This is a genomic window from Achromobacter xylosoxidans A8 (assembly GCF_000165835.1).
Lineage (GTDB): Bacteria > Pseudomonadota > Gammaproteobacteria > Burkholderiales > Burkholderiaceae_B > Achromobacter > Achromobacter xylosoxidans_B.
Map to the genome: position 1 here is coordinate 54,984 of NC_014641.1, position 43,173 is coordinate 98,156.

A 43,173-nucleotide genomic window follows, 5' to 3' on the forward strand; every position below is an offset into this window, starting at 1 on the left:
TCGCCGGTGCAGCCCATAGCCAACTCTGCTGGGTTTGTCCATCTGGGCGCAGCTCTGAAACTGAGGCTCGCCAGCGATCAAGTGTTGCTGGATCAACGCTGGCGGCGATGGCGGTGCCTGTTTCAACTTCAAGCTGGGCAAGTGCCGCCGCAATCAGTGTCCGAATTGCCCGCTCGTGCACGATCACCAGCTTGTTCTTGTACAGCCATTGACGCGCCCGCACGAGTAGCTGATCGCGGTCGGCGCAGCGCGCCACTTCGTCGCGCAGTTCACGTACCAGTGAGCGGCGCTGGTGCTCGCTCATCCACTGGAATCCAAGGACCGTGCAGGCTACTTGTTGGTGATCGAATAGCGTGCGCCCGCGTTCATACATGGCTCTCAGCGAGGCGACTTCTGGTGCTGCAATGCCAAGCTCGTTGCCAAGGTGGCGCCACAAGGCTACTGGAATTACCCGAAAGGCACCGAGCAAACGCCCACTCATGCGCAGGAAACCAATATGGAGCGCCAGACCAAGCTTGTGGGAATCACCTCGGCGTGCATTGATTGCGTCGCGCTCGGCACCATCGAAGGTGAAAAATGCCTTCATCTCGAAGTCGCTGATATCGCGGGGGAGCCCACGCATCCCCAAAAACGTTGTGTGCCAACCCTGCATCGTGAACCTCAAAAGTGGGAGGCCACCATACCCGTTTACAAAGCGAACAGGAAAGTCAATGAAATCAACGGTCTACCCAGACCACCCCCGCGCCAGTGCTAGCTTTGCGTACCGTCACTTATTGCACTGAAAACGAGGAGACCCCGAAATGGCGATGCGAGATCCAGGCGGGCAGGGCGGCCGCCATCGTCGGAACTGGCGATGGTCGACCGCGCCGGCGTGCATCGCCGGAAATGGCGATGCTGCAGCTCGACGTGCGCGGGCCTGGTGGCATCGTCGGATGCGGCGATGCTCGAGCAAAAAAAAGCCGCCTCGGGGTGCGAGGCGGCGATGACTGCCGGCGGCCAGGGAGGGAGGAAACCGCGCGTGTGGTTGCAGCCCTCCGGGACTTTAGCCGATGCGTGCCGCGCGGCGCGGGCGTTCCGGCTGCTGCTGTTGCTTCTCCGCACGCTCCTGGCGCTGCTCCTGCTGCTGTCGGCGGCCTTCCTCGATCAGCACCTGGCCCACGGCTGCGCCGACCTGGCGCTTGAGGCCGTCGCGGCCCAGCTCGCTCTTGTTCGCCAGGTCGTTGAAGTCGGTGAAGCCCTTGGGGTTCGCCTGCTGCTCGCCCGGCGCGAAGATCGGGAAGATGGCCTTGCCGCCTACGGCCTTCGCGGCTTCCTCGGCCTTGGCGCGGCCGGGGTTGTGGCCGCGCTCGATCTCCTGGGCCTTGTCGTCGTCGCCGGCGATCACGATGGGCTTGTCGGGGAACTTCTCGCGCAGGGCGCGGGCCACGTGCGGCAGGTTGCCCGAGTCGAACGCGGCCACGGTGGCATGCCCCAGCCCTTCGGCCAGGCTCGCGGCCGTGGCATAGCCCTCGGCGATCACCAGCGCCGGCGCTGCGGCCAGCGCATCCATGCCGCCGACCGGGTGGAAGCATCCTTCCTTCTTGCTGTCCTTGGCGAACCGCTTGGTGCCGTCCTCCTGGATGTACTGCATCGTCCACTGCTTGCCGTCCACGTCGAAGGCGGGGATGTAGGTTTTCTGGCCCTCGCGGTCGGTGAACACGCCGGCGTGGGCCTCGATGCCCTTGGCTTGCAGGTAGGGCGTCGGCTGCTCGACCGGCACCAGGTCGGGCATCTGGCGGCCGACGCGCTGCGCGGTGGCTTCCTGGAGCTTGTCTTGCTCGGCGGCACGCTGGGCCAGCTTCTCGGCCGCCTCGGCCTGGAGCTTGGCCTTCTCCTGGTCGCTCAAGGCGTAGCCCTTGCTCTTCCAGGTAATGTCCGTGCCGGTCTTGTTGTTGATGATCCGGCCGGCCGGGTGGCCGTCCAGGTGGCCGACATAGAAGCCATCGAGCGTGCCCTTCTTGCCGCCCTCGACCGGCACGCGATGCCGCTTGCCGTCCATGATCGGGTGATCGCCCTGGGCGTTGCTGCCGGTGAACAGGCCGGCGCTGCGCATGGCCTCGGCGAACTCTTCCCTTGGCGTCATCGCTGGCCCCTGCTGGGCCTGCACGTTCTCGGGCTTCCACTGTTCCAGCTTCGCCATGTCGGCGCGAGGGCCGGCATACCAGGACTTCGCGGCCTTGTCCCAAAGCGCGCCGGCGGCCTTGGCGGCGTTGCGCTGCTCGTAGGGCACGGCAAGGTACTGCCGGGCCTGCTGGACGGCCTGTGCGGCCTTCTGGCCGCCGTCCTGGGCCTCGGGTGCCTGCTGGGTCGGCTTGGCCTCTACGGCCGGCGTAGCGGCTCCCTGCGACCATTTGGCGAAGGGGGCCGCATCCACTCCCGCCGGCACGTACCAGGACTGTTCCTTGCGATCCCAGCGCGCTCCGAGCTGCTTGGCCTCGTCCTTCTCTTTGAACGGCACGCTGATGTACTGCCGTTCGGTTGCCTGGCTGGCCTGGGCCGGCTGCTGGTCGGCCGCAGCCACGCGCTGTTCCTGCGGTGCCTGGTGCTCCACGGAGTCGCCGCGCTCGTCATCGACCCGCTGGGAGTTCTTGGCTTCCTCGGCCGCGACGAACGCTTTGGCCTCCAGCGCCTTCCGGGCTTCTTTAGCCGCTGAAATGTCCTCGTCGGTGCTGTTCGGGTCGCGGCGGACGCGATCCTCTTGCACGCGGGCAAGCCGGGTCGCCTTCTCGTACTCGTCCGTCTGCGAATTGGCGTCGATCAGCGCCAGGCGGTCGGCCAGCTCGTCGGCCTCGCCCAGCGTGCGGGTGGCGGTGAGGTAGGCAAAGGCATCCTCGCCGAACTGCGCTTCGCCCTTCCGGGCGTACAGGTGGTACGCCTCCGGCGTCTCCGTGGCCAGGTCGGCGGCCCGCGTCTCGCCGTCACGCTCGACCACGCCGACAACCCGCACTTCACCCGTCCAGTCGTGGGGCAGGGGGAAGCCCAGCGCATCGTCGGCCGCCAGGTGGAAGGCTTGGCGGTCGCGCTCGCGTGAATTGGTGTTGCCGGTTGCCAGGTCAAGCCGCGTTGCAGCGACTACGGCATCCGGCCGGCGCTCTTCGACCAGGTGATCTATTGCGTCGTTGATCTTCGCTTCCAGCGGCTCCAGGTCGTAGGGCAGCTCGTGCCGCGTCCAGAACTCGTTTTGCGTGTTCATCGGCTGCATGCGATCCAGCACGTCCAGGGCGCGGTCGATCTGCTCCAGGGTCGCGCCTTCGAGCGCACGGCCCACCGTGCCCAGCTCGACGTGCTTCAACATCCAGGCTTCGGCCTGGTCGGTCTGCTGGGGTACTTGCATCGTGGCCTCCTGACTCGCAACGGTTTGACGGGCATCGCGCACGGCCTCACGCCAGGCGTTCGACGCGGCCACGAAGGCATCGCCGGCCTTCTGCACGGCCTCATCGTCGTGCTGGGTCTTGTAGCGGGCATCGCCGGCGTTGTTCTCGCCATAGGCGCGCACCAGCTCGCGCTGGAAAGCATCGTCGGCAGCCTTCATGGCCTCGTGCTGCTCGGCCGTGCGTTCGGCCACGGACAAGGGCTTTGCCTCTTGCTCCTGGGCCAGCGCCGGCAGGGCCAGCAGTTGATCGGGCGCGTAGCTCTCCAGCTCGGCCAGGCTTCTGACCTGGTGCGGTTGTTCGTCTTGTTCGTGGAAGGCAAAGATGCGCTCGCCATCCGCCCACCGCGATTGCGCGTCCAGGTGAGAAACGATCTCCTGGCCGTGCTCGCGCAGCTCATCATTGAGCTGCTGGGCCTCGGCCTGCTGCGAGGCGATGCTGTAGATCGGCTCCAGGCCGTTCTTGACGCGCCGCTCGTCGGCGTACTGCTCGGCCTTGGCGTTGATCTGGCGGGCGATCTCTTCCGGCTTCTGGTCGCGGCCATCGGCATCGCCGATCACCTGGTCGCCCAGCTTCAACGTGACGTAGCGCCGGCGCTCGGCGTCGTCGTGGTAGCCGGCCGACAAGCGCCGCTCGCCGTTCGGGGTGGTCATGGTGCCCAGCGGCCCGACACCTTCAAAGGTGCGATGGACGGAATCCACACGGCCAGGCTCTTGCAAGCCGCTGTAGGCAACCTCCCAGCCGTGTTTTTCGACCAGGGCCTGGAGCGTCAAATCGGAGTAGTGCTGCTCGGGCTGCTGCACCTGGGCCTGCTCTTGTTCCTGAACCTGCTTCTGCTCGAAGGCCAGCACGTAGTCGTGAATCTTCTCGGCGTCGGCAGCGGCGCGGAACACTTCCAGCGGCTCGTCTTGCAGGGCCTTGATCCAGGAACCGACATAGGCGGCGTGCTGGCCCGGATCGTGGCCGATGCCCAGCTCGTCGCCGACGATCATGGAAGCGATCTCGGCGCGCAGCTCTTCCTTGGCGTACCCCTCGGAACCGAAGGGATGGGCCAGGTCGCGGTCAAGGCGGGACGGGTGGCCCGTCCAGTGGCCCAGCTCATGCAGGGCGGTCGCGTAGTAGTTGTCGGCGGTGGGGAACTGGCCCCGGTCGGGAAGGTGGATGCTGTCGGTCGCGGGCCGGTAGAACGCGCGATCACCAGGCGCGTGCGTGATCGACGCACCGGACGCTTTCAGGATGTGCTCGGCGCGCTCGACGGCGCTCCAGGTCTGTTCCTTCTTCTGGATCGGCGGCAGGCCGTCGATCTGCTCGGCGTTGAACACCGTGGCGAAGAACACGCGCGGGCGTTCGAGCTGCACGGTTTCCTTGACCGGCTCGCCCTTCGCGTTGAGAACGGGCCGGCCGCTCTCATCGACCTTGTTCTGTTCCTCGCTGAACTTCCAGTATTGGACAGGCGTTCCCTTCTCGCCCTTGCGAACCTGCGCGCCCACGGCGGCGGCCTGCTTGTAGGTCATCCAACGGCCATCGCTGCGGCCCTGGGCCATCAAGTGAATGGCGTTGATGCCCTTGTACCGCTTGCCGGTGGTCGGGTTCATCGGCAGGTAGGCGTTCGGCTCGCCAGGCTCCCACGGCCGTTGCCACGGCGCGGTGCCTGCCTTGAGCTGCTCGATCAGTTTTTCGGCAACGACTTCATGAAATGGCTTCTTGGGTTCCATTGCTTCATCCCTTCGGAATAGTTCGTTGATCTGCGGAAAGGTCTGCTGCGTCCTGGAACGGTCGTGAAGGCCATCCGCGACCATGCACACGATGTTGTGCAGGTCGGCGACTTGCATGGGCCGCACGCGGGCGATGCAGGTTTCCATGAATGACTGCTGGCCGCGCTCCAGCACCTGGGCCTGGCCCGCGTGCTGGCCGGGCGCGATGCTTTCGCAATGCAGCGCCCAAACCTCTTCCGCGCGCACGTCCATCGAAGCGCCGGCATAGCGGCGGTTGATGTCCTCCCAGCGTGGTTTCAGGCTCGGTTCCTCGCGGGCGGCGATCAGGCCGTCCAGCAGGGCGCGTTTCTCGGCCGGCTTGAAGGTGTTGGCCCCGTAGTGGCCCAGCACTTCATGCCGCAGCGTCAGCACCAGGTCGGCGGCGTCGTCCATGTTCGCCAGGGGCACGTCCACGCGGCCACGGTAGGCCCGGCCGTTGTGGATCGTCTCCTTCGGGACATAGCCGCCCTTGAGGTCTGCCGGGACTTCTGCTGCCCGGTGGCCGTACAGCTCGCCGGTGTTGTCGCGGAACCGATAGGCCAGCTCCAGCGCGCCGGGATAGTCTCGGACGAACGCCAGGGTGACGGCTTGCGCCTCGGCCTGGTTGATCGGCATGGGTTAGCCCTCCTGCGCCTTCTTGCGCGCGATGGCCTCGTCCAGCGATTCGCCCGGCTTCCAGTCGTACAGCTCGCGGATGTTGGTCGTATTGACGAAGGGCGGAAGGTCGTCGCTCGGGCCGCCTTCGGTGATGAAGGCCGGGGCCTGGTCGTCGCCCTGCGAGGCCAGGGCCGCCAGGTCGTCGCCGCTCTCTGCGGCGTCCTGCTCGCTCAATGCGTCCTCCACGAACGCGCCGGCGCGCTCGGCTTCCTCGGGGTCGAACTCGGCCTGGTAGCCGGGCGTCGCCGCGTCGGCCAGCTTCTCGCGCAGCGCGCCGGCGGCGGCCGCGTTGTCGTCAATGGCGGGCAGCTCGGGCAGCACGTCATCGGCCTGGGTGGTGTTTTGCTGGTTCATGGTCATGCTCCTTCGTCTTGGTGGTTACTCGGCTGGGCCATTGCGGCCCTTGCTGTAGTCGGGCCGGCCTTTCAGGTCGGGATAGGTCTGCTTGCACGTGGGGAAGTTGCTGCATCCCCACCAGAATTGCCCCTTGCGCTTGGCCGGCCTGCGCGACAAGCCATTGCCGCAAGCCATGCACTTGTGCAGGGACGAAACCGGCGTGGCTTCCTTGCCGCCGGCGATGCTCACGGCTCCGCTGTTGGCCTTCGCCACCTGGTCGCGGATGAACGCCTCTTGCTTCGTAATGAAGGCGTCCAGGGCCGCCGTGCCCAGCTCGACGCCCTTCAACATGCGTTCGTAAAGGGCGGTCAGCACCGGGCTTCGCACCACCTCGGGCAGCGCGTCGATGACGCTGCGGCCCAGCGTCGTGCTGACGATCTGCTTGCCCTTGGTTTCCAGGAACTCGCGGCGTTTCAGCTCGGAAATGATGGATGCGCGCGTGGCGGACGTGCCGATGCCATCGCCTTCGCGCAGCATCTTCTTGTGCTCCGGGTCGCTCACGAACTTGTGGATGTTCTCCATCGCGCGAATCAGCGTGCCCTCGGTGAAGCGCGCCGGCGGCTTGGTTTTCGCATCGCGTCGGGTGGCCTCGGTGCAGGTCACACCGTCGCCTTGCTTCATCGGTGGCAGGGTCTGCGCGCCGTTCTCGTCGTCGCCTTCCTTGGCGTCCTCTTCGTCGGCCTGCTCGAACACGTCACGCCAGCCGTTGCGCGTGACCACCTTGCCGGACGCGGCGAAGTTCTCGCCGGCGATCTCCACGCCGACCGTGGTTTGCATGTACTCGTGCAGCGGGTAGAACTGCGCCAGGTAGGCGCGGACGATCAGCTCGTAGATGTTGCGCTCGCGCTCGCTCAAGCCGGCCTTGCTGCCTTTCTGCATGGTCGGCACGATGCCGTGGTGGGCGGTGATCTTCGAGTCGTCCCACGTCTTGGACTTGATGCGCGGGTCGGCAGCATCGACCAGGCCGGCCAGCTCGGGGTTCACGTGCTTGACGGCCTCCAGGACGCGCGGCGCGTCGGCGTGCTGCGACTCCGGCAGGTAGGCGCAGTCGGTGCGCGGGTAGCTGGTCAGCTTGTGCGTCTCGTAGAGCGCCTGGCAGGTGTTCAGCACGTCCTCGGCGCTGTACCCGTAGCGCGCGGACGCCAGCGCGGTAATGTCGGACAGCGCGAAGGCCAGCGGCTGGTTCTTCTTCTTGGCTTCCTGCTTGTAGGTGGCGATGGTGCCCGGCTGGCCCTTGACGGCGGCCACCAGGGCATCCGCGACGGCGGTATCAACAAGGCGGCCTTCGCTGTCCAGGCCGGCTTGATCTTCCTTCGCTTTCCAGGCGGCGGCGAAGCTGCCGCCGGCGTGCTCGACCACGGCCTTGATGGTGTGGTACGGCACCGGCTTGAACGCCTCGATCTCGCGGTCGCGGCCGACAACAAGCGCGAGCGTCGGGGTCTGCACGCGGCCCACGGTCAGCAGGGCGCGCGAACCGCCGCGCTGCGCCCGCAGGGTGTAGGCGCGACTTAGGTTCATGCCGATCAGCCAGTCGGCCCGCTGCCGCCCGCGTGCGGCATCGGCCCAGCCCTTGTACGTGGTGTTTTCCTTCAAGGCGGCCAGGCCGCGCTTGACGGAAACCGAATCCTGGGCAGACACCCAAAAGCGGCGCGCCGGCTTGCTGCTCTTGAAGTGCTCCAGCACTTCATCGACCAGCAACTGGCCTTCACGGTCGGGGTCGCCGGCGTTGACGATCTCCTTGGCTTCTTTCAGCAGCTTGCCGATCACGGCGAGCTGCTTCTTGGCATCGTCCTTCGGGTGAAGAACCCACGTCTGCGGGATGATGGGCAGCTCATCGACGCGCCATAGCTTCTTGCCTGATTTGCCGGTCGGCACGTCATCGGGCGTGTACTCGTCCGGGTCGGCCTGCTCCAGCATGTGCCCAAAGCACCAGGTCACTTTGTCGCCGCCGCACTCGATGAAGCCGTCGCCCTTGCCGGTGATGCCCAGCTCGCCGGCGATGGCTTTTGCGACGGATGGTTTTTCCGCGATGAACAGTCGCATGGTGGTTTCCTCCCCTACCAGGTGATGACCGGACGGATCACGGTCTGAACTTGAGAACGATTGATCGGGCCGAAGTAGCGGCCGTCGAAAGACGTGTCGCTCACGTCCGACATAAGCAGCAGCTCGGCATTGCCCAGCGTGTAGGTGCTGGCCTGGAAGCGCGGCAAGGGCCGACCGGACTTGTCGGCCTGGATGGGCTTGCTATGTGGCAGCAGCTCGCCATTGACGCGCACGCCGTCATCGGCCACCGATACGGCATCGTCTTTAGCGGCTAAAACGCGCTTCATCATGTAGCCGTAGTCGCCTGGGCAGAACCCGGCCCCGATGTAGCCCCTTTCCTTGGCGTCATCGAACACGCCGACCTTCGGCGGGCACCAAAGCACGTAAGCGCCCCGCTCCACCGGCGCGCTGCTCGTCCAGTACAGGCCGACCGGAATGCTCTTGGTGGTGTTGATGCGGGCACCGGCGGCATAGCTGCCGGCGGCCAGCACCAGGGCGGCCAGGCCGGCGACGGCTACGCCTTTCGTGATGCGTTTCAGGATGCGGCTCATATCGTGATGCCCTCCCCTGCCTCGACAACCTGGCGCAGCCGGTCGGTGGCCTTCGGCGCGGGGATCGAGGCCCGCGCCTGAAACACCGGGTCTTTGAAGTACAGCGGCTGCTTGCCGTAGATGGCGGGGTAGCCCGCGACGTAGATCACCATGTCGCCGGCTTCCTCGATCTCGCCCTTGTCGTTCTTCTTCGGCCCCGGCATCCGCAGGCATTCATCGGGCGTCAGCAAGGGGCGCTGCACTTCCTGGTAGGTGCGCGACACCTGGCCCAGCATCGCCGCCGTGCGGCGGCCGCTGGTCGTGATCTGCTCCTTCACCACGGTGGTCTGCCCGGTCAGTCGGGACAGGTGTTCGGCTGTCTCGACGCGGTTGGGCGGGTAGGCGTTCTGCACGTGGCAGTTCGACGTGATGCTTTCGTCGTGGCCGTAGCCCGTCTCGCGGCTTCGGAGCTGGTTAATGTCCTGGCAAATCAGGTAGCACTTGATGCCGTAGCCGGCGACGAAGGCCAGCGACTCTTGCATGATTTCGAGCTTCCCGAGGCTCGGGAACTCGTCCAGCATCATCAGCAGCCGGTGCTTGTAGTGGGCCACCGGCCGGCCGTTCTCGAAGTCCATCTTGTCGGCCAGCAGGCGCACGATCATGTTCACCATGACGCGCACCAGCGGCCGCAGGCGGGCCTTGTCGTTGGGCTGCGTGACGATGTACAGGCTCACCGGGTCGTCGGAGTGCATCAGGTCTTTGATGCGGAAGTCCGACCGGCTCACGCTGCGCGCCACCACTGGATCGCGGTACAGGGCCAAATAGGATTTGGCCGTGGACAGCACCGATCCGGCTTCTTCCTCTGGCCGATCCATCATGTCGCGGGCGGCCGATCCGATGGCGTGGTGGTTCTGACCGTCCACGTGCCCGTAGGTGGTCATTTCCATCCATAGCTCGCCAATGTCCCGGTTCGGGTCGGCCAGCATGGCATCGACCGATGGCAGCGTGGCCGTGCCGCCGTCGTTCCTGGCCTTGTAGAGCGCGTGCAGGATGACGCCGACCAGGAGCGCGAAGGCGGTCTTTTGCCAGTGGGAATCCAGGCCCTTGCCGTCCGGGTCAACTATCAAAGTTGCTAGGTTCTGCACGTCGCCGACTTCGGCCTCGGTGCCGACGCGGATTTCGTCCAGCGGGTTCCAGCACACGCCGCCCGAGCTGCTGGCCGGCTCGAAGCGCAGCACCTTGTTCTTCGCGTGCTTCTGCCGCCAGCCGGCGGTCAGCGCCCACAACTCGCCCTTCAAGTCGGTGATGACGCTGCTTGCGCCCCACGAAAGCAGCGTCGGCACCACCAGGCCGACGCCCTTGCCGCTTCGCGTCGGCGCGTAGGTCAGCACGTGCTCGGGGCCGCTGTGCCGCAGGTAGTAGAAATTGCCGTCCTTGTCCTGCCAGCCGCCGACATAGACGCCGGTGGCGGTGGGTGCGTCCTTGCCGGTCACGATCTCCAGGACGTTCCGCTCGCGCGGCAGCAGGCCGGCCGCCTGAATGTCCTTCTTTTCGGCCCAGCGGGCCGAACCGTGCAGGTATTCGTTCGCCTTCGAGCTGTTGGACGTGACGACTTTCGCCACGGCCACACCCAGCAGGCCCACGGTGGCAGTCACCATGCCGATGCTGCCGGCCCGCATGATCTCGTCGGGGTACTGGCTGTACCACTTCGCCGACCAGTTCAGGATCGACCAGGGCGCGTACACGTGCCCGAGGTTGGCCCCGAGGCTCGCGTGATACTGGAACGTGTAGGCGAAGAACTGTGTCGCGGCCTGGAGGCCGCCGACCAGGGACACCCCGCCGAGGATCGGCAGCAACTTGCTGGGCTTCGGCTTCGCGCTGCGAACCTGCGGCCCCACGGCGTTGTTCATCTTTATTTTCATCTACTCCTACCTTTCGACGTTTTGATGGAGCCTTTTGGCGTGATCGTCACGGCATCGCCGACCGCGATGCGCGACATGCGCCGGGCCGTGGCCTGGTCAATGGGCATCACCATGACCTCATCGCCTCGTTTCAACAGGGCCAGCGCCTGGCCCTCGATGTTGCGGACACCCTCGAAAGCAAGGCCACCTTCACCGGCAGTATATCGCGCGTGCTTCGGTATATCGAAACCTTTCGAGCGTTTCGACTCGCGTTCGGCGATGTATTTATCCGCCGCCGCGAGGCCCGGCGGGGCCGCTGCTACTCCTGATCCTGGCCGAGAAATATCCCGTCGCAGTTGGTGATCTGGTTGGGTTCCTTGCTGCTCCAGGTGACGAGGAACATCACGCGGCAATAGCACTTCACTTCCGCCGGCGATGCGAACCACACCGAGTTGGGACAGTGTTCGCAAACGGTGCTGGCTTTGGGGCGGCGGGACTCGTCCAATGCGTCCAATGTCGGGCTTCCGGTGGACGGCTCCGGCGTGAACGCCGGCGGTGCCGGCTCGCCCGCCACCTGGTCGCCCGAAGCCTGCTCGGGCGACGGCGATGGGTCGGGCAGCGTCGTCGTGGGTAGCGGCGCGCTGTCCAGGGCCGCCAGGGCCGCGTCCAGCTCGTCCTCGATGCTCTGCGGGTCGCTGGTCGGCTCGCTCGGTTCGGTCGGGTCGCTCATGGGTGTTCTCCTTCTTCAATAGCGCAAGCCGCCGGCTCTCCAGGGCCGGATCGGCGAACGTGATGGGTAGCTGGGAATCAACGGCCGCGCGAATGATCTGCGCCTGAAACTGCGTGGTGCCGTTGACGGTGATGCGGCTGCCGTAGCGTTCCATCGCCAGCCGTAGAGCTTCTTGCAAGCCCTCGCGCGTGGCCTCGCGCGAGACTTGCAGCTTGTCGCCATCGTCCCGAACGGCCGTCAGGCCGGCGCGGAAGATGATGGTGCCCTTCTTGGTGATGTTGTCCGTCACCGGGGCATGGCCGGGGCGCGGATCGCCCCGGCCCTGGATGGTGTTGCCTTTCAAGCCCTGCGCCGCCTCGCGGGCGCGCAGGGCGGTCAACGCCTCCGCGTTGCCGTGGGTCGCTTCCTTCTTGAGCCAGTCGGCCCACGTGCGGCGGCTGTGGCTGTCGTAGAGGGCCTGGCGGTCTTGCTGGTACTGCTTGTTGATCGCCTGGATTTCGTCGCGCAGGGCCTTGCTGGCCTGGGCATACAGCAGCTTCTTGTTCGGGCCGCTCTCGCCGATCACCTTGATCGTCGCGCGGCGCAGGCGGCCGGAACGCTTCGCGGCCTCGACCAGCCGATCCTTGCGCCGGCGGGCCTGCTCCAGCGCCTGCCCACGTGTCGCGGTCAAGGTCTGCTGCTCGGCCTTGTACCGGGCGTACAGCTCGACCGTGTTCACGCGCAAGCGGATCGGGTCTTTCTGGTACTGCCGCTTCGCTTTGGTTCGTGTCTGCCGTTCGGGCGAAGCCTCGAACGGGCCAAGCCGCGCCTCCAGCTTCGGCTTGGAAAGGTCGCGGGCTAGGGTGCTCGCCTTGACCATCGTTCCGTCGCCGGCCTCGATCACCAGGCCGTTCGCACGCTCGCGCAGTTCCAGGCCGTTGTCGCGCATGACCTGGTGCAGCTCCTGCCAGGACTGCGCGCCCTTGATCTCGTCCAGGCATTCCCGCTTGATCCAGCCGACCAGGCTTTCCACGCCCGCGTGCTGCTCCATGTCGGCCGCCCTGCCCTCGGCACCGCGCTGGCGTGGTTCGTGGTTGTCCCGCTCCAGCCCGTAGTCGCGCTCCAGGGCCGTGCAAAGCTCGGCCAGCGCCCGATGCGAGTAGTACGGCTCGTGCATCGTGTTCCGGGTCGGGTGAATCTTGTTGATGGCGATGTGGATGTGCAGGTTGTCGGTGTCGTTGTGAACGGCACTGACGCGCTGGTGTTCGCCGTAACCCAGCCCGGCGCAGATACGTTCCTCAATCGCCCGCAGGGTGTCGGCGCTGGGCTGCTCGCCGGCCCGGAAGCTGACGATCAGGTGATAGGTCTTGTCGCCCTTGGCCCGCGTGTTCGTGTGCTGGGTCGCCAGAACCTCGGTGATGGCGTCCTGCACGGACACGGCATCGCAGTTCGTGATCTGCACCTGGCCCAGCCGGTGATCCTTGCTCTGCGCGTCGGTGACGTAGTTCACCAGGCCGGCGAAGTCGGACTTGCCCAGCGAGCGCATGGGTACGTGCTTGGCGATCATCGGCCAGCCCCTGGCTTTTTAGCCGCTAAAAAGCTCAAGGCTCGGCCCTCGGCTGCACCACGGACTTCATGAGTCGGCTCATTTCGTCCTGGGTGGCTTCGATCCGGCCCAGCAGGGCAAGGATCGTGGCGTCTCCGAAGCGGGCCGTGCGCGGGTCGTCGGTGAGCCATAGCTTGAGCAAACCGCCCAGCCGGCCGAGGTCGCCATTCACCCGCACCAGCTCGCGCACGTACTCGTAATCCATGACGCCCCTGATCTGGTAGCCCTGGCCCACGTCGCGCAGGTAGCGCGCCACGCTGACCCCGGCCCTCTTGGCGTTCGCCTCGATCTGTTCCTTCTCGTCGGGGAACACCGGCACCCGTAGGTGCTGCCGCCGCTTCGCGGTCGGCTGTTCGTCGGCTTCCATGTCGCTACCCCTTGAGCGCGTGCGCCGTGTGTCGCGCGTAGGTCGCCACGGCTCGCCAGTAGGCGGCCATCGGCCCCTTGCGGCGTGCCCATGCCTTTTCCGCCTCGTCGTTGGCCTGCGTGCGCAGCTCGCGCAGCACGCGGGCAAGGCGCTGCCGGTCGGCAACCGGAAGCGCCTGGAGTTCGCGGCCTGCTGGAAGCTCCAGCAGCGGATTGATGTAGCCCATGTCGTTCGTCTCTCGCTTCTTGGCCGGCGGTAGCCGGCAGCCTCGCAGAGCAGGATGCCCGTTGAGTGCCGCAGGCGCGAATAAGGGACAGCGAAGATAGATAACCGGCCCGCCGGTTAGCTAACTTCGCACATCCTGCCCGCCTTACGGCGTTGATAACACCAAGGAAAGTCTATACCGAAACCTTCGCATCTGTCTGCATTTAGCGCGAAAAGATGGCGGATATATCGAATGAAGGCGTACAATGCCCGGAAAGCGCGCTAGATGCAGCGGTGTCAAGCTGCTATCCACGCGCTTTACATAGACTTTCCACGGGTCGATACATGAAAATGACGGCTATTTACAAACCACGGAAGCGAGGCGATGGCAGAAAGCAGCTACCCCCAAGAGCTGGCCGCGCGGATCGAGAAACGGGCCGCCAAGAAGCGCCGACAGGACGCGACGGCCGTTGCATTCCTGGCCGTGCGCGTGGACGTGAAAGCCGCGATGGATGCTGGCTATGCAGTGACGACGATCTACGAGGACATGCGCGAGATCGGCCGGGTCAAGTGCAGCTACGAGACGTTCCGCAAGCACGTCCAGCGGTACATCAAGGCCGCACCAGCAGCACCCGCGCCGGTGCCTCCCCCGGCGGCCAACCAGGCCAAAGGGGAGAAGCCGGCGCAACAGGAAGGGGGGTCGAAGGCGAGGAAGCCGAAGGCACCCGAGCCGAAGAAACCCGAGTCGGCAGGGATCGCCGGCTTCAACTACAACCCGAAACCGAATAAAGAGGATTTACTGTAATGGCGAAAATTCACATGGTCTTGCAGGGCAAGGGCGGCGTCGGCAAGTCGATGATCGCGGCCACCATTGCGCAGTACAAAGCGAGCAAGGGGCAGACGCCGCTTTGCATCGACACCGATCCGGTCAACAGCACGTTTGAGGGTTACAAGGCCCTGAACGTGCAGCGCCTGAACATCATGGACGGCGACGAGATCAACACCCGGAACTTCGATGCCCTGGTGGAGCAAATCGCCTCGACCAAGGGCGACGTCATCATCGACAACGGGGCCAGCTCGTTCGTGCCGCTGTCCAGCTACTTGATCGGCAACCAGGTTCCGGCGCTGCTCCAGGACATGGGGCACGAACTGGTGGTGCATACGGTCGTCACCGGCGGGCAAGCCTTCCTGGACACCCTGAACGGCTTTAGCACGCTGGCCCGGCAATTCCCGGCCGAATGCGTGTTCGTGGTGTGGCTGAACCCGTATTGGGGGCCAATCGAGCACGAAGGCAAGGGCTTCGAGAAGATGAAGGCGTACACCGACAACAAGGCGCGGGTGTCGGCCATCATCCAGATTCCGGCGCTCAAGGAAGAAACCTACGGCCGCGACTTCTCGGAAATGCTCCAGGAGCGCCGGACGTTCGATGAGGCCCTGGCCGACTCGGCGCTCACGATCATGACGCGGCAGCGGCTCAAGATCGTGAAGTCGCAACTCTTCCAGCAGCTCGACAACGCGGCGGTGCTCTGATGGCGAGCGATGACAAGATCGAAGAGCTGATACGGGAAATCGCGGTCAAGCACGGCATCGCCGTTGGCCGCGACGATCCGATCTTGATCCTCCAGACGATCAACACCCGACTGATGCAGGACAGCCAGGCCGCGCAGCAAGAAATCCTGGATCGCTTCAAGGAAGAGCTGGAAGCCATCGCACACCGTTGGGGGGATGACGCCAAGGGGAAGGCCGAAAGGACGCTCAACGCGGCCCTGGCGGCCTCCAAAGAGGCGATGGCGAAGGGGATGCAGGACGGCGGCAAGGCCGCCGCCGAGGCGGTGCGGCGCGAGCTGGAAGCGGCCGCCGCGCAGCTCGCCGCGCCGATCCGCGAAGCGCGGCGCGTGTCGTACATGAACATCGTGGCGGCCGGCATGGCGGTTTTCGCGGCCGCCCTCGCGTTGTGGGCATCGCTGTAGATGGCGATGCGGGATCTCATCGTCAGAAATGGCGATGGTCGACCGCGCCGGCGGCATCGCCGGAACTGGCGAGGCTGGCCAGCCCCTTGCATCGTCGGGAATGACGGTGCTGCAGGATGCCGCCAGCGGCGGGCCTGCATCGCCGGAAACGGCGAGGCTCGAGGAAAAAGCCCGGCAGTGCCGGGCTTTCGTTTTAGACGGGCCGCGTGAGGCCCAAGCTCTGCGACCGGCCTGGTCGCTCCAGGGCCTGCGCCTGCTTTCGCTCCTGCTCTTCGCGGCGTTGCAGCGCCTGGTGCCGGCGTGCCGCCTCGCGCATGGCATCCCAATCGGCCGCCAGCTCGGGTTTCTCGGCGCGCATCTTGCGGGTCGCCAGCTCTTCGACCTTCGGTGAGTGCAGGCCCATGCCTTCCTTGATCTCGCGGACGGCTTCCAGGCGCACGTGCAGGGACTGCAAGCGCGCCTGCTGCTGCATCTGCTGGTTCTGCCAAGCGCGTTTCGCGCCAGGCCGGGACAGTAGGCCCGGCTGGTTGGCCTGGGTCTGCTGCAAGCGCGCCTGCTGACGGTCGATCAGGTTTTCAAGCCGATCCTCGATGCGCTCCACCTGGTCGTGCTTGGCCTGAACGTACAGGGCAAGGGCTTCCTGGTAGGTCTGGTCGAGCGGGGCGGCCTCCAGGGCCGCTTGCTGCTCGGCCTCTGTGGCTTCGGCAGCGGCCAGCAGGCCGTCGCCGGCGGCGTCGGTTCTGCTGGTCGTGCTTGTTGCGAAGCCGGCGGATGCCGGCTGGATGCGGCGGGCGTCTGCCCGGCCGGCGGTGGGTGTGAGTCGTCTCAAGGCGTGGCCCTCCTTTTAGCCGCTAAAAGCTATCGGGACCGGCCTCGCGTGAGTTTCGGGGCCTCGGCGGCAACGGTTGCTTTGCCTTGCGCGCTGTAGCTGATGCTCTTTGCGCTCCCGATTTCAGGTACTTTATCGAAATCTGACCGGGCGTGCATGACAAAGTTCTTGCCTACCTGCTGGTACACCTGGTTGTTGTCGGCGTGAACGATCACGCCGTCATGGGTCTGCTTCTTGTCGGCCTGCTGGGCCATGTACAGGTTGTAGATGCCGGGCTTCAATGCGCCAGCCTTGTCAACCTTCTGGTTGGCCCATGCCCCTTCTTGCTCGGTCTGAACGATGCGTTGGCCGTTCATGACCAAGAGGCGCTGTTTCATCGGGCGCTCCTTATCGTCGGTGTGGTCATTTCAAAATGTGGAATAGATGGGCCTCCTTGCCAGTCCAGCAAGAAAAAAGCCGACCTCGGCATGCGCGAGGCCGGCTTTCCTCTCGTGGCCGGATGTGTAGTTCCAGGTTACACCCTCGATTTTATTGAAAACCGACCGAAATATCAGGTCTTTTTCGCGCCGCCCGTCTTGCCCTTCTCCTGGGCCATGACGGTTTCCAGGGCTTCGAGCCGGCCGCGCAGGGTCGCGGCGTCCTCGCGGGCCTGGCTGGCCTCCTTGCGCGCGGCATCGCGCTCGGCCTGGGTGGCCGTCAAGCGTTCGGCCTGGCGGTGCGCTTCGGCCGCTGCTGCCTTGCGCTGCTCCTGGTGCGCCTCGCGCTCGGCTTCGGCCTTGGCCTGCACCTTTGCCAGCTCGCCCCGCACCTGGTCAAGCTGCCCGGCCGCCGCCTCGGTGGCCTTCTGCTGCTCGGCCAGCGCCGCCCGCGCCTGGTCGGTGGCCTGGTTGGCTCGCTCCAGGTCGGCGCGCAGCTCGCCGGCCCGGCGCTCGATCTCCGTTGCCCGGCTGTTCGCGGCCGCCAGGTCGGCCCGCAGGGCCTCCGCCTGGTCGGCGCTCGCGGCGGCCTTCTCCTGGGCTTTGTCGCGCTCCGCTCGGGCTTGGCGGGCCTCCTGGTGGGCGTGATCCAGTTCCGTGCGCAGCTCGCCGGCTCTGGCCTCGGCCGTGGCCGCCCGCTCGCTGGCCGCTGCCAGCTTCTCGCGTAGCGCCCCAGCTTCCCCCTTGGCGTCGGTCTCTGCGGCCTCCAGGGCCTCGATACGGCCCTTGGCCTCGTCCAGCTCGCCGGTGAGCTGGTCGGCCAGCTCTGCGGCCTCCTGGCGCGCTGCCTCCATTTCCTGCCGGACGGCCTCCAGCGCCTCGCGCTCGGCGGCCAGCCGGTTGTTCGCCATTTCCAAGGCCACGGCCCACAAGTCGCCGCCCAGCTCGGCCAGCTTCTCGGTGATCGCCGCCGGTGCCGGCTCGCGGATCGGGGCCGCCTGGCTGGCCTTGCGTGCCCGCCATTCGTTCATCGCCTCGGAAATGGTCGTGAAGCTCCCGCCGCCGAGCTGCTTGCGCACGCTCGCCAGGGTCGGGTTCTGGCCGGCGGCGTCCAGCTCGTCGGCGACCGCAAATATCTGCTCTTTCGTGATTGCCATGATCGGGCCTCCTTTCGGCCGGTGTTGTATGTTGTAGCGTGTAGCATACTACAACATACAACATAGCGCAAGTGTTTAGCTGAACTTTTTTAGCGGCTAAAACGGGCCAGCCCGGCGCTGGGCGCGCAGGCAAAAAAAAGCCCCGCTCGATGGCGGGGCGCAGGGGTGCGGGGGCGGCGGGGTCTGGTGCAGGGGGGGTCTAGCCCTCCAGCAGCGCGACAAGCTGCACTTTGCCAAGGTCGGCCTCGAACTCCTGGCCGTCATCCTCGTACTTGAGCCAGGCCCAGCCCTCGGCCGGCGGCCGGCGGTTGAGGATCAGGCGGGCCGGGCGGTCGTCGTGCGTGACCTGGATGATCGCTTTCTTGAGCTTGTCCGGGTCGGGTTCCTTCGGCTCCTTCTTCTTGGCGTCATCCTCCGGGCCTTGCCCGTCGCCCTCGGCCTCGCCATCCGTCTTGCCGCTGAACGCATCGACGGTGTTGGGGTCGCGGTCGCCTTCCTGGTGGCGCTTGTCCTCCAGGTACTCGCGCAGCAGCTTGACCGATCCGCGCGTCAGCTCCTGGCTGTCGTCGGCCAGCCACGCACCCACTTCCTCGGGGTTCTTCTTGAACGCCGTCACCAACTCGTTGATGACGGTCACATCCTTGGCGCGGCCAGTGTTGAACGCCTCGGCAATCGGTTCGGGCAAGTCCAGCAGCGTGACGTGCTGTGTGACGAACGCCGGCGACTTGCCGATCTCCTTGGCGATCTCCGACTTCTTCTTGCCCTTCGCCAGCTCGCGGCCGATGAAGTCCGCGATCTCGCGGGCCGTCAGTTCGTTGCGTTGCAGGTTCTCGATTACCTGGTCGGCCTCGTTGTAGTCGTTGTCGATGAAAGCCGGGATGGTGGTCTTGTCGGCCCATTTCGAGCCACGGTAGCGCCGCGCACCGTGGTTGATGAGGTAGCGGCCCGGCGCGTCCGGGTTCTCGCGCACGCTGATGGGCGACTTCACGCCGCGCAGCTTGATCGTCTCGCCGATCTCGGCGATGGACTCCGGCGAGAAGCCGGGGTTGTCCGCCGTGCGCGGCTGGTGCGGGTCTTCGTCGATGAGGTCAAGCGGCAGCTCCTGCGGGCCGCCAGGGGCCGCATTCGCGGCCTGTGGCTCGTCCAGCAAGCTCGACAGGTCGCCGAGGCCATCCAGGCCCAGCCCGCCGCCCTTGGGCTTCTCTGCGGCCGCTTGCGGGGCCTTCTTCTTGGCGTTGGTCTTTACGGCGCTGGTCATTGCGCGATCTCCATCTTCGTGAACACGTAATCCGCCAGGGCGCGCACTTCCTGGGTGGCCTTGCGCGCAGCGGTTTTCTTGATCTTCCACACTGGCATCTGCTCGCCCAGCGCCTCCGCGATACTGTCTCGCGCGCCGACACTGAACGGCAAGATCAGTTGCGGATATGCCTGCTGCAAGGTCGCCAGGTTGCTGACGTGGCGCGGCTTCCGCGCGTCCACCTTGTTCGGCACCATGCCGAGAAAGCGCAGCTTCGGGTTTTGCTTGCGCAGGTTGCCGATGACGGCAACCATCTTCTTCATGCCTTGCAAGCTGTACGCCTCCATTTCGACCGGCGAAAGCATGTAGTCGGCGGCCAGCACGGCCGCCGTCATGGCAACGCCAAGGGAAGGGGCGGTGTCGATCAGGCACACGTCGAAGAACTCGCCTAGCGCCGCGATGCTGGCCCGCAGCGCGCCGGCGGCCTGGGCCAAGTCCATCTTGTCCAGGTTGGCCAGGCTGGCATCGGCCGCGATCAGCGCCAGGCCGTCATCCTCCCGGCCAGCGAACCAGGCGCGCAGCTCGTCGCCGCCGGCGGTGAACATGCGACTGGCGGGATAGCCCGAGTCGTGGCCGGCCAGCGTCCAGCTTGCATTGCCCTGGGTGTCCAGGTCGATCACTGCAACCCGAAGGCCGCGCTCCTGGAAGTCGAACGCCAGGTGGCAGGTTGCGAAGGTCTTGCCCTGTCCGCCTTTCTGAATTGCCGTGACCAGTGTTTTCATGAGTTGGGTTCCTGTTTCCTCTTTCCCTTGGCGTCGGCTTCCCAACGCTTGACGATGAACGCTTGATGCTCCGGCAGTACCGCCGTCACCCGCGCGAAGCCCTGCGGGAGCACTTCCCCCGCCGCTGCCCACACGCGACTGACCGCTTGCGATACCGCCCCCTTGGTCAGCCCCAGCGAGGCCACAAACTCGGCCTGGGGCCTTCCATCGACCAGCACGCCGCGCGCTATGTCGATGGTCTGTTGCCCGATCTCCAGGCCCTTGATCGCCGCCTGGAATTGGGCTTCGGTTAGCCGTTTCTTCATGGAGAACACCCATATAAACTCCACACCCGGTTGTTGAACAAAAGGCGGTGCCAGCCGCCGACCATGTGCAGAAGTTTAGCTAAACTCGCCGGGCGCGTCAAGCCTTTTAGCGGCTAAAAATCACCCCTTCTTGGCGTCATCCGAATACAGCGCGGCTAGGCGCTTGAGGTCGTCGGGGCCTTGCTGAACCTCGACCACCCGCATTCCGTAGCGCCCCATCTGCGACGCGGCGCGCGAAACTGCGAGCTGCTGCGCGTGGTCGGCGCTCACGAAGAACGTCATCAACGGCCCCACGGTGCGCGTGCCGCCGCTCGCAAAGCACACGTCGAACGAACCGCCATGCACATGCGGATCGACGCCTTCAACGAGCCGCCAGGGGTCAAGGCCCCATTCCTCGGATTGCGCGCTGTACCAATAGGCCGGCGCATCGCCGTTCAAATCGCTGGCCGCGTACTCGCGCACCAGGACGGCCACGCGGCCCGTGGTTGGCTCCACGAATCCCGGCGGGTAGGGCAGGGTCTGTTTTTTCATGTCAAAGCCCCTTCGGCTTGTAGATCGAAACGAAGTAGGTGATCGCGGTCAGCACCGCGAAGTACACCAGGAACGACCAGCCGGCATACACGCCAGGCGTGTTCCAGTGGTAGAGCATCCGCACGAACTGAAAGAAGGTGGCAATCGACAGCACCCACTTGAGGATCGGCCAGACCAACACGGTCGCCACCCATACGAACTTGACCAGGCCGGCCAGCAGGCCAGCACCGGGGGCCTTGTTGGGGGCAGCAGGCGCGGCGGCAGGCTCCACCGGCGCGGGCGCGGCGGGCTGCTCGATCTCCTTGGGGAACTTGATGATGTTGGACATAGCTTGACCCTCCACGCGCTTACGTGTTGAATGCTGGGTGCTCCCACTCGGAAGCATGGTTACGGTGTGCCAGCACCAGGCCAAGCGCCCCGGATCACTCCGGGGCGTTCCTCCACCTGGGGCCGCCCTTGATCTTGCCTCGGCTCACGCAATACTCCCTTCTTGGCGTCCTCGATAGGCCCGGCCGTTGCCGACCGGGCCATGTGCTCTTACCAGCCGGCCCGGCGCTTGGCCTGCTCGACGGCTTCCATCGACCAATGGCCCTTGGCCTGCCCCTCCAGGGAGCATCCGGCGAAGTACGCCTTGCCGCGCAGTTCCTCGGCTTTGCGCACCAGCTCGGCCGCCTCGGCCATCATGGCCGCGATCTCGTCACGGCGGGCCGGGAAGTCGGTCGCTGCCGCGCCCTCCAGCTCGTCAATCCAGGGCATGATCTTGTTGTCGCTCATCGGACTTTCTCCGGTAGTTGACCTGGGCGATGTGCCCGGCCTTCAAGTGCTATATTAGGGCAAAATGCCCTAGCCTGTCAAGCACTTTAGCTAAACTTTTTTCGCTTTACCGGAATCCGAAGGCTAAACTTTAGCCGCTAAAACCTTTCCCTTGGCGTCAATCCTCTTTCCAGATCACGCCCAGCCCGGCCAGGTCGCACAGGATCGCCCATGCCGCATAGGGAATCGGGGTGTCCTCGCCGATCCAGCGGCGGATCGTGCGGTCGCCCTTCGCGCCCAGCCCCAGCGCCTTCGCGGCCTTGCTGCCGCTGAACCCGGCCAGGCGCAGCACCTCGCGGACTTCCTCGCCGGTCGGTTGTGCCCAGCGTTCGGCCGGCTTCAAGCACTCCAGCCGGATATTGGCGTCGTTCGTCATTCGTTCGTTCTCCTGGTCAAGTGATAAGCCGCAACTGGTCGAAGCCGTAGATCGACTGGATGCAGCTCGGGTCTGAATCGACCACGCGCCGGCCTGCGCGATTGGTCTTGTACGTTACCGGCCTGTCGTCGTGCGCCCACACCTGGCGGGTGTCGGGATGCACCTTCACGATGATGATGCGCTTGCCGATGTAGCGGTCGAAAACCGGGTGATGGACGCTCACGATCTCGCACCGCTGGCCGGGCTTGAACTCCACCCGGTCGGCCGGGCCTCCATCGCCATTCCTGGCGATGCTGCAGGTTGCCGCGCTCGCTCCCGGCATCGTCGTTTCCGGCGATACAGGCCCGCCCTCGACCGGCTCGGCATCGTCGGCTTTGACGATGCTGCAGGTCATCGTCGTTTCTGGCGATGCGGGATCTCGCTCCGGGCCTGCGCCGGTGATTTTTCCCTTGGCGTCCAACCCGGCGGCCCTGGCCGCCTTGATCCTGGTCGCGGCCTCGGCCGCCCAGCGCCTGGCGATGAAGGCCCGATGCGAGGGCAGCACCACATCGACCAGGACGAACCCCGGCGGCACCAGGACGGTCGCCGGTTCGCGCCGCGCCGGCGGCTCCAGGCCGGCCAGCCAAGCGGGCAGGGGAGCATCGGCCAGGCGGTCGCGGTAGCTGGCCTCGACCATCACCGGGCGCTTCTTCTCGGCTCGCTGCGCAGCCAGGATGCCGCGCGCAACCTCGTCCACCGTCATGCAGCCCTGCGCCGTGTCGAAGTGCGAGCGGTAGCCCGTTTCGGAGATAAACGGCCTGTCCAGGTCGATGACGTGGAACTGGAAGTGGGCACCCAGCGGCCCGCCGTAGCCGGCCTCGTACTCCACCAGGGCGCGCATGTCGCCATCCGCGACCAGGAACTGGCCGCGCTGGCCCCACAAGGGCACGTCGCCAGGCACCGCCGCGCAATGGCGCTCGATGACCTGGCCGGGCGCGTCGTGGTCGGCCATGCTGCCCACGTGCGTTCCGCCGTTCATCTTCCAGATGACGGCCTCGTATCGGTCGCTGGCCGCCTCGGCGGCCGCACCGTCGCCGCGCATGATCGCCGCGTCGATCTCCACCACGGCCGCCACGGCGGCGGCCAGCAGCTCGTCGCGTTCGGTGGGCAGCTCGGCCAGCAGCTCGGCCGCCGGCGCGTTCCAGTCCTGGCCCGGCTGGGCCGGCGTCTTGCGTTTCTTCGCCATCGGCCGGCCCCTCAAGTGTCAGCACGCCGCCACGCGATCACGTCGCGGGCTTCGTAGCCGTGGCGCTTGCAGTCGTCGCAGAATCCCGAGCTGAACCCCTTGTGGTTCGTGCCGATCCATGCGGCCGGCTTGCCGCATTCGTGGCCGTAGGTGCCCGGCTCGGCGTTGTGGCACTTGCCGTCCGTCGCGTAGCTGTTCGTCGGTGCCTGGGGAGCGTTGTTCCTGGTCATGGTCGCCTCCTGGAAGCCCCGGCCGAAGCCGGGGCCGCCCCTCATCAGTCAATAGCCCGGTAGATCGCGGCCGCCTCGGCGTGGCTGGCTGCGAAGCCGCGCAGGAAGTGATAGCGGTCGATCAGGGCATCGCCGGCGTCCGTGTCGGCGGCCTCGGCCGCGAGCTGGCCCAGCGCGAACAGGGTTGCGACAATGCCGGCGGCGTCGGCCGACAACTCGCCTCGGAAGCCGTTGCCGTCCACCTCGATCTCCAGGCGGTCGGCCAGGTCGGGGGCCATGTAAAAACCGCCGTCCGACAAGGTGTAGTAGTGCCAATACGCGCCGCTGTAGCGTTCGCAGAGCCGGCGAAGCCAGGCATACACCAGGGCCTCGCCGCGCATCATCAGACGCGGGCCGAAGTAGGCGGGCAGGAAGTCGAGGCGCTGGGCCTCGGCGACCAGGGAAGCGGTAACGGGTTGCTCTTGGGTGTTCATCGGACTTTCTCCGGTAGTTGACCTGGGCGAAATGCCCGGCCTTCAAGTGCTATATTAGGGCAAAATGTCCTAATCGTCAAGCACTTTAGCTAAACTTTTTGGCCGCTAAACCTTGCCCTTTCCCTTGGCGTGCATTACAATGTAATTCACGAACCCAACCGGAGAACCAATCATGGCTGCAAACCAGCTCGTACAAACGCGCATCGACGGCGCGATCAAGGAAGAAGCGGCGGCCGTCCTGGCCGCGATGGGCCTTACCGTGTCCGACGCGGTGCGGCTGCTGCTCACGAAGGTGGCCCAGGACAAGGCGCTGCCCTTCGAGCCGCTGATTCCGAACGCCACCACCATCGAGGCGATGAAGGAAGCCCGCAAGGGCAAGCTGCCGCGCTTCGCCACCGTCAACGATCTGATGGCCGATCTGCATGCGGCAGATTGAGCGCACCGGCCAGTTCAAGCGCGACTACAAGCGCGAGGCGAAAGGGCAGCACCGGGCCACGCTCGACGCCGACCTGGTGCCCGTCCTGGTCGCGCTCGCCGACGACCAGCCGCTGGAACCTCGGCACCGCGACCACGCGCTGACCGGGGACTGGAAGGATCACCGGGATTGCCACGTCAAGCCCGACCTGGTGCTGATCTACCAGAAGCCCGACGCCGACACGCTGCGCCTGGTGCGCCTCGGCTCTCACTCCGAACTCGGCTTGTGATCGGCGCGGGCCTGGCCCCGCGTCTCACGTTTCATTGACACTTGAGGGGCGCTTTCCGCGCCACCGGCCGAGCTGGCCGACCCCCTTCCTTGGCGTAAAACCTGCGGCGGTGGAGCTGCTGCGATGCTTGAGGATCGCGCGGCCGGTCGAACCGCGGCGACCTGGTTGGGGAGTGTGAGGGGGCTTTGCCCCCTCGCAAGCTCTCGAACTTACTGCCTTCCGCCAGGCGCTTGCGCCTGGCTCTCCTAAGCCGTAGCGCCGAAGGCGCTCCATTGTGGGGTGAGGCCGCAAGGCGGCCGAGGGGCGTAGCCCCTGGGGGGATGGGAGGCCGCTTGCGGCCGGGTGGGATCGAGAAGGGGGGTTTCCCCCCTTCGGCGGCCGGTCATGCTGCGCGGCAGCTTGGGCCGTGTTGCCGTTTTTTTCGCCAGCCTCTGGTTAAAACTACCTGGTTATATAAAAAGGTTATAAAGACGGTTAAAAACCTGGTTAGCATGACCGAAAAACGCGCGTAAACCGTTGTCACGCCAAGGAAAAGTGCGAAGAGGCCGCCCCTCAAGTGTCAATGGATAAGCCCCCCATGTGTCAATACGCTGCCCCTCAAGTGTCAAGAACCGCGCCCCTCAAGTGTCAGTAGGGCCGCCCCTCAAGTGTCAATACCGGGGCAGGGTTCCTAACAGGGTTATCCACAACTTCGGTGGATAACTCCATGCCGATCAGGCACTTAGGCCGCCTCGGCGGCCGCCTGGACGGCTCGACCAGGCCGAAATCGGCCGCTGCCCCCCAAGTGTCAACATCGCGCCGGCCCCGCTGCCCCTCAAGTGTCAACGTCAGGGCTGCGCCGGCCGGCCTCGGCCGACTTGTCCCGAAACTGTCCACAACGGCCGCGCCGGTGGGGCAGGGCAGGGAAGGCCCCGGAAACGGGCCAGGAAGGCCCGTCAGGGCCGCAAAGCCCAGCGGCGAGGGCCACCGGCCCGGTGAGCGTCGGGAAGGCGCTGGAAGCCCGCCAGGGGCGAGACGGGCGGCTCTGCCGCCTGGCTCGATGCGCAGCACGACATAGCCGGTTCTCGCGGCCGCCGGCCGGGAGAATCCCCCGCAGCTCGGCCCCTCAAGTGTCAAAGGGTGGATCTCATCGTCAGAAGCGGCGATGCGAGATCCAGCGCCGGCGTCGGCCGTCATCGTCGGAACTGGCGATGGGGCCCTCGGTTCATCGTCAAAGGTGGCGATGGTCGACCGTGGCCTGGACGTGGCCAGCCTCGCCGGAAATGACGATGCTGCAGCTCGACGTGCGCGCGACCAGGTGGCCGGAACTCCCTCGTCAGAAGCGGCGATGCTCGAGAAAAAAAGCCGCCTCGATCTCGGGCGGCTCTCCAGGGGCAGGGCGGCGGTCATCGAGGCTAAGCCGGGATACGGCCAGTTTTAGCTCATAAGCCTCAAAGTCATTAAAGACGTCTTGCTTATGCAGGCTGCTCCGATCACGCGGGATCGGCCCCCCCTGCCGATCACTCGGGTGATCGGTTCTCCATACCTCGGAGGGCCGGGAGCGGCTCCGATCCATTGCGACCTCGAGCCCTTGCCGCGCTGGCACGTACAGCTTGGTCATATGTCATCGTGCCGGCAACCACCGCTGCAACGTCCGCCAGAAATCGTGGCTTGGGTTCATGGCCCGCAATCCGCGTGTTTGCAAGGGCCTGGGCAATTGCATCGCCGCGCACCTCCTTCGTGGTCACGGCAACACCTCAACCCCAACAGGACGCCAAGCCATCACCTCTCCACCGTGCAGCTTCGGATCGAACCGCTTAAGCAGGTTCTCCAGTGCGTGCTCCTCGATCCGTGGCCGGGAAGAAATGCCGCGCCCCCGCGGCAGCGAAACGGGGCGAGGCACCTTCATCTGACTTGCTTTCTTGGTCATGCTCATGATTTTCCTCCTGGAACGTCACGCCGCACAATGCGAACGGTCGTCTCGTCGACGGGACCTGGGAGCGAAATGCCGTGATCAGAAAAGTCCGTGCCGGGCCTTGGCTCCGAGCTGGACGATCACGATTGATCCCAAGCGTCGATGGTCAATAGTTGATTGGGAGGACAAGCGGCAATCTTCTCTGCGTGAAAGATCAAATTGCCCTTCCAGTTCGGGGGCATCACATAGTCATCGCCAATGATGGCAGGCCCCCTGTGCGCCGGCGGTCCGTCAGCAAGCAGCGGCAGCACATCGCTGGCTTTGGCGGTGTAGCGGTTCGGGTAGCCGCTGAAGGAGAGTTGGATCGCCGACCCCGCCTTCACGAGTTGATGCAGCCACTCGATGCCGCCGGGTCCGACCTCCCAGTTCGCGAGAACGGCCGCCCTTCGGTCCACCGCCTGGTCACGCTCCTCGGGTGTCTGAGCTGCGACAACTATCCACCAGCCGATCATCGTTTGCTCCTTCGTTGCTGGCCAATCCCATGCACAACGAGCCTGAAGTGCCTGCTCGATTTGTCGGATGGCGCTCTGTGTCGGATGATCGCACTTCATCTTCAGGAGATATTCTCTTCACCATTCAAAAGCCATTGCCACCGCCCGCCGGCTACGCCAGTTGGCTCGACTACGCAGTCGAGGCGTTCAGCACCCGGCAGGCGTGGCTCGAAAGCCTCTGGGAAACCTGGGTCGACGACACCGCTGTCGAACTAGACCGCGAAGAGATCCGCGAGTCTGCGCGTCTGGAACTGCGCGCCCTGCGCAAGGCGGCCGGAGCTGCTGACCCATGAGTTGGGGACACGTGCCGCACACACCGCACTTACCGAGCTATCGAACCTTTCGCGCACCGGTCTTGGCGGCCTTTGAGGCTGGCACTTCTTGCGGCGGCGGTACCGGTTCCGGCGGCGAGAGCCGCTCCAGCAGCGCGCGAAGCGTCTGTGCTTCGGCTTTGAATTGCGTCGCTTCTTGCTGGGCCACCGCGAGTCGTTCCCTCGTCGCCTGAAGATCGTCAACAAGGCCGCGATTGCTGGCCGTCAGTTCTCGTTGCGACACCTCGGCCGCATCGGCCTTGACCTGCAGCCGCGTAACGGCGTCGGCCTGCGCCAGCAAGCTCTCGCGATGGCGGCCTTCGGCCTGCGCCAATTGGCCACGCAGCGCCTCGAGCTGCTTGTCGGCCTTGATCCGGGCCTGGCGCTCCTGGTCGATCTCCAGCAGCGCGCGCCGCTCGGCGGCGTCCGAACGAGCGTTCGCCGCGTCCACGGCCTCCCTTGCCTTGGCTAATTCGGCGCTGAAATCCACCCGCACTCGCTCCTGCTGATGGCGCGCTTCCTCGAGATGGCGCTGCAACTCCTGCAACCTGGCCACGGCGCCGGCATGGGCGCGCCGCTCTGCCTCCAGGTCCGTTTGCCGTTGCTGGAGCGATTCCTGGGTCGCGCTCAGCTGCTGACGCAGGGTATCGGCGCTGGCCAGCGCCTCGGTTGCCGCTTGGCGAGCCCGAGCTTCCTCGCCCTGAGCCTGCTCGACCGCGGCCTGGTCCTCCAGGCGCAGCGCCGCGAGTTCGTGGCGCGCAGCGGCCGTGGCCTGCCGCCACAACTCGGCGATGACCTCCGCCGCGCTCGTTTTGAGTTCGGGCGGCAGATCCGGATGGTCGATTTCGACGCGCGCCTTGCTGCGCAGATCCTCCCAGAACTTGGCCAGCGCCTCCGCCGGCGCACTCATCGAGCCCTTGCGCACAAACTGGTACAGCTTGCTTGCCGTGGGGGTGATGCCATAGCGGAAGAACAGCAACGCGCAAACCTCACGATAGAGGTCTTTTGTTTCCGTAAATCGCCCCCGGAGGGTTTCAATGTCGCTCTGGAGTTCAATTTCGGTATTCATTAATAAATAATACAACGTAATACGTTGAATTCATTGAATTAATTCTCAGTCTATGGACATAAGTCTTCTAATGTCCATAGACTTGGCGATGTTCTCCCTTTGCGCGTAGCTCCGCATGAATGCCCTCGTCAGCCTGGATCAGATGATGGTGCCGGCCCACCTGGACGGTCGCAAGGGCCGAAATCGCGCTACCTCGCGATCGCAGTTGGCCGCAGTCGACGACCGCTCGGCTGTGCTGGCCTGGCTGGCCCGCTATACCGATTCACCCGCCACGCTTGCCAGCTATCGCAAGGAAGCTGAACGCCTACTGCTGTGGTGCGTGCTGCAGCGTGGCGCAGCCCTTTCAGACCTCACGCACGAGGATCTGCTGCTCTACCAGCGTTTCCTCGCTGATCCCCAGCCCGCCGAGCGCTGGGTCATGGAGCCGGGTCAGAAACCGGGCCGCAACTCGCCGCGCTGGCGACCCTTCGCCGGGCCGCTTGGGCCTTCGAGCCTGCGCCAGGCGCTGTCGATCCTCAACGCCATGTTTTCGTGGCTCGTGGAGGCCGGACACCTGGCCGGCAATCCGTTGGCGCTGAGCCGGCGCAAACGCCGGCAGGCTGCACCTCGTGTGAGCCGCTTTCTGCCCGAGGAACACTGGGACGTGGTGAAAGCCGCGATCGAAGCAATGCCGGTCGGCAGCGAACGCGAAAGGCTGCACGCATCGCGCTGCCGATGGCTGTTTTCACTGCTCTACATCGGTGGGCTGCGCGTGTCCGAGATCTGTGACGCCCGCATGGGCGGATTCTTCAGCCGGCGCGGCGCCGATGGGCGCGAGCGCTGGTGGCTCGAAATCACCGGCAAAGGCAGCAAGACCCGCCTGGTGCCGGCCACGGGCGAATTGATGACCGAGTTGATGCGCTACCGCAAGGCTCACGCTTTGAGCCCGCTTCCACTGGAGGGCGAAGACATGCCATTGGTGATGACGCTGATCGCCCCGGTCAAGCCTATGGCACGAAGCGCCATTCACGAGCTCGTCAAGGGGGTGATGCAGGCTGCCGCGGCCGCGCTGCGGCGGCGTGGTTCCGACTTTGGTGCCGCAGCAGCCCATCTCGAGCAGGCGTCGACGCACTGGATTCGCCACACCGCTGGAAGCCACCTGAGCGAAAAGGTCGACCTGAAAGTTGTCCGCGACAACCTGGGTCACGCCAACATCAGCACGACCAGCATCTATTTGCACACCGAGGACGATGCCCGTCACGATGCGACGGCGGCAGGGCATCGGGTCGGTTGGCGTTCGCCGTGATCACATGCGCCTCGTGACTTCTGGGACACTCCTCGCACTATTTTCGCTTCCGCTTGCGCGTCGATTGGCAGTCAAGAAGCGCTAAGCGAACGACTTGCTCTGTAGCTCTTGCTACCAATTCAGGCGCCCTCGACATTGCGTCGGCCATCGAACCGGGCCGGTCGACAATACTGAAGTAGGCATCGATGCCGATTTCGTGCACTGTGTCTGCTCCGTCTCCGACTGACCCAACGATCGCGACGACCGGAATGCCGGCCTGTTTCGCACGGCGCGCCACCTCCGCCGGCAGCTTGCCGAGCGGCGTGAGTCCATCGATGCTTCCTTCCGCGGTCAATACGAGATCGGCGCGCTCGAGGAGTGCGTCAAAGTCCAAGAAGCGCGAAAGAATCGCGAACCGGGGATAGAGGCGCGCCCCCAGAAATGCGTGCAGACCTGCACCCAGCCCCCCCGATGCACCTCCCCCTTGCATGGTGCGAACGTCGATCCCGAGATCGCGTTGGATAACTGCTGCCAGAGTCCCGAGGCCAATCTCCAATGTGGCGAGATCTTTGGGCAACGCGCCCTTCTGCGGACCGAAAATTCGCGAAACTCCGCGTCGTCCCAGCAGCACGTTGTCCCAGTTCACCGCCACGTCGATGCTGACATTGCTGAGGCGCGGGTCGCGCCCGGAGAGGTCGATGTGAGCGAGGCCGTCCAATGCCCTGCAGCCGCGGCCGATGGTTCGCCCTCTACGATCAGAAAGCCTGATGCCTAGCGCTTGGGCAAGACCGGCGCCGCCATCGTTTACGCCGCTGTCGCCGCAACCGATGAGCAATCGCTGGGCACCCAAATCCAAGGCTTCGCGCACCAGCTCACCTACACCGTAACTGGTGGTCCAGAGGGGATCTCGTTGGTCCACAGGTACGTGCCGTAGACCTGCAGCCGCCGCGATCTCAATCGCTACAGTTCCAACATGGACTCCGCCGAGCAGACCGAGATGCGCCTCCAGCGGCTGGCCCACAGGACCAGTCACTTGCACTGGACGTAGACGGCCACCTGTCAGCTCCACAAGCGTCTGAACAAAACCTTCGCCACCGTCTGCCATGGGGGCACACAGGATCTCGGCGTCAGGGGCGGCCGCTCTTACTCCTCGCGCCATGCTCTCGATCAATTCAGCTACGCTCAGGCTCTCCTTAAAGCCACATGGTGCAAGCAGGATTCGCGGACGCAGATTTTTTCGCCTTGCTTCGGCGGTCATGTATTCACTGCTGGCCGGCAGGTCTGGACAACGACGCGACGATCAGGCTTATCGCACCTCCCACGATCGCCATGTCAGCAACGTTGAACGCTGGCCAGTGCCATTGACGCAGATGGAAGTCGAGATAGTCGATAACCTGCCCGCGAATAGCCCGATCGAAGGCATTGCCCAAGGCACCGCCGAGGATGAGGCTGTACGCCAAGGCCTCAAGTCGTCGCGCTGGCCTTGCCAGTAGCCAAACCAGCCATATCGCGGCACCAACGGCGACAGCAAGTAGAAACCATCGTTGCCATCCACCGGCGTGCGCCAGAAAGCTGAACGCCGCCCCGGGGTTCAGGACGTGGACCAAGTTGAAAAAGGAGGTCACCTCATGGGACCAACCTAGCGGCGTCGTCATGTCAATGTAGCTCTTGACGGCTTGGTCGCCAGCAAACACTACAAATGCAAGGTAGTACCAGTGGGTTGAATACGTGTAGTGCATCAATTCTTCTTTATTCGTGCAGGCCAATCACGCTGGGCCGCTTGTTCAAGAGTTGCCGAACGACCCACTCGATGTCCTTGTGCATCGATCGATCGGGGCGCCACAATCCCGCGGTCACCGAGTCGCTCTCGAGCGAGGCACAAGGAGCCAGATCAGGGCGGCCGAGATCTCGACGCATGCCCAGCCCAAGACGAAGCTGGCAACGACATCCGCTGGGAAGTGCGCGCCAAGCGCAATGCGCGACCAACCTACAGCGATAGCGAAGGCCAGAAGGCCGATTCGACCGGGCCAGCCCAGAACTGGCCAGATCGCCGCAGCCAGAACCGCCACGTAGGCGGCATGACCGCTTGGAAACGAATAGCGACTGTCCGGCATCCCTACGACTCGAAAAAAGCCTTCACCCAAGACCACTGCGGGGCGCGGGAATGCAAATGCCGTTTTTAATAGGGCTGCCGATGACATCGTGAGCACCAGGCCAAAGACAAACCTTCGCAGGGCCAGGTTCGCAGAACGGGCTGCATCTGGCGCGTGGCTTCGGCGCCAGACTAGAAGGACTGCGGCGATCGCCGGAGCACCCCAATAGCTACCGACCCAGCTCAAAGCTTCAGGCAGCCATAGCAGCTGATCGGGGACGGCCTGATTCAAAAACATGAACAGGTCCAGGTTCGCTCCGCCCCAGTCGTAGAGCCATTGCTTGAGCCACGCAGCAGAGGTCAACGTTGCGTGCACTGGGGGATCAGGCCTTCTGGGTCTTGAGTAGCCTCAGACCATTGAAAACCACCAGCAAGCTCGCCCCCATGTCGGCGAACACGGCCATCCACATGGTGGCATGCCCGGTGAACGTCAACGCAAGGAACACCGCCTTGATGCCCAGGGCCAGAACGATGTTCTGCGTGAGGATCGCCGCGGTGCTGCGCGACAGCCGGATGAAGACGGGGATCTTGCGCAGGTCGTCGTCCATGAGGGCGACGTCGGCTGTTTCGATGGCCGTGTCGGTGCCGGCCGCGCCCATGGCGAAGCCGATGTCGGCACGTGCGAGCGCGGGCGAATCGTTGATGCCGTCGCCCACCATCCCCACCTGGCCCTCGCCGCCAACAAGACTCTCGATGGTCTTGAGCTTGTCCTCGGGCAACTGGTCGCCGCGGGCTTCCGAGATCCCGACCTGGGCGGCGATCGCAGCCGCCGTGTGCTGGTTGTCGCCGGTCAGCATCAGCGTGCGCACGCCCAGCGCCTGCAGGTCGGCCACCGCCGCACGGCTGGTTTCCTTGACCGTGTCGGCCACGGCAAAGATGCCGAGCACGGTCGTATCGTCCATCAGCAGGATCGCGGTCTTGCCTTGGCGCTCCAGCGCTTCGAGCAGGGACTGAAGCGCCTCTTCGCTCAGTCCCAACTCCTTCGCGAGCCTGTGATTCCCCATGTGCAGCAGACGGCCGGCGATGCGCCCGCGCACGCCGCGTCCCGGCAATGCCGCGAAGTCGCCGACCTCGAGCAGTGCGATGCCGTCCCGCTTCGCCTTGCGGGCGATGGCCTGGGACACGGGATGGTCCGAGCGCGCGGCAAGACTTGCCGCCCAGGCGGCAACCTCCTGCGCATCACCGATCAGGGGCACGTAGTCGGTCTGCTCGGGCTTGCCGTGCGTGAGCGTGCCGGTCTTGTCCAATGCGAGTGCCTTGAGCTTGCGACCGCCCTCCAGATAGACGCCCCCTTTGATCAGGATGCCGCGTCGGGCGGCGGCGGCCAGGCCGCTGACAATGGTGACTGGCGTGGAGATGACCAGGGCGCAGGGGCAGGCGATCACCAGCAGCACGAGCGCCTTGTAGACCCAGTCGAACCATGCGCCGCCGAAGGCCAGCGGTGGAACGACCGCGACCAGCACGGCCACCGCGAACACGGCCGGGGTGTAAACGCGGGCGAACTGGTCGACGAAGCGCTGCGTGGGCGCGCGGCTGCCCTGCGCGGACTCCACGGCATGAATGATGCGCGCGAGTGTTGAATCGCTGGCGCCTGCGGTCACCTTGTACTCGAAAGAGCCGGTCTCGTTGATGGTTCCGGCGAAGACCTGGTCACCTTCGGCCTTCTCGACGGGCAGGCTCTCGCCGGTGATGGGCGCCTGGTTGATGGCGGATTGACCCGCCGTGATCACGCCGTCCAGTGCGATGCGCTCGCCTGGTCGCACGCGAACCACGCCGCCCTTGGCGACCTCCTTGGCCGGCTGTTCCGTCCATGAGCCGTCGGCCTGCCGCACGGTCGCGGTCTCGGGTGCCAAGTCCATCAGCCCGCGAATGGCATTGCGGGCACGGTCCAGCGACTTCGCCTCGATCACCTCGGCCAACGCAAAGAGGAACATGACCATGGCCGCCTCGGGCCAGTGGCCGATCGCCATGCCGCCCGTGACCGCGATGGACATCAGGGCATTCATGTTCAGGTTGCGGTTTTTCAGCGCGATCCAGCCCTTCTTGTAGGTGCTGAGGCCGCCAGTGAAGATCGAGACCAGGGCCAGCACGATCACGGCCCAGTGGTTGCCGTCGTTGACCCAGTACACGCCCTCGGCGGCCACCGCCGCAACGCCCGAAACCGCCATGGGCCACCAGTTGGTCTTCGGTGCGGGCGCCTGGGGAGCGTGCGGTTCATCCGTTGTCTGCACCTGCGTTTCCATGCCCAGCGACTCGATGGCCTTGACTGCGGGCTTGATCGCGTCAGGCGTGTGCCGGACAGTGAGCGTGCGTTGCATCAGGTTGAAATCCATGCCCTGCACGCCCGGCATGCCTTGCAGCTTGCCGCGAATCAGGCTTTCTTCCGTCGGGCAGTCCATCTTGTCAATGCGCAGCACGGTGGTGACCGCCTGGAGGTCCTGCCGCGAGGCGCGCATCCCGATGGAAGCCAGCGCCTTCTCGATCGGCGCCGTGGAGGCCAGGGTGTGGTGGACGCCCAGCACGCGTTGCATCAGGTTGAAGTCCAGCGCGGTCACGCCTGGCTCCTTGCCTAGCCGGCCGCGGATCAGCGCTTCTTCCGTCGGGCAATCCATGTTCTCGATCCGGTACGTCACGCGCTCCCCGGCTGGCGCAGTGGAAACCGGGGGCACCGGCTGGTCTTGCAAAGCCGTGGGTTCAACCGCGGCCGCAGCGGCAGTGGGCCCTGTTTGGCTGGCGGTCTGCTCGCTGGCACGCATGCCGATCGAGGCCAGGACCTGCTCCATCTGCGCACGCGCCTGGGCGAGGTGTTTCACCGACAGGGTGCGCTCGGCCAAATCGAAGTCCAGGTCCTGGACCCCCTCCACGGCCCCGAGGTGCGAACGAATGAGTTTCTCCTCGCTTGGGCAGTCCATGTTCTCGATGCGGTAGGTCGTCAGCACAGCGGCTTCCCCGACGGCCTGGGCCTTCATGCCCACCGAGTTCAGCGCCTGCGCCAGGGCATCCGCCGAGACCTCACGGTGCGAAACGATCAGTTGGCGTTGCGGAAGGTCGAACAGCAGCCGCTCGATGCCGGGCATGCCCTCCAGGGTTCGCCGCACCAGTGCTTCCTCGTTGCGGCAATCCATGTTGCTCACGTGGAAAACCGTGGTCTCGGTGCGGGCCTGATCACTGGCGCAGCCCGTCTGTTGACCACTGCCGCCGGAGCAGCCGCATGTGTTGGGGGATTCTTTGTTCATAGAAGCTTCCATTGGCAGGGATTTGCCTACATTCCGTCATTGAACAACCTCTAGTAGGTATAGAGTCAAGCTTTTCCGGAGGAACAACCATGATGCGGATCGGTGAACTGGGCAAAAAGGCGGACTGCCCAGTGCAGACCGTGCGCTTCTACGAGTCCGAAGGCTTGCTGCCTGAGCCTGCGCGCAGCCAGGGCAACTTCAGGCTGTACGACGATGCGCACCTTCAGCGCCTGCTGTTCATCCGCCACTGCCGGGCCAAGGACATGACGCTGGAGGAGATCCGTCAACTGCTGAGCTTCCGGGATCGGCCTGAGCGGGACTGCGGCGAGGTGAATGCGCTGGTTGACTCTCATATCGCCCAGGTACGGACCAAGATGAAGGAATTGCGCGAGTTGGAGCGCGAGTTGATGGATTTGCGGCGCTCCTGCGATACCGCCCGAACCTCGCGCGAGTGCGGCGTTCTCAACAGCTTGGCCGAGCATGCCTGAAGCTCGAGGGTGTCATCGCCGCTGGAAGGTGTTCGGGTCCAGTTCCGGCGGCCATGCGCCGTGCTCCATCACGCCAAAGCGCCCGGTGCCGGCGTTCTGAGGCGGTGTACGGCCGAGGGCGTGGCCGACAGGAGCCAGCGCGAGCCGGGCGAGCTGCGCCGCTACCTCCGCAACGTTGCGGGTTCTCCAAGCCAGCCCGAGCATCGCGGCGTGGCTGCGCAGGTGCAGGCCAAGGTAAGGCTGCGCCACGATATGGCCCAATTCATGGGCACGCCACGCGGCGCGCAGATCGCTGGCGGCCTCGCGAGAAGCGGCAATGCCCGTCTCGCGCAGGAAGGCGGCGCGGGCAAGCCCATGGTCATCTGCAGAAACGTCTGCCGCCGCCGGCCGGCGGCGGAAGGGATAGACCAGCTGCGGGCCGTACTCCATCGGAAAATCCGCCTCCTTGAGTCCCACTTCGTTGGCGCCGAGCGTGTGCTTTGGCAGCCGGAAAGTGCCGAACAAGTGGTCCCAGAGCATCCAGAACTCGCCGTAGTTGACCTGGGCGTCTTCATACTCTCGCTTGTGATGCCAGCGGTGGACTTCAGCCGCTCCGATCACGAATCGCAGCGGCCCGACCCGGTAGTCCAGGTTCGAGTGCTGGAAGGCCAGGTGCACGGCCAACAAGCCGAGCCATGCGCCGATGGCCTGTGCCGGTGCTCCCATCAGGACCACCGCGAGCAAGCCGGGTGCGGCCATCATCCCGGCATGCAAGGGATGCCGGCGCTCCCCGTTGAGCCAATACAGGCGCTCGGAGCTGTGGTGGATCGCGTGGAACCGCCAGAGCCAGGCCGCCCGGTGACTCAGCCAATGGACGCCGTAGAGGCTCAGATCGAGCACCGCACCGACGGTAAGAGCTTGCGCCCAAAGCGGCCACCGGTCCGGCCACCATGTCCCGGCCGACCACAGCGGCGCCAAGGCCGCCACCACGCCGTGCACGGCGAGGAGAACAAGGAGGTTGACCGCTGCGTGGATGGCGTCGCACTTGCTGTCGCGGTGGTCGCGACCCCAGGCCGAATGAAAGGGCTGCCGCCGCTCCAGCAGGGCGACGCAAGCGAGCGCGGCAGCCACCGTGAGCGGCACTGTCGGGAAATACGGCCAGCCGGCCGCGAGCCCACCGAAGAGCACCACGGCGGTGGCGAAGGATCAGCGGGTAGCTGCCATACCGAATCACAGTGTCCAGGAAGGGGCGTTTTGTCGTACTCATCTTTCTGTCCTCAGAAGGGTCTGGCTGGAATTGGAAACCCTCTAGCTGATATAGAGTCAAGCAGTTCTGAGAACGGACGCGGCAGGCCTCGCCTGGTGTCGGCGCCATCACAACTTGCGTGCATCTGCGCTTGACTCTCCAGCCGCTGCAGGCTTCAGGATCCTGCGACGTGGAAGGAACAACGCATGCCTGAAAACGACAAGAATGACAAAGATGACGAGCTCGGCGGCCTCGATGCGAGCAACGCGGCAGACCGCAAGATTCTGCGGTCCGTGTTGCTGATCAACCTGGCCCAGTCCGCCGCGGGAATCGGCATTGGCCTGTGGGCTGCTTCGACGGCGTTGATGGGTGCCGGGCTGGACAATCTCGCCGACGCGTCGGTCTATGCGGTCAGCCTGTACGCCGTCGGCCGGGCGGCAATGGTCAAGGTGAGGGCCGCGCGGCTGTCGGGCTTCTTGCTCATCGGCCTGGCCGTGCTGCTGCTGGTGGAGGTCCTGCGCCGCTTCGCTGGCGGGGAGGAACCTGTCGGCCCAGCCATGATGGCCATGGCCGCGGCGAACGCGGCTTTGAACCTGGTGTGCCTGAGGCTGCTGCGTCGCCATCGCGGGGAGGATGTGAACTTCAAGGCGTCCGCGATCTTCACGAGCAACGACTCCATCGTCAATGGCGCGGTTGTGCTGTCCGGCGTGCTGGTCATGTGGCTCGGATCGAACATCCCGGACCTGGTGCTGGGCGTCATCGTGGCCGGGATCGCTGCGAACGGCGGCCGGGAAATCCTGCGCGAGGCATCGCAAACGGCTCGGCGCAACGCCAGCGCATGAGGTCAGCCGTCGCCCTGTGCCTCCCGGAGGTCATGCCGGCTGCAACCGCCGGCCTCTGTATGCATTCAACGCGAAACCCGAAACAGCGATCAGCAGAACAATGATCTGCGCCACCACGGTCTCGGCCGACGGGTACATGCCCAGCAATTCGATCCGCGGCGCCATGATGGGGCTGGCCCCCAGCCAGCCAGCCTCCTGCAGTCCCGCCACGCCTTTGCCCGCCAGGACAACGGCGAGCACAGCGACCAGGATCGAACTGATGCTGAAGAACTTGCCGATCGGCATCCGGGCGCTTGTGCGCAGCATCACCCAGGCAAGGACCGCCAGCAGGCCCACGCCCAAGCCGAACCCACCCAGCAGGGCATTGCCGTTGCCGTCTGCCGACAGCGCAGAGTAGAAGAGCACGGTTTCGAATACCTCGCGGTAAACCGCGATGAACGACAGGCCAAACAGGGCCCAAGCCGAGCGCTTTGACATGGCCGAGGAGAGCTTTTCCTTGAGGTAGGCCTGCCAGCGGCCGGCGGCGCTCTTCTGGTGCATCCACAAGCCCACGCTCAGCAGAACGAGCGCGGCAAAGAGGGACGAAAGTCCTTCGGTCACCTCCCGGCTTGCCCCGCTGATGTTCACGAAATAGGTTGCCACGGCCCAGGTCAGCCCGCCGGCGGCCAGGGCCACGATCCAGCCGCCATGCACGTAGCGCAGGACGTCTGGTCGATTGGCTTTCTTCAGGAAAGCCACCATGCCCACAACGATCAGCAGGGCCTCGAGGCCTTCTCTCAGCAAGATGGTCAGCGAGCCCAGGAAGGTGGTGAGCGGGTCCGCCGATTCGCCGCCCAGTTCCTTTTCTACCTCGGCAAAGAGGTAGTCCAGCTTTTGAGCCGCGGCCTCGGCTTGGGCCAGCGTGCCGTTGTTGATGGCCGAGCGATAGGCCAGCATGCCGCTCTCCACCTCGGTCAGGAGTGCCTTGTTGCGCGCACCCAGGGACGGCTCCAGCGGCTCGAAGCCATCAAGATAGGCAGAGAGCGCCAGTCGGGTTGCCGCAGGCTTGTCGCCCTTGCGAATTGCGGCCAGGCTCTCACCCAAGCGCGTGCGGGACAGGGTCAGCCCGCCGGCGTTGCCGGCTGCCGATGCCACCTCGGGTCGGCTGCGCACGAAGGCCGTCAGATCACGGGCCGCTTCGGATCCGATGCGGCCGGCCGCTGCAGCCTCGGTGCCCGTGGTCACCGCGGCCAGGTCGGCGAACTCCTTGCGGGCAGCGGCATCATGTTTCCACAGCTGCTCGCCACGTTCGCGCATGCCGGCGTCATGAGAAAGTGTGCCGGCAAAGAACGCGAGCGCCCATCGGTCCTCATCGGACAGCGCAGCAAAACTCGGCATCGCCGTGCCGGTAACGCCCTGGGAGACGACTTGATAGAGCGCCATGAGGCTTCGCGAGCGAGCACGTTCCCGGTCCGTGAAAGCGATCGGCGGTGGCTCCAGTTTGGCTGCGAGTGGTCCGTCGCCTGCGCCCGCGGTGCCGTGACAGGATGCGCACTGGGCTTGGAAGAGCGCTGCGCCTCGCTTGAGGTCAGGCAAGGCCTTCGGTGCCACGGGAATGGGATAGGCGGCCACCAGCAGCGCCTCCGCTTCATGCGCCAGGCGCGCGACCTCTGCGCCATCTGCCTTGCTGGAGACAGCCTCCTGCAGTTTGGTGGCAGCAGTGACTACCGCGTCCTTGGAGGCATGCGCAGGAAGGCCGCGCGCCTGGGTCACCGCATTGGCAGTGAAATCGCGCATTTCCGCATATTCCGATTCCCTGACGATGGCGCCCTTGTCGACCGCACCACCGTAGTCCACGGCAACATAGTCCAGGAGTTGCCATAGCTGACGCGGTCCTTCGTCGGCTCCAGCAGGAGGGGTCTGCGCGGTGGCAGAGCCCATGAAACACAGCCCAACCCACAGAATCAATAGCAAGCGCTTCATTCTTCAATCAACCTCAAATAAGAACGACTACCATTTTCGTTCATCCGACCGTGCTTTTGGCCAGCCTGCTGGAAGTGCCTACCTTTCGCCGGGCGAGTGGTCTTTGATCGGCTACGCTGCGTGTCCAGATCGACCCTGACCAGCGGGAGCTTTGTGCCATGGCGAGCATAGAACGTACGGCTTACCCTCGATTTCCTCGAACGCTGACGCTCAAGGATCTACAGGCGTCGTTCACGCCCAGGCCGGAGGAAATCGAATGGGCGCAGCAACATTCGCGAACGCAGGAACGTCGTCTGGCCTTGCTCGTGCTGCTCAAATGCTTCGAGTTCCTGCGTCACTTTCCGGCGCTCGAAGTCATTCCTGTCGAGTTGGTCGAGCATGTTTCCGCCACCCTGGGCATGGCGCCGACCGAGAAGATCGAGTTCGCGTCCCTGGCCACGCTGTATCGCCACCACAAGGCGATACGCGAACTGCTCGGTGTCAAGCCCTACACCGATGAAGAGACAAGGAAGCTGACGAGCCGGATCGCCCAAGACGCCGCCGGCATCGTGGAGACCCGTGCGGACATCATCAACATCACGATCGAGGAGTTGGTGCGACTGGGCTACGAGCTGCCGGTGTTTCGAACACTCGACGAAATAGCCGAGCAGGCGCATTCGACCGCCGAGGCTGCCTTGCACAAGCGGATCACCCAACGCCTGACCCTGGCCCAGCGAAACTGGCTTGATCGGCTGCTGATGGCCGAACTTCCAGCCCGACGCACGCTGTACAACCAGATCAAGAAGTCTGCGAAAAAAGCCTCGCGCAAGCACCTCGACCTCCTGCTGGACCAGATGACCTGGTTGGAGTCCTTGCCCGACAGCGACACGCTGCTCGACGGCGTGCCGGCGACCAAGCTCAAGCACATGGCCGACATGGCATCCGCGCTCGATGCGGGCGACATGAAGGATCTGCTGCCAGCCAAGCGCTACACGCTAATCCTGGCCTTGGTCCGTCAGATGCGCGTGAGGGCGCGTGACGACGTGGCCGAAATGTTCATTCGCCGCATCGGAGCCATTCACAAAACCGCCAAGGAGGAGCTGCAGGTGATCCAGGCGCGCCAGCGCGAACTGAGCGAGGAACTGGTGGCCACGCTGGAGCAGGTGCTGGAGATCCTCGCCGAAAACCTGGACGACGCGAGCACCGGGCAGCGCGTGCGCGATCTGCTCGCTCCGCACGGCAACCTGGAGCAACTGAGGACGGACTGCGAGGCAATTCGCGTGTGGAGCGGCGGCAACCACCTGCCGTTGATCTGGAAGGCCTTCAGCAGCTGGCGCGCGGCGATGTTCCGGATGGCGAAGGCGCTGCAGTTCGAGGCGGCCACCCAGGACCGCAATCTGCTCGATGCCCTGGAGGTCGTGCTGGCCAACGAACACCGCAAGGTCGAGTGGATCTCAGACGACCTGACGCTGTCGTTCGCCTCTGAGCGCTGGCGCAAGCTGGTGCGCCGTTCGCATGGCTTGGGCCCCCCGACGAACCGGCGCTACCTGGAGGTGTGCGTGTTCAGTTATCTGAGCGGCGATCTGCGCTCCGGCGATGTGTGCATCGAAGGCTCGGAATCCTTTGCCGACTATCGCGCGCAGCTATTGCCCTGGAAGGAGTGCGAAGCGCTTCTGCCGACTTACTGCGACCGGATCGGCATACCAGCCACCGCGGGTGACTTCGTCGACGGTCTCAAGCAGCTGCTCACCGAGACAGCCGAAAAAGTCGATGAAGAGTTCCCGCAGCATGCAGGAGACGTGGTGATCGGCAGCACCGGCGAGCCGACCTTGCGGCGTGTCGTTGCGCGCGAAGTGCCAGCGTCAGCCATCGCTTTGCACGCCGCTATCGAAAATCGCACGGTGCCGCGCAACCTGCTGGATGTTCTGGCCAACATTGAGCACTGGACCGGATTTACGCGGAATTTTGGTCCGCAGTCAGGCGACGATCCCAAACTTCGCAACGCACGCGAGCGCTACTTGCTGACCGTGTTCGCGATGGGCTGCAACCTCGGGCCCAACCAGGCCGCGCGCCACCTGTCCAATGGGGTGACACCGCATCAGCTGTCCTATGCCAACCAGCGGCACATGAGCCTGGACCAGTTGGACAACGCCTGCCGGGATCTGACCGAGCTGTACCTGCGGCTCGAGTTGCCCAAGCTATGGGGCGAGGGCAAGAAGGTGGCGGCCGATGGCACGCAGTACGATTTCTACGACCAGAACCTGCTGGTAGGCATGCATTTCCGGTACCGGCGCATGGGGGCGGTGGCTTATCGGCATGTGGCTGACAACTACATCGCGGTGTTCCGTCATTTCATACCACCAGGGGTGCTCGAAGCGGTCTATGTCATCGAGGGTCTGATGAAGGCGGGCCTGAGCGTGCAGGCTGACACGGTGTATTCGGACACCCATGGTCAGTCGGAAACGGTCTTCGCCTTCACGCACTTGGCCGGCATTCAGTTGATGCCTCGCATCCGGAACTGGAAGGACCTGCGCTTCTATCGACCCGAGAAGGGCACGCGCTATCGCCATATCGACCGCCTGTTCAGCGACGTGGTGGACTGGAAGTTGATCCGCGACCACTGGCGAGATCTGATGCAGGTGTCCATCTCGATCCAGGCCGGACGGATCGCCTCGCCGATGCTGCTGCGCAAGCTCAGCCAGGAAGGGCGGCACAACCGGCTCTTTGCCGCGGCTCGCGAACTCGGCCGCGTGCTGCGCACCGTCTATCTGTTGCGCTGGATCTCCAGCAAGGAGATGCGCCAGGAAGTCAGTGCCACGACGAACAAGATCGAGTCGTACCACGCATTCACGAAGTGGCTGGACTTTGGGGGCGACGTGATCAACGAGAACGATCCCAACGAGCAGCAGAAGCGGGTGCGCTTCATCGACCTGGTGGCGTCGTCGGTGATCCTGCAGAACACGGTGGACATGATGCGAGTGCTGCAGGAGATGTACGCCGACGGGGAGCCGGTGTCTGCGGCCGATGTCGAATACCTGAGTCCGTACATGACCTCGGGCATCAAGCGTTTCGGCAACTACCACCTCGACCTGAAGCGGCCACCAGAGCCCTGGGTCAAGGAGTCGCAGTTTCGGGAGGCGGCCAAGCGCGCGCGAGCTGCTGCCGCAGAGGCGCAGCGCCCCGGGCAGAAAGGAGCAGGGACATGAGCGATCCAGACGCCACCATCGTCACGGCCTACGGCCGGCTGGACCGGGCTGCGCTGACGCGTGCGCAAAGCAGCTACGACACCACAGCGCTTCTGAGCGCGGTCGAGGAGTTGGACAGGATTGTTGGGCGTGCGCGAGGGCAGGATGGCCTTCGGGACATCCTGCTGCGGCTGCACGGCATGGCTCACGCCGTGATCAACGGCGCAGGGCTGTCGGTCTCAACGAGCCAGGGGAGTCTGCCGGAGATAGCCCTCGATGCGACTGCGGAGATTCTGCAAACGATCTCTACGCTGCAAAGGTGGGTGGAACTGATCGAACCATTGGAGAGCCTTCAGCCTCGCGATTGAGTGATGGAATCGCATAAAAGGT

General features: G+C 65.0%; 43 protein-coding genes (1 of these 43 cut by a window edge). 11 read left to right on the plus strand and 32 right to left on the minus strand.

The genetic code is table 11. The features are described 5' to 3' along the window. From AXYL_RS32615 to AXYL_RS32655, 9 genes are all read right to left on the minus strand, one after another. Window positions 1-652 carry the 5' end (the start) of a Tn3-like element IS1071 family transposase gene (locus AXYL_RS32615; RefSeq protein WP_013397097.1) on the minus strand. Its footprint begins 2,219 nt before the window's first position, so the window shows 652 of its 2,871 coding nt (coding positions 1-652); the start codon lies at window positions 650-652; its stop codon lies beyond the left edge, outside the window. 390 nt (window positions 653-1,042) lie between these two features. Further along, window positions 1,043-5,779: a zincin-like metallopeptidase domain-containing protein gene (locus AXYL_RS32620; RefSeq protein ID WP_012478234.1), complete on the minus strand. Its 4,737-nt coding sequence runs from the start codon at window positions 5,777-5,779 to the stop codon at window positions 1,043-1,045. A gap of 3 nt (window positions 5,780-5,782) precedes the next feature. Further along, window positions 5,783-6,175 carry a hypothetical protein gene (locus AXYL_RS32625; protein WP_012478235.1) on the minus strand — a complete coding sequence of 131 codons (393 nt, stop codon included), beginning with the start codon at window positions 6,173-6,175 and terminating at the stop codon, window positions 5,783-5,785. A gap of 24 nt (window positions 6,176-6,199) precedes the next feature. Then, window positions 6,200-8,260, minus strand: a complete 2,061-nt coding sequence (locus tag AXYL_RS32630) for a DNA topoisomerase III (protein WP_011255183.1) — start codon at window positions 8,258-8,260, stop codon at window positions 6,200-6,202. Window positions 8,261-8,274: 14 nt separating this feature from the next. Beyond that, a complete protein-coding gene (traF, locus tag AXYL_RS32635) occupies window positions 8,275-8,811 on the minus strand; it encodes a conjugative transfer signal peptidase TraF (protein WP_012478236.1) in 537 nt (178 codons plus the stop codon). After that, on the minus strand, window positions 8,808-10,712 hold the full coding sequence (locus AXYL_RS32640; protein WP_012478237.1) for a type IV secretory system conjugative DNA transfer family protein: 1,905 nt from the start codon (window positions 10,710-10,712) through the stop codon (window positions 8,808-8,810). The genes traF and AXYL_RS32640 overlap by 4 nt, the downstream gene beginning before the upstream one ends. Next, on the minus strand, window positions 10,709-12,967 hold the full coding sequence (gene traI / locus AXYL_RS32645; protein ID WP_012478238.1) for a TraI/MobA(P) family conjugative relaxase: 2,259 nt from the start codon (window positions 12,965-12,967) through the stop codon (window positions 10,709-10,711). Before traI ends, AXYL_RS32640 begins: the two co-directional genes overlap by 4 nt. A gap of 34 nt (window positions 12,968-13,001) precedes the next feature. Next, on the minus strand, window positions 13,002-13,373 hold the full coding sequence (traJ, locus tag AXYL_RS32650; RefSeq protein WP_011255188.1) for a conjugal transfer transcriptional regulator TraJ: 372 nt from the start codon (window positions 13,371-13,373) through the stop codon (window positions 13,002-13,004). Window positions 13,374-13,377: 4 nt separating this feature from the next. Next, window positions 13,378-13,599, minus strand: coding sequence for a hypothetical protein (locus AXYL_RS32655; RefSeq protein ID WP_011798730.1), 222 nt, complete (start codon window positions 13,597-13,599; stop codon window positions 13,378-13,380). A 363-nt stretch (window positions 13,600-13,962) separates the two neighbouring features. Here AXYL_RS32655 and AXYL_RS32660 point away from each other — a divergent pair, with 363 nt between their 5' ends. From AXYL_RS32660 to AXYL_RS32670, 3 genes are read left to right on the plus strand one after another with little or no spacing between them, the layout of a single operon-like run. After that, window positions 13,963-14,382: a TraK family protein gene (locus tag AXYL_RS32660; protein WP_012478175.1), complete on the plus strand. Its 420-nt coding sequence runs from the start codon at window positions 13,963-13,965 to the stop codon at window positions 14,380-14,382. Beyond that, a complete protein-coding gene (locus AXYL_RS32665; RefSeq protein ID WP_012478176.1) occupies window positions 14,382-15,107 on the plus strand; it encodes an ArsA-related P-loop ATPase in 726 nt (241 codons plus the stop codon). Before AXYL_RS32660 ends, AXYL_RS32665 begins: the two co-directional genes overlap by 1 nt. Further along, on the plus strand, window positions 15,107-15,547 hold the full coding sequence (locus AXYL_RS32670) for a conjugal transfer protein TraM (protein ID WP_012478177.1): 441 nt from the start codon (window positions 15,107-15,109) through the stop codon (window positions 15,545-15,547). The genes AXYL_RS32665 and AXYL_RS32670 overlap by 1 nt, the downstream gene beginning before the upstream one ends. A gap of 193 nt (window positions 15,548-15,740) precedes the next feature. Here the strand turns inward: AXYL_RS32670 and AXYL_RS32675 are convergent, their stop codons facing one another. The 13 genes from AXYL_RS32675 to AXYL_RS32735 form a co-directional block, all read right to left on the minus strand. After that, the gene (locus AXYL_RS32675) at window positions 15,741-16,376 is read right to left on the minus strand and encodes an IncP plasmid survival protein KfrC family protein (protein WP_012478178.1); all 636 of its coding nucleotides are present in this window, start codon (window positions 16,374-16,376) and stop codon (window positions 15,741-15,743) included. Window positions 16,377-16,405: 29 nt separating this feature from the next. Further along, window positions 16,406-16,753, minus strand: a complete 348-nt coding sequence (gene kfrB / locus AXYL_RS32680) for an IncP plasmid survival protein KfrB (protein ID WP_011255193.1) — start codon at window positions 16,751-16,753, stop codon at window positions 16,406-16,408. Window positions 16,754-16,926: 173 nt separating this feature from the next. Continuing rightward, complete coding sequence (locus tag AXYL_RS32685; protein ID WP_012478179.1) at window positions 16,927-17,949, minus strand: DNA-binding protein; 1,023 nt, start codon at window positions 17,947-17,949, stop codon at window positions 16,927-16,929. 199 nt (window positions 17,950-18,148) lie between these two features. After that, entirely contained in the window at window positions 18,149-19,207 is a 1,059-nt protein-coding gene (locus tag AXYL_RS32690; protein ID WP_012478180.1) for a transcriptional repressor gene korB, read from the minus strand. After that, on the minus strand, window positions 19,204-19,968 hold the full coding sequence (locus tag AXYL_RS32695; protein WP_013397098.1) for a ParA family protein: 765 nt from the start codon (window positions 19,966-19,968) through the stop codon (window positions 19,204-19,206). The genes AXYL_RS32690 and AXYL_RS32695 overlap by 4 nt, the downstream gene beginning before the upstream one ends. Continuing rightward, window positions 19,965-20,273 (minus strand): transcriptional regulator KorA, encoded by a 309-nt coding sequence (locus AXYL_RS32700; protein ID WP_011255197.1) that lies wholly within the window; start codon window positions 20,271-20,273, stop codon window positions 19,965-19,967. The genes AXYL_RS32695 and AXYL_RS32700 overlap by 4 nt, the downstream gene beginning before the upstream one ends. 120 nt (window positions 20,274-20,393) lie before the next feature. Next, a complete protein-coding gene (locus AXYL_RS32705) occupies window positions 20,394-20,804 on the minus strand; it encodes a DUF2761 domain-containing protein (RefSeq protein WP_011255198.1) in 411 nt (136 codons plus the stop codon). 1 nt (window position 20,805) lies between these two features. Then, window positions 20,806-21,132, minus strand: coding sequence for a KleE stable inheritance protein (gene kleE, locus AXYL_RS32710; protein WP_012478184.1), 327 nt, complete (start codon window positions 21,130-21,132; stop codon window positions 20,806-20,808). Between the two features lie 209 nt (window positions 21,133-21,341). Continuing rightward, window positions 21,342-21,578: a stable inheritance protein KleA gene (gene kleA, locus AXYL_RS32715; protein ID WP_011255200.1), complete on the minus strand. Its 237-nt coding sequence runs from the start codon at window positions 21,576-21,578 to the stop codon at window positions 21,342-21,344. A gap of 157 nt (window positions 21,579-21,735) precedes the next feature. Beyond that, on the minus strand, window positions 21,736-21,993 hold the full coding sequence (gene korC, locus AXYL_RS32720; protein ID WP_012478185.1) for a transcriptional repressor KorC: 258 nt from the start codon (window positions 21,991-21,993) through the stop codon (window positions 21,736-21,738). Between the two features lie 16 nt (window positions 21,994-22,009). Next, window positions 22,010-23,218 (minus strand): hypothetical protein, encoded by a 1,209-nt coding sequence (locus tag AXYL_RS32725; RefSeq protein ID WP_012478186.1) that lies wholly within the window; start codon window positions 23,216-23,218, stop codon window positions 22,010-22,012. An 11-nt stretch (window positions 23,219-23,229) separates the two neighbouring features. Then, on the minus strand, window positions 23,230-23,448 hold the full coding sequence (locus tag AXYL_RS32730) for a hypothetical protein (RefSeq protein ID WP_012478187.1): 219 nt from the start codon (window positions 23,446-23,448) through the stop codon (window positions 23,230-23,232). A gap of 44 nt (window positions 23,449-23,492) precedes the next feature. Continuing rightward, window positions 23,493-23,921: an antirestriction protein gene (locus tag AXYL_RS32735; RefSeq protein WP_011114069.1), complete on the minus strand. Its 429-nt coding sequence runs from the start codon at window positions 23,919-23,921 to the stop codon at window positions 23,493-23,495. A 172-nt stretch (window positions 23,922-24,093) separates the two neighbouring features. On the opposite strand from AXYL_RS32735, the gene AXYL_RS32740 reads away from it, so the two are divergent. Beyond that, a complete protein-coding gene (locus AXYL_RS32740) occupies window positions 24,094-24,357 on the plus strand; it encodes a type II toxin-antitoxin system RelB/DinJ family antitoxin (protein WP_011114070.1) in 264 nt (87 codons plus the stop codon). Continuing rightward, window positions 24,344-24,625, plus strand: coding sequence for a type II toxin-antitoxin system YafQ family toxin (locus tag AXYL_RS32745; protein ID WP_011114071.1), 282 nt, complete (start codon window positions 24,344-24,346; stop codon window positions 24,623-24,625). Before AXYL_RS32740 ends, AXYL_RS32745 begins: the two co-directional genes overlap by 14 nt. A 1,499-nt stretch (window positions 24,626-26,124) precedes the next feature. Here the strand turns inward: AXYL_RS32745 and AXYL_RS35495 are convergent. From AXYL_RS35495 to AXYL_RS32760, 3 genes are all read right to left on the minus strand, one after another. Further along, a complete protein-coding gene (locus tag AXYL_RS35495) occupies window positions 26,125-26,352 on the minus strand; it encodes an antitoxin VbhA family protein (protein ID WP_158307678.1) in 228 nt (75 codons plus the stop codon). After that, window positions 26,349-26,540, minus strand: a complete 192-nt coding sequence (locus AXYL_RS32755) for a hypothetical protein (RefSeq protein WP_013397101.1) — start codon at window positions 26,538-26,540, stop codon at window positions 26,349-26,351. Before AXYL_RS32755 ends, AXYL_RS35495 begins: the two co-directional genes overlap by 4 nt. A 119-nt stretch (window positions 26,541-26,659) precedes the next feature. Next, window positions 26,660-27,031, minus strand: coding sequence for a hypothetical protein (locus AXYL_RS32760; protein ID WP_013397102.1), 372 nt, complete (start codon window positions 27,029-27,031; stop codon window positions 26,660-26,662). Window positions 27,032-27,060: 29 nt separating this feature from the next. On the opposite strand from AXYL_RS32760, the gene AXYL_RS32765 reads away from it, so the two are divergent. Continuing rightward, window positions 27,061-27,363, plus strand: a complete 303-nt coding sequence (locus AXYL_RS32765; RefSeq protein WP_013397103.1) for a hypothetical protein — start codon at window positions 27,061-27,063, stop codon at window positions 27,361-27,363. A gap of 37 nt (window positions 27,364-27,400) precedes the next feature. Here AXYL_RS32765 and AXYL_RS32770 read toward each other — a convergent pair whose 3' ends face one another. After that, window positions 27,401-28,450, minus strand: a complete 1,050-nt coding sequence (locus tag AXYL_RS32770) for a DNA-binding protein (RefSeq protein ID WP_013397104.1) — start codon at window positions 28,448-28,450, stop codon at window positions 27,401-27,403. A gap of 115 nt (window positions 28,451-28,565) precedes the next feature. Between AXYL_RS32770 and AXYL_RS32775 the strand changes: the two genes are divergently transcribed. Continuing rightward, window positions 28,566-29,735 (plus strand): tyrosine-type recombinase/integrase, encoded by a 1,170-nt coding sequence (locus AXYL_RS32775; RefSeq protein WP_013397105.1) that lies wholly within the window; start codon window positions 28,566-28,568, stop codon window positions 29,733-29,735. Between the two features lie 37 nt (window positions 29,736-29,772). On the opposite strand, the gene AXYL_RS32780 is transcribed toward AXYL_RS32775, so the two are convergent. The 4 genes from AXYL_RS32780 to AXYL_RS32795 all read right to left on the minus strand — a co-directional run bounded on the left by AXYL_RS32780 (window position 29,773) and on the right by AXYL_RS32795 (window position 35,102). Next, on the minus strand, window positions 29,773-30,972 hold the full coding sequence (locus tag AXYL_RS32780) for a glycerate kinase (RefSeq protein ID WP_013397106.1): 1,200 nt from the start codon (window positions 30,970-30,972) through the stop codon (window positions 29,773-29,775). Between the two features lie 4 nt (window positions 30,973-30,976). Continuing rightward, window positions 30,977-31,453, minus strand: a complete 477-nt coding sequence (lspA, locus tag AXYL_RS32785; protein ID WP_013397107.1) for a signal peptidase II — start codon at window positions 31,451-31,453, stop codon at window positions 30,977-30,979. A gap of 114 nt (window positions 31,454-31,567) precedes the next feature. Beyond that, window positions 31,568-32,182 carry a phosphatase PAP2 family protein gene (locus tag AXYL_RS32790; protein WP_013397109.1) on the minus strand — a complete coding sequence of 205 codons (615 nt, stop codon included), beginning with the start codon at window positions 32,180-32,182 and terminating at the stop codon, window positions 31,568-31,570. Between the two features lie 7 nt (window positions 32,183-32,189). Further along, complete coding sequence (locus AXYL_RS32795; RefSeq protein ID WP_013397110.1) at window positions 32,190-35,102, minus strand: heavy metal translocating P-type ATPase; 2,913 nt, start codon at window positions 35,100-35,102, stop codon at window positions 32,190-32,192. Between the two features lie 89 nt (window positions 35,103-35,191). Here AXYL_RS32795 and cadR point away from each other — a divergent pair, with 89 nt between their 5' ends. Further along, window positions 35,192-35,590 (plus strand): Cd(II)/Pb(II)-responsive transcriptional regulator, encoded by a 399-nt coding sequence (cadR, locus tag AXYL_RS32800; RefSeq protein WP_011255213.1) that lies wholly within the window; start codon window positions 35,192-35,194, stop codon window positions 35,588-35,590. A gap of 12 nt (window positions 35,591-35,602) precedes the next feature. Here the strand turns inward: cadR and AXYL_RS32805 are convergent, their stop codons facing one another. After that, entirely contained in the window at window positions 35,603-36,760 is a 1,158-nt protein-coding gene (locus AXYL_RS32805) for a sterol desaturase family protein (RefSeq protein WP_013397111.1), read from the minus strand. A 261-nt stretch (window positions 36,761-37,021) separates the two neighbouring features. Here AXYL_RS32805 and AXYL_RS32810 point away from each other — a divergent pair, with 261 nt between their 5' ends. Next, the gene (locus AXYL_RS32810) at window positions 37,022-37,657 is read left to right on the plus strand and encodes a cation transporter (protein WP_011255215.1); all 636 of its coding nucleotides are present in this window, start codon (window positions 37,022-37,024) and stop codon (window positions 37,655-37,657) included. Window positions 37,658-37,687: 30 nt separating this feature from the next. Here AXYL_RS32810 and AXYL_RS32815 read toward each other — a convergent pair whose 3' ends face one another. Continuing rightward, window positions 37,688-39,619, minus strand: coding sequence for a cytochrome c/FTR1 family iron permease (locus AXYL_RS32815; RefSeq protein WP_013397112.1), 1,932 nt, complete (start codon window positions 39,617-39,619; stop codon window positions 37,688-37,690). A gap of 158 nt (window positions 39,620-39,777) precedes the next feature. Here AXYL_RS32815 and AXYL_RS32820 point away from each other — a divergent pair, with 158 nt between their 5' ends. Next, window positions 39,778-42,804, plus strand: coding sequence for a Tn3 family transposase (locus AXYL_RS32820; protein ID WP_013397113.1), 3,027 nt, complete (start codon window positions 39,778-39,780; stop codon window positions 42,802-42,804). Further along, window positions 42,801-43,151 (plus strand): Tn3 family transposase post-transcriptional regulator TnpC, encoded by a 351-nt coding sequence (gene tnpC / locus AXYL_RS32825; RefSeq protein ID WP_011255218.1) that lies wholly within the window; start codon window positions 42,801-42,803, stop codon window positions 43,149-43,151. The genes AXYL_RS32820 and tnpC overlap by 4 nt, the downstream gene beginning before the upstream one ends. Window positions 43,152-43,173: the final 22 nt, after the last annotated feature.

What these genes read in the sequence shown, in the direction of transcription:
- AXYL_RS32690 (WP_012478180.1), bottom strand. Translation starts at nt 19,207, where the DNA reads ATGACCAGCGCCGTAAAGACCAACGCCAAGAAGAAGGCCCCGCAAGCG.
- AXYL_RS32740 (WP_011114070.1), top strand. Translation starts at nt 24,094, where the DNA reads ATGGCTGCAAACCAGCTCGTACAAACGCGCATCGACGGCGCGATCAAG.
- AXYL_RS32775 (WP_013397105.1), top strand. Translation starts at nt 28,566, where the DNA reads ATGAATGCCCTCGTCAGCCTGGATCAGATGATGGTGCCGGCCCACCTG.
- traJ (WP_011255188.1), bottom strand. Translation starts at nt 13,373, where the DNA reads ATGGAAGCCGACGAACAGCCGACCGCGAAGCGGCGGCAGCACCTACGG.
- AXYL_RS32780 (WP_013397106.1), bottom strand. Translation starts at nt 30,972, where the DNA reads ATGACCGCCGAAGCAAGGCGAAAAAATCTGCGTCCGCGAATCCTGCTT.
- AXYL_RS32665 (WP_012478176.1), top strand. Translation starts at nt 14,382, where the DNA reads ATGGCGAAAATTCACATGGTCTTGCAGGGCAAGGGCGGCGTCGGCAAG.
- AXYL_RS32815 (WP_013397112.1), bottom strand. Translation starts at nt 39,619, where the DNA reads ATGAAGCGCTTGCTATTGATTCTGTGGGTTGGGCTGTGTTTCATGGGC.
- AXYL_RS32745 (WP_011114071.1), top strand. Translation starts at nt 24,344, where the DNA reads ATGCGGCAGATTGAGCGCACCGGCCAGTTCAAGCGCGACTACAAGCGC.
- AXYL_RS32630 (WP_011255183.1), bottom strand. Translation starts at nt 8,260, where the DNA reads ATGCGACTGTTCATCGCGGAAAAACCATCCGTCGCAAAAGCCATCGCC.
- kleA (WP_011255200.1), bottom strand. Translation starts at nt 21,578, where the DNA reads ATGAGCGACAACAAGATCATGCCCTGGATTGACGAGCTGGAGGGCGCG.
- traI (WP_012478238.1), bottom strand. Translation starts at nt 12,967, where the DNA reads ATGATCGCCAAGCACGTACCCATGCGCTCGCTGGGCAAGTCCGACTTC.
- traF (WP_012478236.1), bottom strand. Translation starts at nt 8,811, where the DNA reads ATGAGCCGCATCCTGAAACGCATCACGAAAGGCGTAGCCGTCGCCGGC.
- kfrB (WP_011255193.1), bottom strand. Translation starts at nt 16,753, where the DNA reads ATGAAACAGCGCCTCTTGGTCATGAACGGCCAACGCATCGTTCAGACC.
- AXYL_RS32820 (WP_013397113.1), top strand. Translation starts at nt 39,778, where the DNA reads ATGGCGAGCATAGAACGTACGGCTTACCCTCGATTTCCTCGAACGCTG.
- AXYL_RS32730 (WP_012478187.1), bottom strand. Translation starts at nt 23,448, where the DNA reads ATGACCAGGAACAACGCTCCCCAGGCACCGACGAACAGCTACGCGACG.
- AXYL_RS32755 (WP_013397101.1), bottom strand. Translation starts at nt 26,540, where the DNA reads ATGAGCATGACCAAGAAAGCAAGTCAGATGAAGGTGCCTCGCCCCGTT.
- lspA (WP_013397107.1), bottom strand. Translation starts at nt 31,453, where the DNA reads ATGCACTACACGTATTCAACCCACTGGTACTACCTTGCATTTGTAGTG.
- AXYL_RS32640 (WP_012478237.1), bottom strand. Translation starts at nt 10,712, where the DNA reads ATGAAAATAAAGATGAACAACGCCGTGGGGCCGCAGGTTCGCAGCGCG.
- AXYL_RS32700 (WP_011255197.1), bottom strand. Translation starts at nt 20,273, where the DNA reads ATGAAGAAACGGCTAACCGAAGCCCAATTCCAGGCGGCGATCAAGGGC.
- AXYL_RS32770 (WP_013397104.1), bottom strand. Translation starts at nt 28,450, where the DNA reads ATGAATACCGAAATTGAACTCCAGAGCGACATTGAAACCCTCCGGGGG.
- AXYL_RS32765 (WP_013397103.1), top strand. Translation starts at nt 27,061, where the DNA reads ATGCACAACGAGCCTGAAGTGCCTGCTCGATTTGTCGGATGGCGCTCT.
- AXYL_RS32670 (WP_012478177.1), top strand. Translation starts at nt 15,107, where the DNA reads ATGGCGAGCGATGACAAGATCGAAGAGCTGATACGGGAAATCGCGGTC.
- AXYL_RS32795 (WP_013397110.1), bottom strand. Translation starts at nt 35,102, where the DNA reads ATGAACAAAGAATCCCCCAACACATGCGGCTGCTCCGGCGGCAGTGGT.
- cadR (WP_011255213.1), top strand. Translation starts at nt 35,192, where the DNA reads ATGATGCGGATCGGTGAACTGGGCAAAAAGGCGGACTGCCCAGTGCAG.
- AXYL_RS32655 (WP_011798730.1), bottom strand. Translation starts at nt 13,599, where the DNA reads ATGGGCTACATCAATCCGCTGCTGGAGCTTCCAGCAGGCCGCGAACTC.
- tnpC (WP_011255218.1), top strand. Translation starts at nt 42,801, where the DNA reads ATGAGCGATCCAGACGCCACCATCGTCACGGCCTACGGCCGGCTGGAC.
- AXYL_RS32705 (WP_011255198.1), bottom strand. Translation starts at nt 20,804, where the DNA reads ATGAAAAAACAGACCCTGCCCTACCCGCCGGGATTCGTGGAGCCAACC.
- AXYL_RS32735 (WP_011114069.1), bottom strand. Translation starts at nt 23,921, where the DNA reads ATGAACACCCAAGAGCAACCCGTTACCGCTTCCCTGGTCGCCGAGGCC.
- AXYL_RS32760 (WP_013397102.1), bottom strand. Translation starts at nt 27,031, where the DNA reads ATGATCGGCTGGTGGATAGTTGTCGCAGCTCAGACACCCGAGGAGCGT.
- kleE (WP_012478184.1), bottom strand. Translation starts at nt 21,132, where the DNA reads ATGTCCAACATCATCAAGTTCCCCAAGGAGATCGAGCAGCCCGCCGCG.
- AXYL_RS32620 (WP_012478234.1), bottom strand. Translation starts at nt 5,779, where the DNA reads ATGCCGATCAACCAGGCCGAGGCGCAAGCCGTCACCCTGGCGTTCGTC.
- AXYL_RS32695 (WP_013397098.1), bottom strand. Translation starts at nt 19,968, where the DNA reads ATGAAAACACTGGTCACGGCAATTCAGAAAGGCGGACAGGGCAAGACC.
- AXYL_RS32725 (WP_012478186.1), bottom strand. Translation starts at nt 23,218, where the DNA reads ATGGCGAAGAAACGCAAGACGCCGGCCCAGCCGGGCCAGGACTGGAAC.
- AXYL_RS32685 (WP_012478179.1), bottom strand. Translation starts at nt 17,949, where the DNA reads ATGGCAATCACGAAAGAGCAGATATTTGCGGTCGCCGACGAGCTGGAC.
- AXYL_RS32810 (WP_011255215.1), top strand. Translation starts at nt 37,022, where the DNA reads ATGCCTGAAAACGACAAGAATGACAAAGATGACGAGCTCGGCGGCCTC.
- AXYL_RS32625 (WP_012478235.1), bottom strand. Translation starts at nt 6,175, where the DNA reads ATGAACCAGCAAAACACCACCCAGGCCGATGACGTGCTGCCCGAGCTG.
- AXYL_RS32660 (WP_012478175.1), top strand. Translation starts at nt 13,963, where the DNA reads ATGGCAGAAAGCAGCTACCCCCAAGAGCTGGCCGCGCGGATCGAGAAA.
- korC (WP_012478185.1), bottom strand. Translation starts at nt 21,993, where the DNA reads ATGACGAACGACGCCAATATCCGGCTGGAGTGCTTGAAGCCGGCCGAA.